Source organism: Paraburkholderia sp. EG304 (assembly GCF_046543485.1).
Lineage (GTDB): Bacteria > Pseudomonadota > Gammaproteobacteria > Burkholderiales > Burkholderiaceae > Paraburkholderia > Paraburkholderia youngii.
Genome location: NZ_JBKGUA010000035.1, coordinates 1 through 57671 on the forward strand (window position 1 = coordinate 1; position 57671 = coordinate 57671).

45 protein-coding genes (1 of these 45 running past the window's edge) are annotated in these 57671 nt (G+C 61.4%); 22 read left to right on the forward strand and 23 right to left on the reverse strand.

The features are described from left to right. Positions 1-70: 70 nt before the first annotated feature. From ACLFKU_RS30465 to ACLFKU_RS30520, 12 genes are all read right to left on the reverse strand, one after another. The gene (locus ACLFKU_RS30465) at positions 71-1633 is read right to left on the reverse strand and encodes a fimbria/pilus outer membrane usher protein (RefSeq protein ID WP_410851585.1); all 1563 of its coding nucleotides are present in this window, start codon (positions 1631-1633) and stop codon (positions 71-73) included. 12 nt (positions 1634-1645) lie between these two features. Beyond that, positions 1646-2410, reverse strand: coding sequence for a fimbria/pilus periplasmic chaperone (locus tag ACLFKU_RS30470; protein ID WP_410851611.1), 765 nt, complete (start codon positions 2408-2410; stop codon positions 1646-1648). Positions 2411-2509: 99 nt separating this feature from the next. Continuing rightward, complete coding sequence (locus tag ACLFKU_RS30475; protein ID WP_410851586.1) at positions 2510-3046, reverse strand: fimbrial protein; 537 nt, start codon at positions 3044-3046, stop codon at positions 2510-2512. A 253-nt stretch (positions 3047-3299) separates the two neighbouring features. After that, on the reverse strand, positions 3300-3950 hold the full coding sequence (locus ACLFKU_RS30480) for a response regulator (RefSeq protein ID WP_410851587.1): 651 nt from the start codon (positions 3948-3950) through the stop codon (positions 3300-3302). A 588-nt stretch (positions 3951-4538) separates the two neighbouring features. Next, complete coding sequence (locus ACLFKU_RS30485; RefSeq protein WP_410851588.1) at positions 4539-5966, reverse strand: basic amino acid/polyamine antiporter; 1428 nt, start codon at positions 5964-5966, stop codon at positions 4539-4541. A gap of 68 nt (positions 5967-6034) precedes the next feature. Beyond that, on the reverse strand, positions 6035-7471 hold the full coding sequence (locus ACLFKU_RS30490; RefSeq protein WP_410851589.1) for a basic amino acid/polyamine antiporter: 1437 nt from the start codon (positions 7469-7471) through the stop codon (positions 6035-6037). 124 nt (positions 7472-7595) lie between these two features. After that, positions 7596-9098: an efflux transporter outer membrane subunit gene (locus ACLFKU_RS30495; RefSeq protein WP_410851590.1), complete on the reverse strand. Its 1503-nt coding sequence runs from the start codon at positions 9096-9098 to the stop codon at positions 7596-7598. Further along, positions 9095-12154: an efflux RND transporter permease subunit gene (locus ACLFKU_RS30500; protein ID WP_410851591.1), complete on the reverse strand. Its 3060-nt coding sequence runs from the start codon at positions 12152-12154 to the stop codon at positions 9095-9097. Before ACLFKU_RS30500 ends, ACLFKU_RS30495 begins: the two co-directional genes overlap by 4 nt. Next, positions 12151-13125 (reverse strand): efflux RND transporter periplasmic adaptor subunit, encoded by a 975-nt coding sequence (locus tag ACLFKU_RS30505; protein ID WP_410851592.1) that lies wholly within the window; start codon positions 13123-13125, stop codon positions 12151-12153. Before ACLFKU_RS30505 ends, ACLFKU_RS30500 begins: the two co-directional genes overlap by 4 nt. A gap of 827 nt (positions 13126-13952) precedes the next feature. Next, entirely contained in the window at positions 13953-14357 is a 405-nt protein-coding gene (locus ACLFKU_RS30510) for a hypothetical protein (RefSeq protein ID WP_410851593.1), read from the reverse strand. Positions 14358-17258: 2901 nt separating this feature from the next. After that, positions 17259-18233 carry a ParB/RepB/Spo0J family partition protein gene (locus ACLFKU_RS30515; RefSeq protein WP_368582618.1) on the reverse strand — a complete coding sequence of 325 codons (975 nt, stop codon included), beginning with the start codon at positions 18231-18233 and terminating at the stop codon, positions 17259-17261. Then, the gene (locus ACLFKU_RS30520) at positions 18230-19441 is read right to left on the reverse strand and encodes a ParA family protein (protein WP_176378527.1); all 1212 of its coding nucleotides are present in this window, start codon (positions 19439-19441) and stop codon (positions 18230-18232) included. The genes ACLFKU_RS30515 and ACLFKU_RS30520 overlap by 4 nt, the downstream gene beginning before the upstream one ends. Before the next feature lie 1044 nt (positions 19442-20485). On the opposite strand from ACLFKU_RS30520, the gene ACLFKU_RS30525 reads away from it, so the two are divergent. Further along, entirely contained in the window at positions 20486-21889 is a 1404-nt protein-coding gene (locus ACLFKU_RS30525) for a replication initiation protein (RefSeq protein ID WP_410851594.1), read from the forward strand. 125 nt (positions 21890-22014) lie between these two features. On the opposite strand, the gene ACLFKU_RS30530 is transcribed toward ACLFKU_RS30525, so the two are convergent. Both ACLFKU_RS30530 and ACLFKU_RS30535 read right to left on the reverse strand, forming a co-directional pair. Continuing rightward, on the reverse strand, positions 22015-23511 hold the full coding sequence (locus ACLFKU_RS30530; RefSeq protein WP_368582619.1) for a GntP family permease: 1497 nt from the start codon (positions 23509-23511) through the stop codon (positions 22015-22017). Positions 23512-23513: 2 nt separating this feature from the next. Further along, positions 23514-24557 (reverse strand): patatin-like phospholipase family protein, encoded by a 1044-nt coding sequence (locus tag ACLFKU_RS30535; protein WP_368582620.1) that lies wholly within the window; start codon positions 24555-24557, stop codon positions 23514-23516. 560 nt (positions 24558-25117) lie between these two features. Here ACLFKU_RS30535 and ACLFKU_RS30540 point away from each other — a divergent pair. The 7 genes from ACLFKU_RS30540 to ACLFKU_RS30570 all read left to right on the forward strand — a co-directional run bounded on the left by ACLFKU_RS30540 (position 25118) and on the right by ACLFKU_RS30570 (position 31438). Continuing rightward, the gene (locus ACLFKU_RS30540; protein WP_368582621.1) at positions 25118-25489 is read left to right on the forward strand and encodes a GFA family protein; all 372 of its coding nucleotides are present in this window, start codon (positions 25118-25120) and stop codon (positions 25487-25489) included. Beyond that, positions 25486-25608: a hypothetical protein gene (locus tag ACLFKU_RS30545; RefSeq protein ID WP_255208695.1), complete on the forward strand. Its 123-nt coding sequence runs from the start codon at positions 25486-25488 to the stop codon at positions 25606-25608. The genes ACLFKU_RS30540 and ACLFKU_RS30545 overlap by 4 nt, the downstream gene beginning before the upstream one ends. A 7-nt stretch (positions 25609-25615) precedes the next feature. After that, entirely contained in the window at positions 25616-26356 is a 741-nt protein-coding gene (locus ACLFKU_RS30550; protein WP_018422680.1) for a response regulator, read from the forward strand. Next, positions 26353-27696 carry an ATP-binding protein gene (locus ACLFKU_RS30555; RefSeq protein WP_368582622.1) on the forward strand — a complete coding sequence of 448 codons (1344 nt, stop codon included), beginning with the start codon at positions 26353-26355 and terminating at the stop codon, positions 27694-27696. Before ACLFKU_RS30550 ends, ACLFKU_RS30555 begins: the two co-directional genes overlap by 4 nt. Before the next feature lie 381 nt (positions 27697-28077). Then, positions 28078-29499, forward strand: a complete 1422-nt coding sequence (locus ACLFKU_RS30560) for a basic amino acid/polyamine antiporter (RefSeq protein WP_368582623.1) — start codon at positions 28078-28080, stop codon at positions 29497-29499. A 119-nt stretch (positions 29500-29618) separates the two neighbouring features. After that, a complete protein-coding gene (locus tag ACLFKU_RS30565; protein WP_410851612.1) occupies positions 29619-30809 on the forward strand; it encodes an arginine deiminase in 1191 nt (396 codons plus the stop codon). Between the two features lie 293 nt (positions 30810-31102). After that, positions 31103-31438: an RcnB family protein gene (locus tag ACLFKU_RS30570; RefSeq protein WP_368582625.1), complete on the forward strand. Its 336-nt coding sequence runs from the start codon at positions 31103-31105 to the stop codon at positions 31436-31438. Positions 31439-31539: 101 nt separating this feature from the next. Here ACLFKU_RS30570 and ACLFKU_RS30575 read toward each other — a convergent pair whose 3' ends face one another. The 4 genes from ACLFKU_RS30575 to ACLFKU_RS30590 all read right to left on the reverse strand — a co-directional run bounded on the left by ACLFKU_RS30575 (position 31540) and on the right by ACLFKU_RS30590 (position 36676). Next, positions 31540-32796, reverse strand: coding sequence for an MFS transporter (locus ACLFKU_RS30575; protein ID WP_368582626.1), 1257 nt, complete (start codon positions 32794-32796; stop codon positions 31540-31542). Next, positions 32793-33356: a GAF domain-containing protein gene (locus tag ACLFKU_RS30580; RefSeq protein ID WP_368582627.1), complete on the reverse strand. Its 564-nt coding sequence runs from the start codon at positions 33354-33356 to the stop codon at positions 32793-32795. Before ACLFKU_RS30580 ends, ACLFKU_RS30575 begins: the two co-directional genes overlap by 4 nt. Before the next feature lie 39 nt (positions 33357-33395). Continuing rightward, the gene (locus tag ACLFKU_RS30585) at positions 33396-34823 is read right to left on the reverse strand and encodes an MFS transporter (RefSeq protein WP_410851595.1); all 1428 of its coding nucleotides are present in this window, start codon (positions 34821-34823) and stop codon (positions 33396-33398) included. A gap of 68 nt (positions 34824-34891) precedes the next feature. Continuing rightward, entirely contained in the window at positions 34892-36676 is a 1785-nt protein-coding gene (locus tag ACLFKU_RS30590; RefSeq protein WP_410851596.1) for a gamma-glutamyltransferase family protein, read from the reverse strand. Positions 36677-36897: 221 nt separating this feature from the next. On the opposite strand from ACLFKU_RS30590, the gene ACLFKU_RS30595 reads away from it, so the two are divergent. Continuing rightward, on the forward strand, positions 36898-37575 hold the full coding sequence (locus ACLFKU_RS30595) for a FadR/GntR family transcriptional regulator (protein WP_368582630.1): 678 nt from the start codon (positions 36898-36900) through the stop codon (positions 37573-37575). Between the two features lie 41 nt (positions 37576-37616). Here the strand turns inward: ACLFKU_RS30595 and ACLFKU_RS30600 are convergent, their stop codons facing one another. Further along, positions 37617-38942 (reverse strand): type II toxin-antitoxin system HipA family toxin, encoded by a 1326-nt coding sequence (locus ACLFKU_RS30600; RefSeq protein ID WP_410851597.1) that lies wholly within the window; start codon positions 38940-38942, stop codon positions 37617-37619. 2 nt (positions 38943-38944) lie between these two features. Next, complete coding sequence (locus ACLFKU_RS30605) at positions 38945-39421, reverse strand: helix-turn-helix transcriptional regulator (protein ID WP_410851598.1); 477 nt, start codon at positions 39419-39421, stop codon at positions 38945-38947. 919 nt (positions 39422-40340) lie between these two features. Here ACLFKU_RS30605 and ACLFKU_RS30610 point away from each other — a divergent pair. The 3 genes from ACLFKU_RS30610 to ACLFKU_RS30620 all read left to right on the forward strand — a co-directional run bounded on the left by ACLFKU_RS30610 (position 40341) and on the right by ACLFKU_RS30620 (position 42868). Beyond that, on the forward strand, positions 40341-40718 hold the full coding sequence (locus tag ACLFKU_RS30610) for a hypothetical protein (protein WP_176121532.1): 378 nt from the start codon (positions 40341-40343) through the stop codon (positions 40716-40718). Positions 40719-40729: 11 nt separating this feature from the next. Beyond that, positions 40730-40945, forward strand: a complete 216-nt coding sequence (locus ACLFKU_RS30615; RefSeq protein ID WP_018433676.1) for a hypothetical protein — start codon at positions 40730-40732, stop codon at positions 40943-40945. 357 nt (positions 40946-41302) lie between these two features. Then, positions 41303-42868 carry an alpha/beta hydrolase gene (locus tag ACLFKU_RS30620; protein ID WP_368582633.1) on the forward strand — a complete coding sequence of 522 codons (1566 nt, stop codon included), beginning with the start codon at positions 41303-41305 and terminating at the stop codon, positions 42866-42868. Positions 42869-42908: 40 nt separating this feature from the next. Here the strand turns inward: ACLFKU_RS30620 and ACLFKU_RS30625 are convergent, their stop codons facing one another. Then, positions 42909-44093 (reverse strand): endo-1,4-beta-xylanase, encoded by a 1185-nt coding sequence (locus ACLFKU_RS30625; protein WP_410851599.1) that lies wholly within the window; start codon positions 44091-44093, stop codon positions 42909-42911. Positions 44094-44436: 343 nt separating this feature from the next. Beyond that, the gene (locus ACLFKU_RS30630) at positions 44437-44745 is read right to left on the reverse strand and encodes a BON domain-containing protein (protein WP_368582635.1); all 309 of its coding nucleotides are present in this window, start codon (positions 44743-44745) and stop codon (positions 44437-44439) included. Positions 44746-45592: 847 nt separating this feature from the next. Here ACLFKU_RS30630 and ACLFKU_RS30635 point away from each other — a divergent pair. From ACLFKU_RS30635 to ACLFKU_RS30675, 9 genes are all read left to right on the forward strand, one after another. Then, on the forward strand, positions 45593-46747 hold the full coding sequence (locus tag ACLFKU_RS30635) for a porin (protein WP_013093939.1): 1155 nt from the start codon (positions 45593-45595) through the stop codon (positions 46745-46747). A 200-nt stretch (positions 46748-46947) separates the two neighbouring features. Beyond that, complete coding sequence (locus ACLFKU_RS30640) at positions 46948-48021, forward strand: LacI family DNA-binding transcriptional regulator (protein WP_368582636.1); 1074 nt, start codon at positions 46948-46950, stop codon at positions 48019-48021. A gap of 202 nt (positions 48022-48223) precedes the next feature. After that, positions 48224-49471 (forward strand): ABC transporter substrate-binding protein, encoded by a 1248-nt coding sequence (locus ACLFKU_RS30645; protein WP_368582637.1) that lies wholly within the window; start codon positions 48224-48226, stop codon positions 49469-49471. Between the two features lie 132 nt (positions 49472-49603). Then, positions 49604-50638 carry a carbohydrate ABC transporter permease gene (locus ACLFKU_RS30650; RefSeq protein WP_410851600.1) on the forward strand — a complete coding sequence of 345 codons (1035 nt, stop codon included), beginning with the start codon at positions 49604-49606 and terminating at the stop codon, positions 50636-50638. Continuing rightward, complete coding sequence (locus tag ACLFKU_RS30655; protein ID WP_018433683.1) at positions 50635-51465, forward strand: carbohydrate ABC transporter permease; 831 nt, start codon at positions 50635-50637, stop codon at positions 51463-51465. The genes ACLFKU_RS30650 and ACLFKU_RS30655 overlap by 4 nt, the downstream gene beginning before the upstream one ends. Positions 51466-51523: 58 nt before the next feature. Next, positions 51524-52861 (forward strand): GH1 family beta-glucosidase, encoded by a 1338-nt coding sequence (locus ACLFKU_RS30660; RefSeq protein WP_410851601.1) that lies wholly within the window; start codon positions 51524-51526, stop codon positions 52859-52861. A gap of 115 nt (positions 52862-52976) precedes the next feature. After that, the gene (locus tag ACLFKU_RS30665; RefSeq protein WP_410851602.1) at positions 52977-54107 is read left to right on the forward strand and encodes an ABC transporter ATP-binding protein; all 1131 of its coding nucleotides are present in this window, start codon (positions 52977-52979) and stop codon (positions 54105-54107) included. Between the two features lie 860 nt (positions 54108-54967). Next, complete coding sequence (locus ACLFKU_RS30670; RefSeq protein ID WP_013093946.1) at positions 54968-55198, forward strand: type II toxin-antitoxin system Phd/YefM family antitoxin; 231 nt, start codon at positions 54968-54970, stop codon at positions 55196-55198. Further along, a complete protein-coding gene (locus ACLFKU_RS30675) occupies positions 55198-55587 on the forward strand; it encodes a type II toxin-antitoxin system VapC family toxin (protein ID WP_018433686.1) in 390 nt (129 codons plus the stop codon). The genes ACLFKU_RS30670 and ACLFKU_RS30675 overlap by 1 nt, the downstream gene beginning before the upstream one ends. On the opposite strand, the gene ACLFKU_RS30680 is transcribed toward ACLFKU_RS30675, so the two are convergent. Beyond that, positions 55566-56642, reverse strand: coding sequence for a LacI family DNA-binding transcriptional regulator (locus tag ACLFKU_RS30680; protein WP_309234952.1), 1077 nt, complete (start codon positions 56640-56642; stop codon positions 55566-55568). The two genes, ACLFKU_RS30675 and ACLFKU_RS30680, sit on opposite strands and share 22 nt — an antisense overlap. Before the next feature lie 247 nt (positions 56643-56889). Between ACLFKU_RS30680 and ACLFKU_RS30685 the strand changes: the two genes are divergently transcribed. After that, positions 56890-57671, forward strand: partial view of an extracellular solute-binding protein gene (locus ACLFKU_RS30685; protein WP_368582641.1) — the 5' portion only. Its footprint extends 514 nt past the window's final position; only the first 782 of its 1296 coding nucleotides appear in the window; it begins with the start codon at positions 56890-56892; its stop codon lies beyond the right edge, outside the window.

Genomic DNA, 57671 nt, shown 5'->3' on the forward strand with positions numbered 1-57671 from the left:
CCTGCCAGTTCAAACGCTATCCTTCGACACTGCGTGAATAAAAACCGGGTGAGAGACCGATTCCCACCCCCTAAAAGCGGACATTTGAACTTGGCCAGTAAGCGGACATTTCAAAATGGCTTTGACAGGGAATATTCGTTCCCGCCGCGGTTATGTCAAACGCGAATGCGCCGAGCGGCGTGTTGAGCGCGACACCGACCAGCCCAGCCCAGTAACCTTCCGCAAACTGTGCACCGGTATAGCCGGTCCACAGGTTTGTCAGGCCGCGCTGATAAACCGCCTGCGCGACCCACGGATGGCTATCCAGCACGGTATCGCGATACACACCGGTCGTCAGATTGAAACGTGAAACACCTGGCCGCAACAACTGCGGGACTGACGCGAACGGAACCAGAAAAGTCCGCTGGCGGCCGTCGGATTCTGCAATAGTGACCTGAAGGTCGCCGCCATAACCGGTAGCCGGCAGGTCGCTCAGTTCGAACGGTCCCGGAGGCACGCTGGTCTCGGCCACGATGATGTTGTTCTGACGGACGATGATGCGTGCATTGGTATCGGCCACGCCACGCACAACCGGTGCATAGGAGCGCATGGAATCCGGCAACATGCGGTCGTCGCTCGAAAGCTGGACGCCACGCACGTTGAACGAGTCGAAGACGTCACCGCTCGTCGAGCTGTCGCCGATCGTCAATTGACTCTTGAGCGCCGTGACATCGTGCTGCGCGAACAACGCGACACTTTGCCAATGCGCGTCGGGACTCCGGTTCTGCAAGCTTGCCGTGGCCCACTGCCGGATACGCCAGCCGTTCACGTTGAATCCGCTTTGCAGACCGAGGTAGGCACTGCTGAAGTCTCCCCTCCCATTGTTCTGGTGAGTCGTATAGCTGGCGAGACTGTATTGCACGAAGCCTGCGTTGATCCCGTTGTCCCAACGGGACGGATCGACATAGCCGGCAGCCTCCTTGCGCAGTTCGATCTGTGGGATCGACAGATCGAGTTGCAGATCGGCGGTGTTCAACGATGCCAGCGATCCGGGTACGGCTTCCGCCAGCGGCACGCATTGCGATGACGCATCCGTATCGTCGACGTCGGCCTTTCCCGCTTCCGTTAGCCGTTGGATCACGCGTTCGGTATCTACGCCAGCCCGGTCCATGCTGGATATCGTGAAGCAGGGCCTGGCGATATCCGAATCCGGCACCGCCTGAAAAACGACATCGAAGCGTCCACGCTTCTTACCATTGACGAGCAGTTCGACCGGATAAACGCCCGGAGCAACAGGGTTACCTCGCGTATAGCGCGACAGGTCGGCGACGTTGCCCGTGAAGAACGCGGGATTGAACTCGACTTCTTGCGGAGCTTCCACAGACGGCGCATTCGATGTCGGCGCGTCAGAAGACGCATCTGTATGCGCATCTTCCCTGTTGGCACCGACTGCTTGCTCCGGCAGCTCGGACGCCGAGCAGTCACTGGGCGGCGTCGCCCCGCCCGAATCCGGCGCACATGCGGCGACCGCGGAATTCGCGGAAAACACCCAGCCCGACGCTACGATTGCCGCCCACGCCAGTGGGTGAAACCGGAATGGGACATTACCGAATACTTTTTCAACTGCTGTCTTACTATTCCGCACGCCCGACATCCCGTATTCCAATTATTGATTCTTTTGCGCTTCCGCGCTTTGCGCACTTGCCACTTCCGCCGAGTCCTTGATCGCTGTACCGAAATCGTTCAGAACCGTGTAGGAAATCGTGGCAGGAGCTTTGATATCCAGCTTTCCATCCCGTGGACGGAGATCGACGTGTCCGAACGGCGGTGCCATGTCGGGCAAAAGTGCAACCTTCCTGCCTGCCGTTTCTATTTCTGCCATGCCGACGGAAACGAAGTAGGGCGACGGGTTGTCGAGACGAACGACCCTCTGACCTTTGTCATCTGACTCGACATGCCACTTCAGTTCAGCTCGCCCCGCCGTTGGGTCGTCGAGCAACGATGTGGGCCGGTAGAACATCTTGATCCGCGTACGGAACGCGAGCTGAATCATGTTTCGGTCATCAGCGTCCTTAGGCTTGGGGGGAATTTCCAGAACGTTTAGCCAATAGACGGACTCACGGTCCATTGGCATGTCGCCGCCTGCGAACATGATGCGCAAAGCCTGACCTCGATGAGGCTCGACTCGAAATACGGCTGGCAGCAGCGTGAATGGCACCTTGATTTCATTCGGCGCGGCTGCTGCATCTCCGTCGTCCAGCCATGCCTGAACCAGGACCGGGCGGCTCTCAACATTGTTCAAACGAACGTTGACTTCGCGGTTTTGCGCCGGATAAATAACTCGTGTACCGGTGATGGTGATAGCCGCTTGTGCACCAAACGACACCACACTACAGGCTATGGCCGCAGCCAGATATCTAGAGAATTTCATTGAAGACATTCGCTCCTCCACGCGACAGATAGGCGGAATGTCACTTCGGGTTGCCTTCAGAGAGGAAGCGCAACCCGATGCCATTCGGCTTGGACTGGCTTACTGATATGCCAACGTGTAGCGAACAACGGCCGTCACGTAACCGGCCGTGGTTTTGTTCGTTGCGTAGTACTGGCCGCCGTAGCTCATCGTTGCGGTGCCGTCGCTTGCGACAGGAACGAACGAACCCGTGCTACCCAGCAGAATTGGCGTCTTGCCATCGCGGTCAAGCAGTTGCACTTCGACATTCGTAGCCGGCGAAGTGCTTGCCTGATTGATGGCATTACGCGTAGCCGGGTCCATGTTCGTGGTCTCGAAATGCGCCGCGACATTGGTCAGCGTTGCTGGGCACTGTGACACCGAAATTTCGAACATCCTGGAGCCGGCGGTTTGGCCGGCTGCAACCAACGACTGGGTGGACAGGGTAGGCAGCGTGACCGTCTTGTCCTCGTCACCGGCGTTAATCAGGCAGGTGTCGTCGATCAGTTCGCCGTTGAACGTTACCTGACCTGTGCCCGGTACGGCTTGAGCGAAAACCATCGGCGCGACGGACAGGCCGGCCACCGCGATCATGAGTTGCGTCACTTGTTTTTTCATGAGATTCCTCTTTGTTGCTATTTCGAAACTACAAACCCTTGTGAAGCCGGAGCTCCCAGCGATCGTCAAGGCAGAGCAATGATGTCATTGAAGAAGATCGGTGTTAATGGGCCGATACCCAAAATGAAATACCACATAGGACAGCCGACAACCGGCGTGTCGATTCCTCGAATTCAATCGATGCCAGGTCCGCCATACGATAGGGAAAGGCGCTACGAGAACTACAGAATCCGGCTGAGAATCGCGGCAATAGCTATGAGCAAGACCACTCGCGCACGATCGTGACGAGTTCTACGTCGTTTCTGGCACCCAGCTTCTTCATGCCAGCGTTCTTCTGATTGCTGACGGTCTTGGGACTGCGATTGAGCCGCTCGGCAATGGTGCCGATCGACATGCCGTCGCAGATCATTCGCACGACCGTCGATTCATTTTTAGATAGCAAATTGAGAGAGGATCCGCCCTCCGCTGCGCGCGCCGTTGCGCGCAACATCTTGTTCGCAATGGAATCAGGCAGAAACACGCTTTTGTTTTTGGCGGCACGAATGGCGGCGGTTAGGCTGGCAAAGCCCTCCGGCCCCTTCCCGACAAAGCCGGCCGCCCCCGCATTGAGCGCAGCCGAAATGATGTGCGTGGAAGAGTGCGCGCTCAGGAAAACTACGCGCACGGCTGGAGCGACGCGCCGGATGCGGTCAAGAAGATTGAGACCGTCCGCATACGGATCGCCTTCGAATTCGTAGTCGCACACGAGCACGTCGACCGGCACTTCACCCAACAGTTGGAGAAGCTGGCCAATTGTTTCGCTTTTGAAGCAGACCTTGACGTCCGGACGACGCTGAAGAAGATGCTCGACGCCGAGAAGAATGAATGGATGATCGTCGGCAATAGCCACTCTGATTTTGTTCACTCGCACTCCATACCACGCTGGTGAATACTTTTCTCGCGCCGACACACCTGCATGCTTTGTTGCCAAAGTACGATGTCATTTCACGCCGTTACATGACAAGAAAAGCACAGGACATCTCGCCCATGCCACTCGTCGAAAGTTCTTGAACCACTATTTATTTAAGTCAGTTGAAATCGCTGAGCAGGTCGGTGCGCTTTTTGGCAGAGACAAAGCAATTTCTCGCATGCAACCAGGCATGGACCATCATGAAGACGGGAAGCGCGACGCACTCACTCAGCGGCGATGAATTAATAGATTCCCGCCTTGCACTTACGCGGATTGTACTTGGCACCAACAAGAAAAAAGTCAGCAGATTCCTATATGCGTCATAGGTACAAGGAGTGCTTTCGTCATGGTGCTCTCAACGCACGCTTACGAGCAGCACGTCGACCATTCCACATGGAGCGTCAATCGCTAGCGTCACGGCTGCATAGACGGGAGCAGAGCGTCACAGAGTATTGCAGCGTCGTGCTTCGACGCAACATCTTGCCCAGCCGGACCGATGGCAATACCTCGCTAGTTGCTGCCCCGTGTGCCTCTAACGGAACCTCAAGCCCCGAAATGATTGCGCACGAGATCGGCGAACGCGACCAGCGCGGTAAGCAGAACCACGATGAACAGCCAGCGTTCCAGCAGCGTAAACACAGGCCGTTTCCCCTTGCGGCGCTCGGCGATGTAGAACCACGCGGTCGCCGCCGTATAGAGCACGGTGGACATCAACAGATAATGCAGGCCGCCCGCGTACACGAGAGAGAGCGCATAGACGCAGCCCATCAGCGCGAGCATGAAATCGACGCGCCGTGACCACGGCTGCCCCGCATACGATTCGCCGCTCGCCGCGAGCTTCAACCCATAGCCGACGACGAACAGATACGGGATCAGGCTCATCGACGTCGTGAACTCCTTGGCCAGCGTGAACGCCTCTTTCGAAAACAGCGTCACGATCAGAAACGCCTGGATCACGAGGCTCGTCATCCATAGCGCAGCGACCGGTACGTGGTTGCGGTTTTCTCGGCCGAGAAACGCGGGCATCGTACGGCTCTTGCCCGCCGCGTGCAGAATTTCGACGGCGAGCAGCGTCCATGCGAGATAGGAACCGAGTACCGATATCAGCAGGCCGAGCTTGACCACGACCGCGCCCCACGCGCCGACCGCGGCGCTCAGCACGCCAGCCATCGACGGATTTTTTAACGTACCCAACTGCTCGAGCGGCAACACGCCATACGACAACAACGTGACCATGACCATCAACGCAAGCACGCATAGAAAGCCGAGCACGGTCGCGACGCCGACGTCGCGCCGTTCGCGCGCATGCCGTGAATAAACGCTCGCGCCTTCCACGCCGAGAAACACGAAGACCGTCCCCAACATCGTCTTGCGCACCTCATCGAAAAGACCGGTCGCCGACGGCTCGGCACGGGTCCACAGATTCGCGACGAACACCCGCCACTCGACGCTCGATAGCACAAGCACCGCGAACAGTCCGAGCGCGAGCAACTTGGCGACCGTCATCGACGCATTCGCAATCGACGAGCCCTTCACGCCGCGCAGAATCAGAAAGTGAAACACCCAGATCATCAGCGAGGAACTGACGATCGCGCTGAACGTATTGCCGGCGCCGAACGAGGGCACGACGATCGCGAGCGCGGACTTGATCAGCACGAGATAGGCCACGTTGCCGAGACAGCTGGCGCACCAGTAGCCGAACGCCGACAGAAATCCCGTATAGCGTCCGAACCCGACGCGCGCATACGTGTAGACGCCGACATCAAGTTCCGGCTTGCGCCATGCGAGCCGTTGAAAGATCAGCGCGAGTATCAGCATGCCGGAGCCGGTGATGGTCCAGCTGATCAGCGAACCGACGACGCCGGTATATTTGCCGAGCGCCTGCGGCAACGAAAAGACGCCCACCCCGACCATCGAGCCGATCACCATCGCCATCAGGCCCGGCGCTGACAGTCTGACGCGCTTGTCCATGCTGCGATCGCTCTCCCGCAAACACGTTCCGATCGAGCCGCGCTCGCGCGACTACGATGATCGACCGCTCAGATGACGATCGTGCCGCTCGCGAGGCCGATCAGCGCGGCAATCGCGCCGCAGACTGCGACGGCAAAGATGATCCATTCGAGTTTCGAAAACACCCCCATGCCGCGCTCGCGTTTGGCCAACACATACAGCACCGTACCGGGCGCATAAAGCAGCGCCGATAGCATCAGGAACTTCAGGCCGCCCGCGAACAGCAGAAAGGCCGTATAGAACGTCGCGAACATCGCGACGAAATACTCGGTGCGCAACACGCCGCTCAAGGTGCCGCCATTGTGGCGACTATCGTAACGCGCGGCCTTGATGCCGTATGCGGCCACGAGGAAATAAGGAATCAGCGCCATCGAGCTCGTCAGATTGAGCATCAGCGCAAACGCATCGGTCGACCAGTACGTGCTGATGACGAAACACTGCACCACGGTACTCGTGAGCCAGATCGCGGCGACCGGCAGCTTGCGCTCGTTTTGTCGCGCGAAGATACGCGGCATCGTTTCGAGGCGCGCGGCGGCGAACAGCACCTCGGCACAGATCAGCGACCACGCGAGGTACGCGCCGAGGATCGAAATGATCAGACCGGCGCTGATAAACACGACGCCGAATGGGCCGAGCAACGCGCCGAGTACCGCGGCCATCGACGGCTGGCGCATCACCGCGAGATCGGCGCGCGGCAAGCTCGCGTAAGGCAGCAGCGTCACCAGTACTAGCAGACACAGCACTGCGACGAAGCCGGTGATCGTCGCGGCGCCCACGTCCGAGCGCTTTTTCGCGTAGCGCGAGTACACGCTTGCACCTTCGATACCGACGAACACGAAGACGGTGACGAGCATCGTCGCGCGAACCTGCGAGAACAGGCCGTTGCCGAGCTGATCGTTGCCTTCCCGCAGATTTGCGTGAAACATGTCGGCGCGAAACAGCGCGATGAGGATCACGATGAACAGCACGATCGGAATCACCTTCGCGACGGTCACGATCGTGTTGATCATCGTGGCCTGCTGGACGCCGCGCAGCATCACCAGATGAAACAGCCAGATGCCTACCGACGACACGATGATCGCCGTCGCCGTATTGCCCTCGCCGAAGACGGGAAAGAAAGCGCCGAGCGTCGATTTGATCAGCACCCAGTACGACACGTTGCCGAAGCAGCCGGCCATCCAGTAGCCGAATGCGGACAGAAAGCCCGCATAATCGCCGAAGCCCGCTCGCGCATAGGCGAACACGCCGGCATCGAGCTCGGGCCGGCGCTGTGCGAGCGCCTGGAACACGCGCGCCAGCGCATACATGCCGATGCCCGCCACGCACCATGCAATGACGGCGCCGAACGGTCCGGTCGCGCGCGCGAAATTGCGCGGCAGCGAGAAAATCCCTGCGCCCACCATCGAACCGACGACCATCGCGGTCAGTGCGGGTAACGACAGTTTCGTCTCGACCTGGGTTGTCATCGTTCACCCTTCAGAGAAGCTGATTTCTTCCAGAAAGGGACTTACGCGGAGCAGGTACGCGTACGTTGCGCATCTCCTGTTAGTCCTCCCGACCGAAGCCAACGGCTTTTACCCGATCCTTCGCTTACTGTGAAGCCGGCGCCGGTGCGTTCCCGGCGGCGGGCGCGGGTCCCGTCGGCGCTTGTGGATTCGCAGCCACGGGCGGATTGGCCAACCAGCCGCCCCCCATCGCCCTGAACAGCGCGAACTGTGCCTGCAGTTTGCCGACCTCTTCCCTCGCCTGCGACGACTGGCTTTCGAGCAGCGCAACCCGCACCTGATCGATATCGACGCGGCCGGTATCGCCGAGTTCGTAGCGACGTCGCACCTGGTTCAGCTGCGTGGTACGACGCGCGACTTCTTCATTGCGCGCGTTGAACAACTCGTCCTGCCGGTTCAAACGCGCCAGCGCACGGTCGACGTCATAGAACGCGCCGAGCGCGGTCTTTTCGTAATTGAACATCGCCTGTTGCGCCTGCGCATCCGACGACTCCACCTGCGAGCGCCGCGCGCCAAAGTCGATCAGCGGCATCGCCATCGCCGCGCCGAACAGCCAGAACGTGCTGGCCCCGAGGTTTTGACCCGCGAACTCCCAACCATTGCGCGCGAGCATCCCGCTTAGCGATAGGGTCGGCCAGTAGTTGAGCCGCGCGACATCCGACTGTCTGACCGCCGCATTCACGCGGGCCTGCGCCGCGATCAGATCCGGGCGCCGCATCAGCAGGTCGACGGGTTGGCCGGGCGCGATATGCGGCAGTGCGGTCATCAGCGTGTCGCTTTCATCGAGGATTCCGGCGAAGTCCGCTGGCTGCACGCCGCACAGATTCTGCAAATTCAGCCGCGCCTGAGCGACGCCGTTCTCCACATCCTGCAAACGCGCATCGACCTGCGCGCGGCCAGCGCGCGCCGCTTCGATGTCCGTACTCATCACGAGGCCCGCGGTAAAGCTCTTTTCGGCGATGTCGACGAAGTCGTCCGCGATCGCGCGGCTTTGCAGCAGGATCGTGCGCTGACGCAGCAGCCCGCGATACGTGACGTACAGATCCGCGACACCCGACACTACGCTCAGGCGCACCGCTTCCGCATCGCCCGCGGCCGCGCGTACCTGCTCACGTGCCGCCGAGAGCCGCGAGCGTCCCTGGCCGAACAGATCGATCTCCCATTGCGCCTGCAGACCGACTCGCCAGAACTGCGCATCGGTATTGGTGATGCCGAGGAACTGCGCGAACTCGAGTTGCGTCTCGCCGCCGTGAAACTTTGCGCCGCTCACGCCCGCACCGACCGACGGCAGCAGTTGCGAGCGAGCCAGCCGGATTCCGGCCTGCACCTGATCGACGCGTGCGTAAGCGGTGGCGATGTCGAAGTTGTGCGCGAGCGCGACTTCGATCAGTTTGTTCAGCGTCGGATCGTCGTACTGGGTCCACCACGCCGCGAGATCCTGCGCGGACATCGGGGTGGCCGCGCCCTGTTGCGCCTCCGAATACTGCGGCGGAAACGCGGCGGGCTTTTGCAGTTGCAATGAACCCGCACAACCTGCTTCGAGCAGCAGCGCCGCGATGGTGAGAAGAAAGTGGCGCGCGCGGATCATTTTGCTTCCGGGTGTCGGCCCGGCTCCCATTCCGCCTGCTTGATCGAGAACAGCATCGAGTACAGCGCCGGCACGGCGACCATCGTCAGTACGGTGGCGAAAGCAAGGCCCGACATGATCGTGATCGCCATGTCCTTGAAGAACGGGTCCCACAGCAGGGGCGCCATGCCGAGCGCCGTCGTGCCGGCCGACAGCATCACCGGACGCAAGCGGCTCATCGCACCGTGGGTCACCGCCTGCATGCGCGGCACGCCGGCGGCGACCTGCGCATCCATCTCTTCGACGAGCACGACGCCGTTCTTGATCAGCATGCCGATCAGGCTCAATAGACCGAGCAACGCCATGAAGCCGAACGCGCCGCGGAACAGCAGCAGACCGATCGTCACGCCGCAGATCGACATCGGCACGACGAGCAGCACGACGAGCGCGGGCTTCAGGCGTCCGAACATCATCAGCACCAGCAGCGCCATCGCGATGAAGCCGAGCGGCAGTTGCCGAAACAGGCTCTGCTGCGCGCGCGTCGACGATTCGTGCTCGCCGCCCCATTCGAAGCGGTAACCCGAAGGCAGCTCGATGTTCTCGATGCCCGAGCGAATGCGGTTGAAGGCGTCGACACTGTTCTGCCCGTAGATGGGGTTCGCCGACACGGTGATCGTGCGAATCCGGTCCTCGCGCGCGATCTGACCTTCCTCGGTCCCGACCGTAAAGCCGTTGACCACGTCGCCGAGCGGCACGTAGCGGCGCAGACCGGCGCTGAACACCTGCAGGTCCTGCAGGCCCGCGACGCCGCGCGTGTAGTCGGGCGAGCGCAGCACGATCGGCAGCAACTGATCGCCTTCGCGATAGATGCCCGCGCGCAGGCCCTCGGTTGCATAGGCCATCGTGTCGGTGACCTGCCGGCGCGTCACACCGAGCGAGCGCGCGCGCGACTCGTCGAATTCCGGCCGCACGATGCTGATCGGATTTTCCCAGTCGTCGCGGATCGCGATGATGCGGCCGTCGCCCTTCAGCACGTTCTGCGCTTCCTGCGACAAGCGACGCAGCACGGCTGGATCGGGACCGGAGAAGCGCGCCTGAATCGCCGCGCCTCCGCCCGGGCCGAAATTAGGCCGTGTCACAGTCCAGTGCTGTTCGGGGAAGCGCTTCTTCAGATCCGCTTCGATGTCCGGAAGCATCACGTCGATCAGGCGCTGGTCCTTCGCACCGACGATGAACTGCGCATACGACGGATCGCGCGTCTCCGGATCGTAGACGAGGAAGAAGCGCGTCGCGCCCGAGCCGATATAGGTCTGCACGTTGCTGACATCCGCATGCTCGAGCAGCACCTTCTCGACTTCGCGACTCTTTTCGACGACCGCGCGAATGTCGGCGCCGCGCGGCAAACGCATATCGACATAGAAGATCGGCGTGGTCGACGCGGGGAAGAAACTCTGCTCGACGAAACGGAACGCCCAGCCGGCGAGTACCGTCAGCGCGACGAGGCCGATGACCACGAGCACGCGCCGTCGGGTGACCCATGACAACAACTCGCCGTAACGCTTGTACAGCTTTGCCTTGAACGGATCTTCATCGATGATGTCCGCGGGCTTGAAAAGATATGTGCCGAACAGCGGCGTCAGCGCGATGGCGATCACCCAGCTAAACAGCAGCGAAATCGCAGCGACGGCGAACAGGGACGCGCAGAATTCGCCGACCGCATCCGGCGACAGGCCGATGCCCGAAAAAGCCAGAATCCCCACGATGGTCGACGCGAGCAGAATCCATTGGCTTTGTTTGAGAATTTCGGTCGCCGCCTCGAGATGCGACTTGCCTCGTTGCACCCTCACGAGCATGCCCTCGACCACCACGATGCTGTTATCGGTCAGCATGCCCATCACGATGATCAGCGCGCCCAGGGAAATGCGCTGCAGCTCGATCCCCGCCGCGTACATGACGAGCAGCGTGCCGAGAATCGACAGGAACAGCTCGACGCCGAGCACCACACCCGCACGCCAGCCAAGCCCGATGCCGAGCGCGACACCGACGATCGACACGGACAGGAACACGTCGAAGATGAAACCGCGCACGCTCTCATCGACGACCCGCGGCTGATCGTAAAGCGAGTACAGCTTGATGCCGATCGGGCGGTCGCGCTCGAGTTCGGCGAGCTTCGCCTTGATCCGCTCGCCGACCCTCACGACGTTGACGCGCGGTCGCGCGCTGATACCGATCGTGATCGCGGGCTGAGCGTTGTAGTGAATGACCTGGTTCGGAATCGTCGCGTAGCCATGGCTCACGCGAGCGATGTCGCCGAGCAGAAGCGGGCCGGGCGTATTGTTGACAGGCAGCGATCGGATGGCCTGCAGCGAGTCGAGCGAGCCGGTCGGCGCAATCCGCAACGACAGATCGCCGACGCGTTCACGGCCCGCGGGCCGAACCTCGTTTTGCAGGAACAGTGTCTGCGCGAGATCGTCGGTGGACAGATTGTTGGCGATCAGTTGCGACTGGTCGACGTCGACCGAGACCTGCTCCTGCTGCTGACCAGCGATCACGATGTCGGACACGTCGTCGAGCGTCAGCAGTTGGCGGCGCAGTTCACGCGCGTACGCATACAGTTGCGCCTGCGTGTAGCCCTCGCCAGTCAGCGCGTAGAACATGCCGTAGACGTCGCCGAAACGGTCGAGCACGAGTGTCGGGCCCGCACCGGGCGGCAGCCGTACCTGTGCATCCGACACGGAATTGCGCAATTCGTCCCACACTTGCGGCAATTGCGCCGACGTGTACTGGTCGCGAATCTGGACGCGGATTTCGGAGTAGCCCGGCATCGAACGCGAGGTCAGCTTCTCGACCTGCGGCATCTGCTGGATCGCGCTTTCGAGCCGGTCCGTCACCTCCTGCTCGACCTCGTGCGCACTCGCGCCCGGATACAGCGTCACCACGACCGAAGTCTTGATCGTGAACTTCGGGTCTTCGAGCCGCCCGATGTTGTAGTACGCAAACAGGCCGCCAAACAGCGAGATCAGCGTCAGGACCCATGCGATCAGCGGCTTTTCGATCAGGGGGCGCGCGAGGTTCATCGAGGAGCATCCATTGGACGGACCGCCATTCCCTCTTTCATGAACTGCGAGCCGCCCGCCACCACGCGGTCGCCTTCCGCCACCGCACCCGCGACGACCGCATCGTCATTGCGAATTTCGCGCACGCTGACCGGCACCGCATGCACACGGCCGGACGCCGCATCGTAGCGCCACAGACTGCGCTGACCGTCCGCGCCGATCGACACCGCCGCGATCGGAATCGCGAAGTAGCCTTGATTGTCGTTTTGCGCGACTTGCTTGGCCGTGTCGGAAATCTGTACCCGCAGCGCCATGCCGGGTAACAGCATGGCGCTTTGCGGTCCTTCGATCGAGAACACGAGCCGGTAGGCCGCCGAAGTCGGCGAGGTCTGCGTGGTCCGTTCGCGGAACACTAGCGGGAAGCGGTTCTGCGGCCGCTCGGGCAGCCACGCTTCGGCTCGCAGCGTCTTGTCGACGAATAGACGTTCGGCAATGCTCTGAGGCAGATCGACGCCGACATCGACACGGCCGATGTTTTCCAGATTGAACGCGGGTGCGCCAGCCTGCACGACCTGCTGAATCTCGATGTTGCGGCGAGCGATCCGGCCGTCGAATGGCGCGACTAGCCGGGTATTGCGCAGGTCGCGGCTCGCCATGTCGCGTGCCGCGCGTGCGGCGTCCGTGGCAGCCGACAGCTGCTCATAAGCAGCCTGTGACAGAATTCCGTCCTTGCGCAGCACCGCCTGGCGCTTCAGGTTGTCGCTCAGCTGCTGATACTGCGCGTTCGCGCGTTGCAGTTGCAGCTTGTAGGGTTCTTCATCGATACGCGCGATCAGCTGCCCGCGTTTCACGGATGCACCTTCGAGCACCGCGATCTGCACGACGCGGCCCGATACTTCGAAGGCGAGCGGCGAGATGCTGGTCTGCTCGACCCGCCCGGTAAAGATGCGAATGGCGGACGCGTCGGCCGCTTCGACCCTGGTGAGCTGCACGGCTGGCCTCGTATCGCCGCTCGGTGTTTCGGTTGGCCGTTGGCAGCCCGACAGTGAAACGACGAGCGCACTGGCCAACACGCACGACAATACGCCGGTCAGTGCGACGCTGGCTGATCGGTGAGGCCGCGGTGCATCGGAACGGTTTGCGGTCATGACGTCCTCGGCTGACTGCTGGCGCAACCCATGTCGTACACCCTGCGGCAACCTTGTTCGCGGACCGGCGAATACGGTGCTCTACGGGTTGCTCATGAATTCATAGGGGTCCATAGCAGTGGACCGATCAGTGCATTTTCGCTGCGATTTTCACGGCCAAGCCAGACTCGATGAACGGTGGCATCGCGTCGGTCGGACCGGCAACGTTATGCGTCGTCATTCAGGCTTCGTTTGTCGGGCATGTTGCCTAAATGCCAATCTGCTTCGCCATGCCGAAGAAAGGCTAAGGAACTGGTGGTCTGCCCGTGTCATGCGTGCGCCATTGTCCCCTTTCACAGTTCGTGAGAGGCATCATGGCCGATCAATGCGCCAGCCGTCAATCGATTCGCGACTTACTGCGGGCATACGGATTTATTCCATGGTTTCTTCGACGTCCGTTGACGAAAGATAAGCATGGCTATGCTGTCGTACTAGTGATGAAGGGCGATGGGAAAGACTGCTATAGATATCAGGGAATGCTTTCGCCGATGGAACAGCCGCGATTGTTGAATCGGGGGTTCTTTCTCATTGAAGCCAATGCGCATCATGGCGGACGGCATGGGTTGTACCAGTGATTTGCTGGGCGGTAGAGTCCAGCCGTTCGTTTCTGCCATTCGGACCGCTCAATGCCATTAGGTGCATCGCGTGTTGCGGCAGTGCTCGAATGAAAGCCTCGCAGTGGCGGCGGCCATACGCGCATCGGCGAATGCGCGTATGCGCCGTTCGCCCGAGGCGCTCAACGTTGCGCGGTTCGCGATTGCACCTGCCAACGCGAGCCGCTGGATTGCATCGATGCGATATCGGCCGTCGGCGGAATCAATACCGACTGGCGATTGTCGAGCCTCGTTGAACTGTCGTTGCAGATGGCCCGGCTGGCGTTCGCCGGGATACTTAACATTTATCGGCGCGATGACTTGGGCGTCGCGATCGTTGCGGGGGTGAAATTGCGGCGGCCAGTCGAAGACGATGCCGATGCGAGTGGCGATACCGATGGCGATGGGAGCAGCAATGCGGCGCTGACACCGGCGTGTCGTCATGGGCCGCGGGACTGACGAGTTCGGCGTCGCGCTATTTCAGTGAGATGCCGTCCACAACCGTTATCACGTTGATCCGGTTCAGCCGGGGCAAGCTCGGGCAACTGCTTGCCTCATGTGATGTCGTGCTGTCCGTCTAAGATCCGTATCGCGAAGCCAGTGTCGAGTGAGATGGCCAAGCCGTGCCAACGTTGCGCACGCTGTTTAGACGCACGCGGTATCGATGCGCCGCGCATAAGCAACTGTTCGATCGCAGTCGACGGATCATTCTGATGTTGCATGGCCCTCGCGACGGGCCCGGAGGCATAGATCAATGTCGACAACGATATTCCGGGCGATGAAGTGCTTCGCCAATATTTTCAGGTGTGGCAGGGCTACTACCCGACCAACGTGCCGATGCTGGTCAACCTCGTGCGCATGCGGCACGCCACGCAACAGACGCTCGCGTAGTTCGATCCGGACCGCACGGCGCCCGCGTCGCATGGTGATGGTCTGATCGCTCACAGCATGGGCGGCAATTCACGCACGGCTGCGGGTGCCGGCTTCCGGCGACGCGCTTTGGGCAACGTTCGAGGATAAATACGTGCCCGAAGGCTCCGACGTCGCTCGTGATGACGAGCGCTCAATCGGCTGCTGAACTTCACGCCGATGCCGAAACGCGAGCGCGCCATGTTTATGGCGCCCCCCATCAAGGCACTCGGTTCGCGAGCAACGGCTGTCTCGCTGGGCGGTCAACCTCGGCGCGAAAGCGGGCCGCTCGAAGATTCCGATGATGGGGTCGTCTCTTATCGCAGCGCGCATCTCGCGGGCGCGCTATCGGAGAATGTGATTGTTGCCGGGACAGCGTGCGGGAGACGCGGAGGCGATCTTCGAGATCCGACGGATTTCGAATCAGGATATCGGGCAGATCGATCGGCGTGGGCTGGTTTGCGAGGAGGCTGAAATGGAGACGTGACGGCGGGGGGGCCAGGCGTTTTTCGCGACAGCGTAGGCTTTGCAGCCATGTCCGTCCTTTAAAATGATTCGCTACAAATTACGTATTAAATGCTACGTATCGCTGGAGCGTGTTTGCGCAATCCTGCGTGTGCTCCTCTCGTGATGGGTGTGCCGGGGTATCGTGCACCAATTTGGCTGAGCCGCGTGAAACAATGCGTCGGAAAAGTGAAAAAGGTCTTTAAAAACAAAAAGTTATCCGATTACAGAGACATTCCTCAATGTTTCACGCGGCTGCGGTTAGCGAGATCAACCGAAGAATCGGGGGTTCGCGCTCGGATCGGCTAATACCCGCTGGTTTTTCGATATTTAGTTCGGAAAACTGCCGATGGCCGACTACTGTATAGCCGAAGCTCCACCTTGCGACGCGCTCGGCGATTGACAGTGGCTCGCGTTGCGGATGAAGCGGTGGACGATCGTCTCGCTAATTGATGCAACGAGAGCGAGCCGGACGACGACGCATTGTCGGCGGTGATCTGCGCGTTTGGCCTTCCCCCCTAGCAATGATCGCCGAGCGCGTAAATTGCCGATGCGGCGGGAGTAGCGATGTTGATGTCGCGCTGACCAGATGGTCAAGTGCAAACTCATCCGGTAGCGAGCAGGTGGAAGTTCATGACTCGCGAGCTGCCCAAGCGATGATTGTAGCGGTCACGATGCATGCCTTCGAATACGAGGACCCGCGCATCTCATGATGCGGGCAAGTCGACCGGACGACCTTTCGAGCGTGGCTAACTAACCGAGAGTATTTTCTTGCTGACCACGGTGGGGGGTCGACACACGTACCGCCAAATGGGCAGCGGTCGGTAGGGGTTCCTTCTTCACTTTCTGGCTGCCGGCCCAGAGGTCGAATCTGCACCGTGCAACGGGATGTGATTCGAAGGCATGCTTGCGACTCTCGAAAGCAAGGATGCACCGCTTGCGATGGGCCTGGTCTGGATCGGTCGAGAGGGATCGCGCTATCAAGGTCGGCATCGCTTAACGCGACACTCGCCTAATGGCGGGCTCCCGCCACACCTTTACGTATGTGGTCTGTTCGCTGAGACAAACCAAATTCAAGGCCTTCCCGCGCGCGTCGTTCCGTCGATCCGGTTTCCATCGTTAATCGTATGGGACGGATTTCTGGCAGAAAACCGCTGACTGTATGGTCAATGAGCATAGGCATGCGCACCGCGCCCATCTGGCCTCAGGTACTTCCTGAGTTGGAGCAACCGTGAATGACGTTGACCATATTCACTAAACTGCTGCACCCGACAGCGCCGTCATGAACTCAGGGCTTGATGGAAAATCATCGTCAACCCTTCCCGCGATTTTTTACCTGACATTCATTTGGTGCGGGACGCCTCGACGTCAGGAGCAACGATTTTTCTCATTGCGAGAGTCGGCCGTCGAGTGCCGCGCCGAGGTACGAGGACGAATAACCCGACGTGGCGAGGGTCGAGAATGACCGGCGATGGCCTGCCGGAGGACATTCCGTCTCAAAGGACAGCAACCGGCCAGCCATTTCTGCCGTCATGTGATCATCGAACGCGCTCGGCGGCGCCCTCGACGATATTACCGGTCGGCGAGTTGGCGGAAGCCAGTTCACAGACTTCCTCACAAATTCCGAGCGGGTGGCGGTCTCGATTATGTCCTGCACCTGCAAGAGTGGTCCGGCGAACCTACTGCTACGCGATCTCCCCGCGAACCGGACAAGACGCAAAGAATCTGCGTCCGCACGACAGGGGACTCTTCTATCGACGTTGGCTTTCGTCGGAAAGAGTGTCTAGAGTCTAGACACTGCGACGAACACTGAGGGCATCTACTGAGACTGTCTAGACTCTAGACACTCTCTGAGCCCAAACCATTTTGGCTGGCCGAAAAAAAGCCCGCACTTGGCGGGCCTCTCTCTACACTAAAAAACCAAACATCGAATCAGCTCGTTTTCGGCTGCGATTGGAACATCTGTCCGATCAACTGTCGTATCTGGACTTCTTGCGCCTCGGTAATCACCCCGGTCTTGATCTTGATCGTGAAGTTGCTGACATCCTTCGTGATGCTTCCGGCGTGCTCTCGTCCTGCAAAAAACTTCTCGATGCTGCGTCCGCCGGTACCAGCCGACGTCGTCTGCCGGGTCGCCAACGCAGTGATTGCCGCCGCGACCTTGCCTTGATCCATTTCGCCTCTCACCAACAGCGGCCAAATTTCGCGAGCCGCTTTAACCCCATCCTCGCCGTGCTTTTTGATAGCCGCCCCGATTGCTTGCGCCGCAGTTCCGCCCAATAGTCGCGGTTGAATATCGAGATCTTTTTTGATGAAGTCCGGCAAATTATCGAACGACAAGAACTGGTACAGACCCGCCCTCGACAATCCCATCGCTTCCGCCAGTCGCTTGCGATTCGGAAACTCCGCTTCCGATCGACGGATCGCAACGCCGATTTCATAGTCAGCAAGGTCGTCGCGGCTGATGTTCTCGACCATCGCCAGGACGGCCATATCCGAGTCGGAGCAATCCGCGACGACTGCCTTGATCGTGTCATGCCCCAGCATCTTGTGCGCACGCCAGCGCCGTTCACCAGCGACGATCTGATAGTCGTCGGCGACACGCCGGACGACGATCGGCTGCATCAGCCCAACTTCCCGGATCGACTCTGCAAGCTCGGCCAACTTTGCTTCGTTGAACACGCGGCGCGGCTGCCACGGGTTCGGCAAGATCCCCGCAACCGGCAGTTGCGATGCGACTCCGGTCGATTCCAATTCCTGCACGCGAAGCTGCGCAACGGCCAGCGCGCCGGCAAGGCCGGGCGCCGTTTGCGTGCGGTTGCTGCGCTTAACCTCGTCTTCATTAATCGACGAAGTTTTGCGAATGCCGGACGTCTTGGCCAGCAACTGTTCTCGCATATTGCTCATTGCGCGTTCCTCCATTTTTCCGAATAGATCTCGTCGATCCAACGACAGTAATCGACGAGAGGCTGCCGCACGCGTTGCAGCGACTTGGCCGCGCTGTGATTGCTGCTGATGTCGAAGACGGTCGAGAATGCCAACGCCCCTGTGCTCATTACCGAACTCGCCGGCACCTCGATCGAATGCAGCCAGTTTTCGTATGCGCTTTGCGCCCACGCACGCACGATCGGCGCCGACGAGTTCCGCCCATAATCGACCCGCGATAACACCAGCGATACAAAGTCGTATTTCTTTTCCTTCTCGAATTTGATGAAGCTTTTGGACACGTCAGAGAAGAGTCGCCAGAACGAGAGTGAGCTGATGAAGTCCAGGTTTTCCGGCACCATCGGCATCACCATGGCGTCCGCGGCCATCAGCGCGTTCAGATTGAGGTACGACAGAGACGGCGACGTATCCATCAGAATGTAGTCGTACTTCTTGCGCAGCGGCTCGAGCCCTTGACGAAGCACGGTCCAGAAACGAAAACCTGGCCGAATCTTTTGCATCGCCGGCAGATGGAACTCTGCACCGATCAATTCCGTATGCGCAGGAATCACGTCGATGCCATCCCAGTACGTCGACTGAATCCGTCCCTCGAGGCCGCCCTCGATGTCTTGGTCGTAGACATACGGCAACACCGTATCCTCAGGCGACACGTCTTTTTCCGCGTACAGTCCGCACAGTTCCGAGAGTGATGCCTGCGGATCGAGATCGACCACCAGCACTTTGCGTCCCCGTAGCGACAGCCCTTGGGCAAGGCACATCGTCGTAGTCGTCTTGGCGGAACCACCTTTGAGCTGCGCGGTGATAATGATCTTCCCGTCCGGTTCCTTCAGACGAGTGACCAGTGGAGTCTGGTAAATGTCGGAAATCTTTTGCACCCAGATCCGCGCTTCTTCTAGCGTGAAGGTCCGGGTGCGGCCCGTGCCGGCTGCCGTGCCCGAAGGCAGTTCTCCGTCGCCTTTTGTCGCGAGATACTGAACCTGCGAGTGAGAGATGTTGCACATCTCGGCAATCTCGCCGGTCTTGAAGACGGGAGCCGTTTTTCGAGGACGTGGAGCCAGAATCGTGTCACGCAGCTCATTAGTGAAAATGGTGACCTTTTCTGCGAACTCACTGATCTGCTCAAAGTGAACGGTTCGGTCTACGGCAGGAAGTTGGCTCGTTCTGACCATTCTGAGGTTTATCCATAAAATTCCAGAAACCTCAGAATACAGCAAATACTTGAAAATAGCTTTTTAAATTACTGTTTTAATGCGGATTTTCTGAAAATTTCTATATTTTCACAGCGTTTTCGGTGGCGGAACTGTCGTGGAAACGAAACGAGTCCCGAAACCCCGCCTATGTGAGTGCACAAATGACCTCACCAAATGCCTAAGTTTTAGGCGAGTGTGCCGGTTACGCTGGCCCTGTCACGAAGGAAGGTGAGGTCATTTGTGCACTTCCTCACTTCTACGACGTGCGATCCGGCGATCTCCAGCACAACGGACCTCACCATAATCGCGTTTTCGCCCCTTCCGGCGACCGCTCCGGCCGCTTGGAGCGCAAATGCACAATCAACCTCACCTACCGCCGTTGATTTCCGCCGGCGGCAGGCGGTCCAGCGCGGGCCCCAGTGTCACCAATCCTGGCTGGTCACCGTGGGAGCACAACCAACCTCACCTTCGCTACGCAGCCGTTCATCAGCTCCAGGCATCGCACAATCAACCTCACCATGCTGCATTGCGCAATCTTCACGTCAACTTACTGTGTGACCCAAGTCGGTAGGTTTTTTTAAACCGAGAACAAACCGACAAACCCACGCAGCCAGACGATATTCAATTCATTCAGCTACTTAGGTTCCAAAAGGTGAGGTACGTTGTGTCGAAGGTGAGGTTCGCTGTGCTGAGAGGTGCGGTTGGTTGTGCAGCAAGGTGAGACCAATTCCCCGCCAAGGTGCGGTTCCATGTGTTTGCCTGTGCGTCGAATCTGGAAGGTGAGGTGGGTTGTGCATCTGCAGGAAATGAAGCTCGGATGGGCCGTCCCGTAAGGCTTCGCCGTGCGAAAGCCGTCTGGCAAGGTGAGGTTCCTTGTGTAGATGGTGAGGTTCTGTGTGCCAGATCGCGGAATGAACGACGAAGCGGCCGCCGCCTCGGCCGTTCTGATGGTGAGGTTCTGTGTGTTGACAGCTCACCACCGCATGCTTACAGTCCCCGGGAGCTAAAAAGTGGATGAAGAACATGGCTGCGGACAATCCGGAAGAGGGCAAGTCGAAAGCGACATCACGCCAGATGGCGCTCGCGCTGTTCGAAGACATGTTCGATCAAGGATTGCGCATCAACGAGGCCAATCGCGAGATCGGTTATCAGCGCAACGATTTCTTCACCGAGATCGTCAACATGGGACTGCCGGCGCGGCGGTTTCTCGATGCCGCTTACTTCATCGTCGCGCAGGAGCCCGAGCAACGCGATCAGTACGACGTCGAACTCAACTACTTCAAGTGGCTGATGCGTTACGACAGCCGCAACCTGAAGCATTTGCGCACGATCGCCGACGAAGCTCAGAACGCGAAAGTCCGCGTAACGAATACGCCTGCGGACCGCGATCCCAGTGAAGACGACCTGTGGGTGCAGGTCCAACTGATCGGTATGGTCGGCTTTCATCGCGGACGTATGCGTTTCGACGTCCATCCACGGCTCGTGCCGCATATCCGCGATCCGCAGAAATCGCACTGGCTGAGCTTGCGCATTTCCACCGCGTTCACGCGCAGTCTCGCGCGCGCTATCTACGACAAGGTTTTGCCCAACGTGCCCGCAGGACGCACCGACTGGATCCAGCTCGAGGAAATGCGTAACTGGCCCGGCAAAATGGGCGCGAACGCCGCCATCTTCAAATACTTCAAGCGCGATTGGCTCGAGCCGGCGGTGCGCGAGATCAACGAAGTGTCGGACGTCGAGATCTCTTACGAGACGCGCACTGCATCCACGACGTCGAAGAAAATCGACCGCATCCGCTTCCTCCTCAAGCGCAAGGACACAGCCGACGCGGTACTCGCGAGCCTCGCCGACGCGAGCCATCTCTACAAGATTCTTACCGACGAATTCGGGCTGTCGACCAAGCAGTTCAGCGAGATTTCGGAGAACCGCGAACTGTGGACCGACGAGCGTATTCAGCAGGCCGTCGAATACACGCGCTTCAGAATCAAGCGCGGCCAGGTCAAGAAGAGTCCCGCGGGCTATCTGATGCGCGCGCTACGCGACAACTGGAAGATCTCCGACGCCGAGCGCACGATGGTCGACGTGCAAGCCAAACTGCTCGCCGACGAAGCGCAGGAACAGGCGGCCAAGACCGAAACGAGAAAGACCCTGGCGACCAGCATCGCGACGCGTGAAGAAGAAGTGCGCGCGCGCATGAACGAGGATTCGCGCAAGGGCCGCGATCATTTCAATGCCGCCGATCCGAAGACGCGCAAGGAACTGATGCATGCGTGGACAACCTCGCGCGAAGGCAAGCTGATGCTGCGCAGGATGAAGCTCGAACCGTCGACGGTCACCGAAGATGCGATCCTCGCGAATACGGAGCTGGTCTGGTATCTGGGGCAGTTCGTGTTCGGCCGGATGAATGCGGCGCGCGCGGCCGCGTGAAGTGAGCCGGTAATCAGCAGGCAAGCAATCCGGACTCGGCCGAACAGCAACAGGAAAGGGGTCTCGCACTGACGGACAGCGACGTCAGAGCGAGACCCCTTGATACTTTAGCCGGCACAAAACTCTCAGAAGGTACCGACCAGCGAGCCCAGCACGATCACCACGACCAGCGCGAGCAACGCGCCGAGAATCGCGACCATCACGATGTCGCGATAGCTTTCGCGATGGTTCGAGCCGCACACCGCGAGCAGCGTCACGACCGCGCCGTTATGCGGCAGGCTGTCGAGTGTCCCGGAGGACATCACGGCGACCCGATGCAGCAACGCCGGGTCGATGCCGTGTTGCGCGGCCAGTTGTAGATAGGTCCCGCCGAGCGCGTCGAGCGCGATGGTGAGACCGCCTGAAGCCGAGCCGGTCAAGCCCGCGAGCAGATTGGTCGCGACCGCGAGCGATACGAGCGGACCACCGCCGACGCCGAGCACCCATTCGCGCACGAGCGCGAACGCGGGCAGCGCGGCAATCACCGCGCCATAGCCGACCAGACTGCCGACGTTGAGCACAGGCAGCACCGATGCATTCGCGCCCGCGTCGATCGTCTCGCGCAGCGCCGGAAGGCGGCGCCGATTGAGCAGCAGGAGCACCACGATCGCGACGACGAGGGCCACGCACACGCCCCACACTCCGGCGACTGCCGAAAGCGACGTCTCACCCCAACGGACCTCGGCCAGATAGTCCGCGTCGATGCGCGGCAGCACGATCACGTTCATCACGAAATTCGTTAGCACCACGAGCACGAGCGGCGCGAGCGCGACGCCGAACGACGGCAGATCCTCGCTGACGTGCCCGCGCTTCGCTTCCTCAGGATCGAAACTCTGCGAGACGCTCGCGCGTTCGCGCACGAGGTTGTCGCTGGCCGGCGCCGTGGTGGATTTCATCGCCGCGTTGAGTCCGTCGAATCCTTCGTTGGCCGCCTTCGCGCGCGATTGCTGCAAGGACAACCACCACAGCCCGAACGCCACCATCACGATACTCGCGACGATGCCGAGCCCGGGCGCCGCAAACGGCGTCGTACCAAAGAACGGCATCGGGATCGCGTTCTGGATCGCCGGTGTGCCGGGCAGCGCGGACATCGTGAACGTCTGCGTGCCGAGCGCGATCGCGGCCGGCATCAGACGGCGCGGGATATTGGCGGCCTGGAACAGGGCGGTGGCCATCGGCGCGAGCACGAAGAACGCGACGAACAGGCTGACGCCGCCATAGGTAACGAGCGCGCCACCGATCACGACCGCGAGAATCGCCCGATGCGCGCCAAGCTTCTCCGTCATGTAACTGGCGATCGCCTTGACGGAGCCGCTGTCTTCCATCAGCTTGCCGAACAGCGCGCCGAGCAGAAACAACGGAAAGAACTGCGCGAGAAAGCGCGCGGCGCTGAGCATGAAAGTCTGGGTCCAGTGCGCGAGAATCGGTTCGCCCGAAATCGCGGCCGCCAGCATCGCGGCGAACGGCGCGAGCAACAGCACGGTCCAGCCGCGGTACGCGAAGGCGATCAGCAGCGCGAGACTCGCGAGCATCCCGAAGAGTCCGAGACCGATCGCGAGCGGGGACAGGGTGATGACTTCCATGGTCAGACTCCGTCGAGCAACGCGTCGAGATCCAGCGAGGAGCGCACGCCTATCGAATCGGCATGCCCGGTGAGGAACGCGTCCCCGGCACGCCGGCCTTCGTCGCGCAGCATCGTCAGAAAGCTCCACTCGGCGTTCAGCTTCGACGAGTAGCCGAGTTCGGTCATCAGTTCGCTCGAAATCCGATGGATGCGCATCGCCGCCCAATGGCGGCCTTCGTCGCTACCGGCGTCCGCGGCGCGTCGCAGCAGCGCGATCATGCGCAGCTCTTTCAGCAGCGGCGCATTGAAGGCGACTTCGTTCAGGCGGCTGATGATGTCGCGCGCGGTGCGCGGTGTTTCATCCCGCTCGACGGGATTGACCTGGATCAGCAGCGTATCGCTCGACGTGCATTCGCGCACCAGCGGCGTGATGGTGGGATTCCCGGCGTAGCCGCCGTCCCAGTAGTCTTCACCGTCGATCTGCACGGCCTGGAACAGCGTGGGCAGGCAGCCGGAGGCGAGCAGCACGTCGGGCGTCAGGTCGCCATTGCGAAACACGCGCGCCTGGCCCGTGCGCACGCGCGTCGCAGTGATGAACAGCTTGATCGGCGCGTCGCGCAGATGCTCGAAATCGATCGAGTCCTGCAGAATCTTCGCCAGCGGATGTACGCCGCGCGGGTTCAGGTCGTATGGAGAAAACACGCGCGCCGCGAGGTCCATCGCGATGAAGAGCGGCGAGTAGTCGAGCGTCCAGCGGCCCATCAACACGTCGAACGGGCTGCGGCGAAACGGGCTGTACACCGATGCTTCGAATACTCGCCGCCAGAACGCTTCGAGCGCGGCGCGCGCGCCGGCCGCGCCGCCCACCTGATAGCCGCTCACCAGCACCGCGGCGTTCATCGCGCCAGCCGACGTACCCGATATCCCTTCGATCTGCAGCCACGACTCTTCGAGCAAACGGTCGAGGACACCCCATGTAAAAGCACCGTGCGAACCGCCACCCTGCAATGCGAGATCGATAAGGGCGGGTTCGCTGCGAGCGGGTTGGTTTTTTCTTGCAGCCAAGACGACTCCCGTGATGAGGAGTGCTCCATTTCGAGCTGACGCCGCATGCGCGGCGGACGAATGAACTGCTGGCCAATGCTTTGAATTACCGAATGACGTGAGGCGTGTTTCAGAGGTGAAGCATCGCACTGCACCATTGGTATTGGAAGTGGCTACTGATTAAAAGTCAAGCGTATTCAAGGCCTCGCGCGATTGTGCCTGGCAATACCGGCCAGTCAAGCGGAACATAGAGAGCCGGTTGGTCATGCCGAGCTCAAAAACAGCGTGTAAGCAAGCCGGCTGGCGCGCCCCGCCGCGCCGCTGACATAATCATGGATAAGCGGCGTATCTTTGCACCGGCGAGCACGACATTGCGGCGGCAAGGAAGCAACCCGTGTCATCCGTTTGCGCATGCCGCTTGAATGCCAATTCACGCGCTTAATCTTCGTTGTTTCGCCCTGCGCTAATTGCCATAGCTTATTGCAATGTAATGTATCGTCTCGGCGACCGGATACATTACGACATAATTCGACTGATGAACCAGGCTATAAAGCAGGCATCGTCAAATCACGGAGATCACCATGAGCGCCGAGTTGCTGCAAGGGTCTTGTCACTGCGGGGCCGTCAAGTTCGAAGTTCGCACCGAAATCGTTCCGGCCGGCCGCTGTAACTGCAGCCTGTGCCGCCGCAAGGGCGCGCTGATGACGCCGCTCTTTCCCGCCAGTCAACTGAAGATTCTGAGCGGCGAGGATTCGCTGACGCTGTACCAGTTCAACACGAAGGTCGCGAAACACTACTTCTGCAAGCATTGCGGCATCTATCCTTTTCATCAGACGCGCAAGGACCCGCAGCAATGGCGCGTCAATATCGGCTGCCTCGACGGGGTCGACCCTTATGCGCTCGAAGCCAGCGTGGCCGACGGCGCGAGTCTTTCCGTGCTGGAGGACGCATGAAACGCCTGTTTGCCATCGCGGTGTTCGTCGTGGGCGGCTTCGCGGCCGAGCTCGCGCATCCGTTGCAGTGTTCATTGATCCAATCGAGCGGCGTGCAACTCAAACGCCGCGGCAGATAATCCGTCGATGGAAACCTCCGACCACGTATTGATCGTCGACGACGATCGCGGAATCCGCGAACTGCTCGCGGGTTACCTCGAGAAAAACGGCGTGCGCGTCTCGCTCGCGGCCAATGGCCGCCAGATGCGCGCCGCGCTCGAGAACGGCGCACCCGACCTGATCGTGCTCGACCTGATGCTGCCCGGCGAAGACGGCCTCGTGCTGTGCCGCGAGCTGCGCGCGGGCAAGTTCCGCACGGTGCCGATCCTGATGCTGACGGCGCGCAGCGAGGAAGCGGACCGGATCGTCGGCCTCGAAATGGGCGCCGACGATTACCTGACCAAACCGTTCGCCGCACGCGAGCTGCTCGCGCGAATTCGCTCGGTGCTGCGCCGCGCGCGCATGCTGCCGCCCGGCATGGAGGTGACGGAGTCGGCGCCGATGCTGTGCTTCGGCGACTGGCGGCTCGACACGACCGCGCGCCATCTGCTCGATGCGGACGGCACCGAAGTGGCGTTGAGCGGGGCGGAGTACCGTCTGTTGCGCGTGTTTCTCGATCACCCGCAGCGCGTGCTCACGCGCGACCAGCTGCTGAACCTGACCCAGGGACGCCAGGCCGATCCGTTCGACCGCTCGATCGATCTAATGGTGAGCCGCCTGCGCCAACGCCTGCGCGACGGCGCGCGCGAGCCGCGCTACATCAAGACGCTGCGCAGCGAGGGCTACGTGTTTTCGGCGGCGGTGACTGCGATCGGAGATCCGCAATGAACGTTTCTGCATCACCGTCGTCGCTGCGCTGGCCTCATTGGCCGCGCACCCTGTTCGCGCGGCTCGCGGTGATTCTGTTCGTCGGGCTCGCGCTCGCGCAGGCGCTGTCGTTCTGGCTCACGATGACCGAGCGAGACCAGACGATGACCGGCATCATGATGGGCTACATCGAGCGCGAGGTGGCGAGCTCGGTCGCGCTGCTCGACCATCTGCCGCCCGACGAGCGCGCCCAGTGGCTGCCGCGCCTTGCGCGGCGCAGCTACGAGTTCGTGCTCGGCCCAGGCGTGCCCGGCGCACCGGTCGACGCAAGCCTGTCGGCGCGCGTCGCGCAATCGATCGGCGACGGCATCGGCACGCGTTATCCGTTGACCGTCAACGCGGTGCCCGGCGATCGCGAGCGTCTGCAGGTGCACCTGAAACTGAGCGACGGCACGCCGCTCACCATCGACCTGCGGCCGATGTCCGGCGCTCCGTTGTCGCGCTGGCTGCCGCTCGTGCTGACGCTGCAGCTGCTCGTGCTCGGCGCCTGCTGCTGGCTGGCGGTGCGCCTCGCGACGCGCCCGCTCAATCAGCTCGCAGTCGCGGCCGACACGCTCGGCCCCGACCTGAAGGCCGAGCGTCTGCCCGAAGCCGGTCCGTCCGAAGTGGCGCGCGCCGCGCGCGCGTTCAACGCGATGCAGGATCGGATCGCCACGTACATGACCGAGCGCATGCAGATTCTCGCGGCGATTTCGCACGATCTGCAGACGCCGATCACGCGCATGCGTCTACGCGTCGACACGATGGACGACGACAGCGAGGCCGCGAAGCTGCGCCAGGATCTGAAGGAAATGGAGGCGCTGGTCAAGGAAGGGGTCACGTATGCGCGTACGATGCACGGCACGACCGAGGTGCCGCGCCGCATCGATCCCGATGCGCTGTTCGATAGCCTCGTCTGCGATTACGTGGACGCCGGTCAGCAAGTGTCGCTGCACGGCCAGTTCGGCCAGTCGCTGACGTTGCGTCCGCAGGCGTTGAAGCGCATCGTCGGCAATCTGGTCGATAACGCGCTGAGGTACGCCGGCGCCGCGCAGATCGATATCGGCGCGTTGCACGATGGCGAGGCGACCGTGTCGGTGCTCGATCGTGGTCCCGGCATTCCGGCCGAGTCGCTCGAGACGGTGTTCGAGCCGTTCGTGCGACTCGAAGGTTCGCGCAATCGTCAAACGGGCGGCACCGGGCTGGGGCTCGCGATCGCGCGGCAACTCGCGCTCGCGATGGACGCGACGCTCACGCTGCACAACCGGGTTGGCGGCGGTCTCGAAGCGCGGCTGACGTTGAGGAAGTTGCGCGAGTCATAGTTGGACCCACAGCCCGCCACTACGAAATCATCGTCAGGCTTGGACCATCGATGACTTTCGCGCGTCATCTCGAGCTGTCGCTCAGCTGCTTATCAGTAGTTCTGAGCGACCATATTTTCAGCTCGCTTCAGCGATTCCCCATCATTTGAGAAAACCGCGTTGATGATGCGATACGTCGCATCATTGTTAAATCATCGATATTCAATGCGACTTATCGATGCTCGCGGCGATAAATTGACAAACGTCAACGGACAGACCATTCTTTTCGTGTGGTGGTTGCAGAGTAACGCGGCTGATCGACAGCAAGATTGGCCGAGAGACACGTTTCGTTCGAATCTGATTACAGATCCTTGTTAAAAAGGTCACTAAAAAGGAATCCGAATGGCGTCCACTCCACAAAAGCTGTCAAAAATGCAACTCACCGGGATGGTCGTGGGCGGCATGGTCGGAGCCGGAATATTTTCCCTACCGCGTACATTCGCCGATGCCACCGGTCCGCTGGGCGCCCTGATTGCGTGGCTGATTGCGGGCACGGGCATGTATATGCTGGCGCGCGTATTTCAAACGCTTGCCGAACGAAAGCCCGAATTGGACGCCGGCGTGTTTGCGTATGCGAAAGCGGGCTTTGGCGACTATCCGGGCTTTCTTTCCGCATTTGGCTACTGGATCAGCAGTTGTATCGGCAATGTTTCTTACTGGGTGCTGATCAAGTCGACACTCGGCGCATTTTTTCCGGTGTTCGGCGACGGTAATACGGTCGTCGCGATCGTCGTTGCTTCGATCGGCATCTGGCTTTTTCATTACATGATCCTGAAGGGCGTGCAGCAGGCGGCCTTCATCAACAGTATCGTCACGGTCGCCAAGATCATCCCGATTCTGGTGTTCATCCTGATCCTGTTGTTCGGCTTTCGAATGGACCTGTTCCAGGCCAACCTCTACGGCGGCGGTCTCGAAGGCAATATTTTCGAGCAGGTGCGGGCCACGATGCTGGTCACGGTGTTCGTGTTCATCGGCATCGAAGGGGCGAGCGTTTATTCCCGCTATGCAAAGAAGCGCTCCGACGTCGGGCATTCGACGATACTCGGCTTCGTCGTCGTCACCTCTCTGATGGTGCTTGTGACGATGCTGCCCTACGCGGTGCTCGAGCGCGCGGACATCGCGGGGATGCGGCAGCCGTCGATGGCTGCGGTTCTCGAAGCGGTGGTCGGTCACTGGGGCGCGGTCTTCGTCAGCATAGGTCTGCTGATTTCGGTGCTCGGCGCTTATCTGGCCTGGTCGTTGATCTGCGCCGAAGTGTTGTTCTCGGCGGCGAGGACCGAAGACATGCCCGCGATCTTCGGCAAGGAAAACGTCAACAAGACGCCGGCCAATGCATTGTGGTTGACCAACATCGTGGTGCAGTTGCTCGTCATCAGCACGTACTTCTCGCGCGATGCATTCGCGCTGATGTTGAACCTGACGAGCGCGATGTCGTTGATTCCGTACCTGTTCGTCGCGGTGTTCGGATGCATGAACGCGAATCGCGGCGACGGTTACGACCTGCGCGCCGACGAGCGCCGGCGCGACCTGATCATGGCCGCAATCGCCGTGATCTATACCGCATTCATGATCTTCGCGGGCGGCCTGAAATTCATTCTGCTTGCCGCGGTGCTGTACGCGCCCGGCACAGCGCTCTACCTTTGGGCGCGGCGAGAGCAGAGCAAGAACGTTTTCATCACGTCCGATTGGTTCATCTTTACCGTCATCGTCATTGGCGCGATCATCGGCGTCTACGCCCTCGTAACCGGAAGGATCACAATCTAACGACAGCAGATTGAACAGAGCGGGTCACCACTGATATTCAGGAGGTCATCATGGCGAACACGGACGCGAAAGCGGGTGAGTTGGGTGTCTACTCGGAAGTCGGGCAGCTGCGCAAAGTGATGGTCTGCGCACCGGGGCTCGCGCATCAGCGTCTTACCCCGAGCAACTGCGATGAACTGCTGTTCGACGACGTACTGTGGGTCGAGAACGCGAAGCGCGACCACTTCGACTTCGTCACGAAGATGCGCGACCGCGGCGTCGAAGTGGTGGAGATGCACAATCTGCTCTCCGAAACGGTCGCGGTGCAAGAAGGCAAGAAGTGGATTCTGGACAACCAGGTGGTGCCGAACCAGGTCGGCCTCGGCTTTATCGATGAATTGAGAAGCTATCTGGAAGGGCTCGACAATCGCAAGCTGGCCGAAACGCTGATTGGCGGGCTATCCACGCACGACTTCCCGGAAGCGCACGGCGGCAAGGCGCTGGAGGTTGCGAAGGAAGCGGCGGGCGGCACCGAATATCTGCTGCCGCCGTTGCCGAACACGCTGTACACGCGCGACACGACCTGCTGGATCTATGGCGGCGTCACGCTGAATGCGCTGTACTGGCCGGCCCGCCACGAAGAGACGATCTTGACCACGGCGATCTACAAGTTCCACCCCGACTTCGCCGGCAAGGTCAACGTGTGGTGGGGCGATCCGACCCAGGATCACGGTCTCGCCACGCTGGAAGGCGGCGACGTGATGCCGATCGGCAAGGGCGTCGTGCTGATCGGCATGAGCGAGCGCACCTCGCGCCAGGCCATCAGTCAACTGGCGGCAACGCTGTTCAAGAAGGGCGCGGCCGAGCGCGTGATCGTCGCGGCGATGCCGAAGATTCGCGCGGCGATGCACCTCGATACCGTATTCACGTTCGCCGATCGCGATTGCGTGCTGGTGGCCCCGGACTTCATGGCGAAGACGCGCACCTATTCGTATCGGCCGAGCAGCCATCCGAGCGGCGTCGAATTGCACGCGGAGAACAAGCCGTTCACCGATGTCGTTGCCGAGGCGTTGGGGCTGAAGCATTTACGCGTGGTCGAGGCGGGCGGCAGCGACTATCAGCGCGAGCGCACGCAGTGGGATAGCGGTGCGAACCTTGTGTGCGCGGCGCCGGGCGTCGTCTATGCATACGACCGCAACACGTACACGAACACGCTTTTGCGTAAGCAGGGCATCGAGGTGATTACGATCGTCGGTGCCGAGTTGGGCCGTGGACGAGGCGGCGGTCACTGCATGACCTGCCCGATCATTCGCGATGCGGTCGACTATTGATCAGCCAGGCGGACCGATCTGACGGATGAGTGGCGAAGTGCCGCGCGCGCGTGTGCCGTCGCCAGGCGGTCCGGCTTGAAGTCGAACTTCCTTCTACTATACTTTTTAACGACTTACAGTCAGGCCTGAAATATCGAATTTGACATCTCGCAATTTGCAAAGATTACATTCGATAGACCAGCGATCGCTGCAATGAAGTTCGAGTTAATGAATCTGCGAGTAGCTGGACGATTATTTTTCACGTCAATCACGTGAATGCCCGGAGCTTTCTTCCACCGCACGGAGGTTCGAACATGAATAATCGCTTTGTTGCGCAACTCGTCGCGTTGTCGTTTGCCGGTGTGTCGGCGTTCGCGATTGCGGCTGGACCGCAGCCGCAAGACGAGGGCGGCCAGATGGCCGGTACTGGCCGTCAGCAGGTGATGCCGTCGATTCCGCATCGTGACTGGCACAAAGGCCAACGTGTGCCGACCGAATACCGTAATTACAATTTCATAATGGACGACTGGCGCGGACACGGCCTCAATGCGCCGCCGCGCGGCCATAAATGGCTGGGCGTCAATGGCGATTATGTGCTCGTATCGACGAACAACTGGACCATTTCCAACATCGTCGCCGGAAACGAGTAATGCTTCATCGTGGTGCCCAGGTAATCCGGCGACCAGAATCTAGCGCCGGGACCTGGGCATTACTTTGACACGACATGATCTTGTCATGGTCGCTATAAGGTTTACTGCTGCGTATCGTATAGACGGTCAGGAACGAACAATGCAGTCACGCCGCTCAAAAAGAACACCGCGCCGACCACGAGAAAGCCGAGTCCGATCGAGAACTGCGTCGCGATAAAACCAATGACGATCGGCGCCGCCCCCGAACAGAAGCGCCCGAGGTTATACGAGCCGCCCACCGCGGTGCCGCGCACCGACGTCGCGAAACTCTCCGACATGAACGTGCCGATCGTGCCGAGCGGCACGCCGTACAGAAAGCCGAAGAAAAGCATCAGCGTGGAAATGTTGTCGCGCGTATGCCAGAAAATGATCACGGGCAGAAACAGCGCCGCACCGATGCAGCCGAGCACGTACACGCCGCGCCGGCTCCAGCGATCACCGAGCCAGCCCGCGAAGATCTTACCGATGAAGGCGACCACGTACGTGCCGATCATATAGCCGGTCAGCGAACTGAACTTGATGTGCAGTTCTTTCTCGAGGTATGTCGGCAGCCAGTTGTTCAGACCGTAAAAGCCGGACAGCACGAAGATCGACGCGAAGGTCCACAGGATGAACATCGTGCGTGCCTGGCGGTCGCGGAAAATCTGCGCGTAGCGATTGTCGACGAGCCGCGTCTTGCTTGCACGGTCGGCGGCACGGCTCGCGAGCCATGCGGCCGGTTCGGGAACCGCGAACTTGATCGCGAACGCGAGCAGCACCGGCACGGCCGACACGTAGTACAGCGTGCGCCAGCCGTATTGCGGCAGGATCCAGTTGCTGAGCGCGATCACGACGATATAGCCGGCCGAAATGCCGGTTTGCAGCATACCGAGTACCAGCGAGCGCCGCTCGGTCGGCACGTATTCGGCGACCAGGGTGGTGACTAGCACCATGCAGCCAATGCCGAGCGAACTGATGAAGCGCACCGCCGCGAATTCGACGAAGCTGTGCGTGAACCCGAGCATCCCCGCGCCGAGCGAGAACAGCGCGAGCGCCCAAGCGATGACGCGCACGCGCCCCAGACGATCGCTCGCCCAACCGCCGGCAATGCCGCCGATCGCCATGCCGAGCAAGGTCAGACTACCGAGCGCGCCCGCTTCGACGTTGGTCAACCCGAAGTCGTCCTTGATGCGCGACAGGGTCAGGCCGTACATCATCACGTCGGCGCCATCGGCGATCAGCGCGAGGTAGCCGAGCACGAAGACCAGCACCCAGCGGCCTTGCGAGACGGCCGGATGGGGCACGGCTCGATAGCGTTGCAGATCGGATGGTGTTTTCATGAATGCGCGGCGCAAGCGGGGGATTGCGTACTGTGTTTGATGAGAGCGGGGGCAAGGAAGGCGCCGATCAGCAGGCCCATGCTTTCATGACGGCCGGTGTACCAGCCTTCCTCGTGCGTCAGGTTCATCGTACCGATGCACACGCCGTCATAGGCGATCGGGATGTTCAGGATCGAGCCGAGGCCCATCCCTGTCATCACTGCATGATCGTCGAAGGCCTCGCGAATGCCTTGCGACGTTGCGGCGCGAAACGGCTTCAGTTCCTGGAGTATCTGCCGCGCCCACGCGGTGCCTTGCTTCCGCTTGCGGCCGCCCAGTGGATAGACGTCCGGCATGTTCGTGTAGACCCGTTCGACCTCGTGACGCCGCGCGTCGTAGGACATGATCGTGATCAGGCTCAGGCCTATCGCCTTTGCCGCCACGGCGTGAACCGCGCGGAACAGCTCGAGCGGTTGGTCTTTCGCGCGCATCGCCAGCGCGAGGCGTTCGAGGTCCGCGATATCCAGCATCTGGGTATCGTGCGGTGCTGATCCGGTCAGGTTGCCTTGCATCGTTTGCATCGCGTTTGGATCGGGAAATGTGAAAAGTCGCAGTGCGGTTCAGCCGTGCATGCGGGTGGAGTTCAGCTGGCCTCGCGCGTCGCGGGCCGGTTCGAGTTCGCTCGCTTCGATATCTTCGAGCGAGCGATTGCGCGTTTCGATGCCGAGGAAGAACACCACGCATGCGCCGATCACGAGCACTGTCGTGGTCATCGCGAACACACCGAGGAAGCCGAACAGCGGATAAACGAGGCCGACGAGAATCGGCGCGCTGACCGAGCCGATGCGGCCGAACGATGACGACGAACCCGTGCCCGTGGTGCGCACCACGGTCGGAAACACCTCCGGCGTATAAGCGTAGACGCCGGCGAATGCGCCGTTCATGAAGAACGACAGCGCAATGCCCGCGGTCATGATCTGTATGCCGGTGTGAGAAAACGCTAGCGTGATCGCGGCGATACCGCCGAGCAGCATGTAGGAAGCGACCACCGCCTTGCGCCCGATCTTCTCGTTGAGCCAAGCGGCCGAGAAGTAGCCGGGAATCTGCGCGCCATAGATCGCGATCGAATAGCCGAAGCTCTTCGTCATCGTCAGTCCTTCCTTGACGAGCAGGCTCGGGATCCACGAGAAGAACGAGTAGTACGCGAACGCAACCGAGAACCACATCAGCCAGCTGACCGCGGTCGTGCGCGCGAGTCGCGGCGACCACAGCGTCACCACGTTGCGCCATGCGTTGCCGCGCGCCGGCGTCGAGACCGGCGTGGGCACCGCGTGAAGCGCGTTGCTTGCGCTCACCGGAGCAAGCGCGATGCCGCGCTCGACAAACGCTGCTTCGATGCGGCCGACAATGCCGTTCGCCTCGTCCGCACGACCCTGGCTTTCGAGCCAGCGCGGCGATTCGGGCAGCGTCCGGCGCCACCACAACAGCATCACGACTGGCAGCGACGTGATCACCGCCAGATAGCGCCAGCCGTCGGCGAAGTTGCGCACCACCGCGAAACCGAGAATCGACGAGGTTAGATAGCCGAACGACATGAACCCGACCAGCGCGCCGCAGAAAATGCCGCGATAGCGGCGCGGCACGAACTCGGCGAGAAACGGCGCGATCACCACGGTCTCCGCGCCCGAACCGAAGCCCGCGACGACGCGCAAGGCGAAGAACGTGTGCCAGTCTTGCGCGGTCGCGCTCGCGAGCGACGCGACGCAATAGATGGCGAGCGCGCTCATCATGATGCGGCGTCGGCCGATCACGTCGGCGAGCACACCCGACAGGAATGCGCCGAAGAAGTAGCCGATATAGGTGCTGCTCGCGACCAGCCCGGTCTGCGCGCTCGTCAATTGCCACAGCTTGCTGACGACCGGCAGCAGAAACGCGAGCGACGACGAATCGAGTCCGTCGAACATGTACCCGAGCCCGCCGATCAGCAGCAGTCTGCGGTGAAAGCTCGATATGGGAAGTCTTTCCAGACGGGCGGCGACGGCGGACACGGCAACTTCTCCTGAGGAAATGGCGCGACGAGGCCGCGCGTTCTGTGCTGAGGGCTGCTTCGGGCCGCTTATCGGCCGATCGCGTAGGCCTGCATCTGACGCGGCGTGGCCGCGCCTCGCATCAAACCGTTGCGGATCGCGACCGCGCAGACCCGGCCGAGCGCCCACGGCTCCGCAACGGTGAGATCGTGGCCGCGCGCGCGCAGTTCGGCGAGCGTACTGTCCGGAAAGCGCGACTCGGCGGATATCTTGCCGAGCGGCATCGCGCGGGGATAGAACGAGCCGGGGAAGTGCGCGGTCTGGAACGACGGCGCATCGGCGGCGGCCTGGAAGTTCATGCCGCCATGGACGTGCTTGAGGAACAGTTGCAGCGACCACTGATCCTGCTGGTCGCCGCCCGGCGTGCCGAAGGCTGCGTACGGCTTGCCGTCGCGCGTGACGAGCGTCGGCGACAGCGTGGTGCGCGGGCGGCGGCCCGGGCCGAGTGACGAAGGCAGGCCCTCTTCCATCCAGAACATCTGCGCGCGCGTGGTCACGTTGAAGCCGAGACCCGGCACCGCCGGCGATGCCTGCAGCCAGCCGCCCGACGGCGTAGCCGACACCATGTTGCCCCAGCGGTCGACCACGTCGAGATGCACGGTGTCGCCGCGCAATTCGGGCAGCGGCGCGAAGGTCGGCTCACCCTGACCGAAGCCGCCGGCCTGCTCGCGCCCGGCGTTCGCGACGATGCGCGCGGCGCGTTGCTCGCTGTCGCCGAGCAGCCCGGGGCGGAATTCGAGCGACGCGCGGCGCGGATCGATGAGGCGGCGCCGCTCGTCGTTGTATGCGTCGCTGAGCAGCATGTCCATCGGCACATGGGAAAACGCCGGGTCGCCGTAGAACACTTCGCGATCGGCGAATGCGAGTTTCGAGCACTCGATCACCGTGTGCACGAAATCGGGTCCGAGGGGGTTCATCGCGCCGAGATCGAAGCCCTTCAGCAGCGCGAGCTGTTGCAGGAACATCGGGCCCTGGCCCCACGGGCCGGTTTTGTGCACGCGCAGGCCCGCGTAGTCGTACGACACCGGGTCTTCGTAGGTCGGCTCCCAGCGCGCGAGATCGCCTGCATCGAGCAGGCCGCTGTTGCGCAGGCCCGAGGTATCGAGTACGGCGGTCGAACGGAAGTACTGGTCGATCGCGTCGGCGACGAAGCCGCGATAGAAGGCATCGCGCGCGCGTTCGCACTGCTCGGCGCGATCGCTGCGCGTGTTCGCCTCACGCAGGATGCGCTTGTAGGTTTCGGCGATCGCCGGATTCGCGAACAACTGGTTCGGCATCGGCGCCTCGCCGTTGCGCAGCCATTGCTCGGCGGAGGTCGTCCATTCGGTGCGAAAGAAGTCCTGAATCGCGAGAATCGACGATGCCATGCGCGGCAGCACTGGATAGCCGTTTTCCGCGTAGCCGATCGCATAGCTCAGCACGTCTTCGAGCGGCAACTGGCCATAGTCGCGCAGCAGCGCCATCCACGCGCCGAACGCGCCCGGCACGACCGCGGGCAGCAGGCCCGTGCCCGGCACCACGTCGAGCCCCATCTTGCGCATCCGCTCGATGGTCATGCGCGCGGGCGTCACGCCCTGTCCGCACAGCACGCGCACGCGTTCTTCGCGCGCACTGTAGAACACCACCGGCAGTTCGCCACCCGGACCGTTCAGATGCGGCTCGACGATCTGCAGGACGAAGCCGGCGGCGGCGGCGGCGTCGAACGCATTGCCGCCTTTTTCGAGGACCGCCATCGCCGATGCGCTCGCGAGCCAGTGCGTCGAGGCCACCATGCCGAACGTGCCGATCAGTTCTGGACGGGTTGTAAACGACATGCGCAACTCCTTGGCGACGACGGGTCCGAATGAGTGAACCAATGCTTAATGGTTCGACTGGAGAAAATGAAAGCGTAAGTCTAACGAAGCCGGGTTGCACCCGGTGTTAACCCTCGAGCTGCGAGCCAGTATAGCGGATCAAAAATCACTGGGTGCTGCCGTGTCAAGTCGTTGCTATTTTGGTATCGTTGAGACCAATACACATTGGTTCATTGAATGACATGGAACAAACGGTACTGGCTGCGCTGCTCGACTACATCGCCGGCCATCAGTTGAAGGACGGTGACGCGCTGCCGCCCGAACGAAAGCTCGCCGAAGAACTGGACGTGAGCCGCCGCGAGTTGCGCGCGGCGCTCGCTTCACTCGAGGCGTCGGGGCGCGTGTGGCGCGGCGTCGGACGCGGTACCTATCTGGGCGCGCGGCCGCTGAAGTTTGCGCCGACGCTGCGCGGCTTGCGCGCAGGTACCAGTCCCGCGGATATCGCCGAAATGCGGCTGCTGTTCGAGCCGGCGTTGGCGGCGCTGGCCGCTACGAAAGCGAGTGGTGACGATCTGCAGGAGCTGGAGAAGTGCGCACGCAAAAATGCCGCCGCGAAAAACGACGAAGAGTGGCAGCAATGGGATCATCGCTTTCATTTGCTGATCGGACATGCCACGCGTAATCCCGCGTTGATCGCTTTGATGGAGGTGATCAACGGCATGCGGGTGAAGCCGGAGGTTCGTGAGAAAACTTCCGCGCAGGAGACGCGGCAGTTTTTCGCGCAACAGCATCAGGCGATCGTCAATGCGCTGAAAGCGCGCGATTCGGACGCGGCCGCGCAATGCATGCGCGAGCATCTGCTGAGCGTGCAGTGGCGTGCGTCGGCGAAGACCGATGCAGCGGCGGTGCGGCGTGCGTGAGCTTGCCGTGGTGCCGCGCGTCGGTCATGCGATGACGGAGCTTACTGCGCAAGCTTCCGGTTCAACCGGCGCATGCCGTCGAAAACCGCATCGGCCACGTCCAGTGGAAAGTCGGCGGGCAGTTGCGACGAGACGGTGTCGATCACCGTCTCCGTTTGCGCGCTCAACTGATCGATCAGCGCCTCGACATCGGTGGCGGAAAAGCCCACGCGTTGTCCTTCGGCCACCCAATGCCGGCGCTGGATCTGATTGAGCAGGTAGTGGACGTTCTTGCCGCGGACCGCCATCGCCAGTTTCACTTTTTGCGCCGCGAGACGTCCCGCACCGCTTCCGATGATCGGATGCGCGGACAGCACGTCGTAAAGCGGCGTGGCTTCGTAGCGATTGCCGGGCAGATGCGCGATGCTGAAATTCTTCGCGTGGCCATCGGTCGCGGCGAGCAGCCAGAAAACCAGCTGCGTCGCGAAGAAGTTGCGGCGGTCCGTCGTTGCACGTGCGGAGCCCGCCAGTATCTCCATGATCGCCTCGATGCCCGGTCCGCCGTCGGACTCGTACTTGTGCAGCGCCGACGTGCCAGTGGCCTGACACATGTCCTCTTGCGGCAGACGCACGATCCACGTGGCGTCGCTCGACAGACGCCGATCGAAGCGCTCGACGATCAATACCTTCTGCTCGTCGAATCGCGCGATTTCACAACGCGCGACCGGGAGCCCGTAGGCCGCGACGATCCGCGAGCACAGCCATTCGTTTTCCACCGACGTGCGCATATCGGCGCGCATGTTGCCGACGAGCCCGAGCGGCAGCTTGAATATATGCGTGGTCGGCGTGCTGCCTTCGGGCAGCAGCCAGCGGTTGCGATAACGGAGCAGCGCGGTTTTTTCCTGCGCACCGGCGATCGACAGACGCAGGTCTTCGAGCGGATCGTGCTGCCCGAGCGGCGCCGCCGACGTCGTGCCGCGTAGCAGCGCCGCGATGTCGCTGTCGCTGAGTTCGCGGCCGTGGATGCTCGTCAGGTCGCTCGGCTCTTCGTCCGGCGGCAGCAGTTGCAAGGCACCGACGCAGTCGCGCCCGAGCGTGGTGAGCAACGCAAACGGCGCGGTGCTGCCGGTCCGGTAGCGCGCGGCGATGCGGCGCCGGATCGGTTCGCTGTCGGGCAGCAGGTTGTCGAAATAGTCGGCGACGATCTGGCCGCGATACGGCTGATTGCCCGGGGTGAACGGCAGCGACAGCGATAGCGGGCGTCCTTGCGGATCGTCGATCCATTTGTCGGCATAGGTCAGGCGTTCGCCGCTGCGTGTCGTTTCCCATGTGCCGACCCGCAGGCCGTTCATCCATAGGTTCAGACGGTTCGGTGTGTTGCGCGCCATGCTTACCAGTCCTCCCGTTTCTTGCTGGCGCCGGCAGCTTTGGTTGCCTTGGCAGGCTTGACCGCTTTGGGCTTTTGGGAGGTGCTGGCGGGTTTGGCCGCTTTGGCGCCGCTGCTCGATGCCTGGGCTGCGGCGCGGTCGCTGGCATCACCGGCCGATGTCGTCGCCGCGCGGTGCGCCGCACCTTGCGCGCGTGTGGCGCGTTTGGCGTTGCCTTTTGCCGCGGCCGGCGCGGCGTCTTCCACGGCCACCTTTTGCGTCGATCCGCTCTGCGTGAGCTTCAGATCGACCTGCAAGACCCGTAACACCCTGAAGAGCCGTTCGACGCTGACGGCCGCCGGATTTGCTTCGAGTTGCGCGTAGGTCTGTTGCGTGACGCCGAGATGGGCGGCCATCGCGGTTTGAGTGAGCCCGGCGGCCTTCCTGAAGCCCTGCAGGATCGGTCTGAGCTGGCTCAGTGTCTTGATGGCGTAGTCCACGGTGGATCTCCGGTTCGGCTGCGGCGGCGTAACAGGCCAAAACCTGTAAATTGCGGATACAGTCTATACCCTGTATTTCGTAAATACAAGCTAAAGACTGTTAATGGTGGGGCACGGAGATATTTGAAACGCTGTCCTCTCTCGCTGGTCATCACGCAACTAACGGTCAACCGCGCACCACCACCCACTTCGCTGCTGCGCAGCCAACCGCCGCAAGGAAAGTGTGATCGACCGGAACCCGTTAGCCGACAGACGACGGCGTGAAATCCGCTGGGTCACCGATAAGATGATGGACAAACGCATCAATAAAAAACGAACGTAATGCCAGAACAAGCGTCTCGAACGTAAATCGACAGATTCACATCGTTTTCAATTAACGCGATCTAATCAGGAAGCCGAATATTCACGACAGGAAGAAGAAACTGTGTTCGGATTGCGTGGAAAGAACACTGAATGGACATCGATAAAAAATCGCCAGCAATATCACCGCGCTCGATCGAGGGAAGGATAACCGATGAATGTTGACGCGAATTGCATCGCGCCCTTCGCTCGTAGAATGAGATTTGACACAACTTTCACGCGGCGTGCATCGAGCGGAAATGAGCTTGGAAATTGCAGAAAAGGCTGTAGACTCTATAGCGTGTGTTACGCGGCGATGTCAACGCCGTTTCAATCGTTGCGCGCACACAGCATGTGTGCAAATCACTCCAATCCGTCACGAGATTTTCTGCCATCAAGGTGTCTATTCGCTGATAAGACTCAACGCTAATAGACCCTGAACCGGCGAACCACGCCGACCGATGAACCTGAAAGGAGAATCGACGATACCCACAGATCACTCTTTCAAATAACGCGATCGACACCGCCGGATGCGGTCGCTGGCCGGCCGCTGGAGAACATAACTTCCCTGGAGTATGTGATGGCAAGCAAACCACAATGGCGAACGCTGTTATCTGTGACTTTTCTGTCGCTGGCAATGATGGGCAACGTCGCGCGTGCGGAAAACATTCCAATCGTCACGGGCCAGCAATGGATGCAGTCGACCGATGAGCAGAAGAAAGCGTATCTGGTCGGTATCTCGAATGTGATTGACATCGAGCGGGCCTATGCTGGCAACACGGCGAACAGCAATGACATCGCGCAGCGCTTCGGCAAGGGCATGCAAGGCCAGACGCTCGACAGCGTGCGTCAAGGCCTCGATAGCTACTACGCGGCCAATCCCACGATGATCCAGCACCCGGTGATCGAGACTCTCTGGTTCCAGATGGTCGTGCCCGGCCTGAAGAAAAATCAATAAGGAGAACGATCATGAAACGACTTGGGTGGATCGTTAGTATTGGCGCGCTGGCTGCGATGATCGGTTGCACGGACATGAGCCCGCGGACGCAGGGAACGATAGGCGGCGCGGCACTCGGCGCGGGCGCCGGTGCGGGTATCGCGGCGATCTCCGGCGGCGACGCGTGGACCGGCGCGATCATCGGCGGTGCGGCGGGCGGCGTGGCCGGCAATATCCGCGGCCGTTAGTCATTGCCAGCGAGCAGGCAGGGCCGGGGCGCGACGCGGGTCGCGTCCCGGCTTTTCGTTATTGAAGCGAACGGCCCGATGATTTGGCCGTGATGGGCAGCCCGTAGGCGTCGGGCGAAGCGACTTCGGAAGCGTCGCTGAAGGACTCTTCTTGCGATCACCCGCGTCTGGCATACCTTGCCTCCCCAGCACGCCGCTTCGTCGATGCCGCGCCGCGCGCTCGGACGACAAAGTTTGAACCGCTGATTAAAAGCCCTTAGGATATCCACACCGAAGCCGTCCCGATGACGGCATGCGCACACCACGCAGAGAGCAGCCTGCGCGCGGTGCAACCTTCATCTCATCAAGAGAACACGAATGCTGCGCACGTCGCTGAAGGTAATAAAGATAAGTGCATGGGTTCTGGTGCTGCTGGCGGTGCTCGCATTGGGGCTACGCGCGTGGTATTCGCAGCGCGGGCCGGAGCTGTCGGTATGGCACACCTATGTGCCGCGCGAAATGACCGTCGAGGAAATGGACACCGCCGACTGGAACGCGTACGTCAAGGCGGAAAACCGGATTTTCGAGGACGTGCGCGCCAATGTCGTCGATAAGATCCGGCCGTCGGAGCGCATTTCGGCGAACCGTTATTACGAGGGCTCGCCGATTTTTCCGTGGCATTTCGCCGAAAACTGGAATCGCTCGTACATTCTCGAACCGTCGGGGCCACCCGTCGGCGCTGTCGTGCTGCTGCACGGCATGACGGATGCGCCGTACAGCATGCGGCATATCGCGCGTCGATATCGCGATCGCGGTTTCGTCGCGATCGGCATCCGCTTGCCGGGACATGGCACGGTGCCGGCGGGGCTCACCGACGTGCACTGGAAGGACTGGACCGCGGCCACGCGGCTCGCGGTACGCGAAGCGCGACGTCGCGTGGGGCCGGACAAGCCGATCGAGCTGGTCGGGTTTTCGAACGGCGGCGCGCTTGCGCTGCAATATGCGCTCGACGCGATCGAGAATCCCGCGCTCGCGCGTCCGACGCGCGTCGTGCTGATCTCGCCGATGATCGGCGTTACACGCTACGCGCGCTTTGCCGGTCTCGCCGGATTGCCCGCGGTGCTGCCGGCCTTTGCGCGCGCCGCGTGGCTCGGTATCGTGCCGGAGTTCAACCCGTTCAAGTACAACTCGTTTCCAGTGAATGGCGCGCGGCAGTCCTATCTCCTCACGAGCGTGATTCAGGAACAGATTGCGCGGCTCGAGCGCGAGAACCGGCTCGATTCGTTGCCGCCAATTCTGACGTTCCAGTCGGTGACGGATTTCACGGTCAGCACGCCCGCGGTGATGTCGTTGCTCTACGACAAGCTGCCTGAGAACGGCAGCGAAGTCGTGCTGTTCGACGTTAACCGCAGCGTGCGCTTCAGGACCTTCCTACGCAACGCGTCGTACACGGCGCTCTCGCGACTGTTGCGCATCGGTCCGCAGAACTATCGCACCACGGTGATCGCCAACGTGTCGCCGGATTCGGCGCATACTGTCGAGCGCAGCGTTTATGCGGGAGAAGTGCAAACGCGCGTCAAGCCGCTGGACATCGATTATCCGCAGGATATTTTCTCGTTGTCGCACGTCGCGATTCCTTTCCCGATCACCGACGCGCTGTACGGCATCGCGCCGGACGATTCGGAGAACTTCAACGAGAACCTCGGCACGCTCGCGCCGCGCGGCGAACGCGGCACGCTGATTCTGACGCTCGATTCGATGTTCCGCATCGCGTCGAATCCGTTCTTCCCGTATCTGCTGCAGCGGATCGACGAAGGCATCGGCAAGATGCCGCCGCCGGTGGTCAAGTCACCGCCGCGCACGCACGAAACGGCGGGCGGTCCACCCGACGATTTCGCGGCGGACCTGAACGCGCTGGGGGAGGTAGACTCGGACGAACCTTGAGGTGTGGATCGCCGTCTGCTTTTTCGCGCGAAGAGCGACGTTACGGCTGATACGACGAATCGACGATCGTCCACAGCGCCGCTTTTGGCTTCAGGTTCGCATCGAACGGCAGCGGCAGGTTGTTGCGGGGCACCGGCGTCGACGTCAGCCACGTGTGCTTGTCGGAGTAGCCCCAGAACGTCACCGCCTTGATGCTTGGCTCCTGCTGGAATAGAGCGAACACCGCGCGATAACGCTCGGCCTGCGCACGCATGATGTCGTTCGGAACCGGATGGCCGAGGTCCGGCAGACATGCGTGCGGATTGCTCCAGCATTCTCCCGGATCGGTATAGAGGCTCACGTCGAGTTCGGTCACCTGGTTTTCTAGGCCTAGCGCGGCGACGTCGTCGAATGCCTGCTTGATGTTCGGCAGCGGCGGCCAGTTCACGCTGATGTGCATCTGATGCCCGACACCGTCGATCGGCACGCCCTGCGCGCGCAAATCGCGGATCACGGCGAGCAGCTTTGCGCGCTTGCGCGGATCGTCGGTGGTGTACTCGTTGATATAGAGCTTCACGTCCGGGTCCGCCGCGCGCGCCGCGCGGAACGCGATTGCGATGTAGTCCTTGCCGAGAGCGCGATACCACGGACTGTCTTCGCGATACACCTGATGTGGATCGTCGCTGATCACTTCGTTGACCACGTCCCACGCATAGACCTTGCCTCGGAAGTGTGTGACGACGTCGGTTATATATCGATCGAGCCGCTTCGCGACGATGTCGTGGTAGTGCGGATCTTTCGGATCGCCGGCGAAGAACCAGTCCGGCGCCTCGGTCCAGTCGCCGGCCTTGAAGTGCCACACGAGCGTATGGCCGCGCACTGCAATGCCGTGCGCCTCAGCGAACGCGACGATTCTGTCGGCCGGCACGAAGTTGTACTTGCCTTGCGCGACGCCGATCGTGCCCGGCTTCATCTTGTTCTCGGCGGTCAGGCTCGAGAACTGAGCGGCGATCAGCGTCGCGTCGGCCGGACTGTCGATCGAATCGGGTTCGATCGCCGCGCCGACCTTGAAGTGGGCGGCCATCACACTGCGCAGCGGCGGCAGCGCTTCAGCGGGCGCCGCGGCGAGCGGCGGGCCATCATGAGCGACGGCCGCCTGGTTGAGCGCGCAGCCTGCGGTGCATGCGAGCGTACAAATGCTGACGGCTGCGCACAGCATGCGCATCGAGGTCCGTAAACGACGCACTCCTGGTCTCCTGTGAGGAAATGCCGGTTCGGCTGCTTTTCTAACCACTTATAACGTTATCGGTAACAATGACGATGTTAAGCAGCGTCCCGCGTCCCCGCTATGAGGGATTTACCCGACAGATCAACGAAATGACGGAGGGTGGACAAGCGTGGAGTCGACCGGTTCGACCCGGCGGCCGATGAAAGCGCTTTCAGATAGGGGTGCACGAACCGCCCGCGCGCCTGACCGTGCGAAACAGGACGCCAGTCACTCAATCCGACTGGCGGAACAGGAAAACGGAATCCCCTAACGCGCGGGGTCTGCTTCAATCGACGTCCGCGCGCCGCGATTCAGTTCGATCTCAATGCCCGTTCAACGAGCCACCGTCGGGCGTGAGCCGGTTGTCCACCGAGGTGACACCGGGCACCGACATCGCAGCCCGTTCGGCACGCGCGACATGCTCCCGCTCGGGCACAAATCCGAGCAGCATGATTTGCCCCGAGTGGGCAAAGACAAACACATGTGACATCCCGACGCCGCTGTGCGCCTCCGCAACCCGCACGCTATGAGCGAGTTGTTGGTCGGTGGCTTGCGAATCCTGAGCATGGGCGATCGGCGCGATTGCGCCTGAAATCAGCAACGCGAGAGTAGAAACAAGGGTTGTTTTCACGATACCTCCTTATTAAATGCCAAGGTGTGCCGGCAAAATCCGCCGGCAAATCTTCCGGTCCGACTCCATGCGAGGCCTCGGAAGTGCATTGGACAAAACCCCCTCTTTCACTGCTTGCGTCGCGGTTATCGCGGTTGCGCGTCGAGGTTTGGCCAGTCGGGGCGTTGGGCGGTCAAGCCGTCGCCCGCAGAAAAGTTCGCAAGGGCAGCGTGTTCGAGCGCGACGTCGCAGGGGCGGCGTGGCGGGGAACAGCGAGAGCCGAGGGATGGGAGCTGGTTGGAGCGTTCGTGACGGAGCGCGAGAGCCAGACGGATGCGCTGACAATCCCGCACTCAGCCTGCTATGCGGCTGAGCCCGGCTCGTTGCCCGGCATCGTATGCATTGATGATAGTCGGTAATGTCCGCCGCTGCTGACTGCTCCAAGGCAAGTTCGTCAAGCGCAAACCGTCAATGCAAGCGCGCCGGGTCGTTGCATCTTCGCAACAACGAACGCGAGATTCTTCTTGCATTCGAGCGCGTTCTCCTTGTTAAGCGAGCGCTGAGCGACGCGCGAGACGGATTCACGCATCGTTACGGTTCGTGAATTCAAACGGATTTCCGACGCTTGTGACCATCACCTAATGGTCACAAAGCAGGGTGCTACTTCGGGATCGGGCGGCGCGCAACTGTTATCGATAACAGCGTTTTCCCTGAGCCGTTAGTTCGATGCGCGGCGCAAGGTCATCCCTATAATCGCCTCGAAATGTGATGCGAATACGAAGCGAACATTTCGGCAAGAGGGGAAACGTGTGAGAACGCGTGCGTCCTGTGCGGCTTGGAGACGCCAAAATATATATAGGATATCTAAATGAAGAAGAAGCTTATTGCTGTGGCTGTGATGGCAGCCGCGACGACGGTGGCTCATGCGCAGAGCAGCGTCACCCTGTATGGCCGTATCGACAACGGCATCCAGTTTGAAACCGGCCTTCCGGGCGGCCACGCATGGTCAGCCCAAAGCGGTGACTGGGGTTGCTCGTGGTTCGGCCTCATCGGCTCCGAAGATCTCGGCGGTGGCACGAAGACGATCTTTCAGTTGGAGGGGCAACTCAATACGATGACTGGTGCATCGGCGGGCAATCTGTTCGGCCGCCACGCAACGGTGGGCTTTACGAACGACAGCTGGGGTCTGTTCAAGATCGGTAACCTCGGCGCCGGCGAACTGGCGCAAGACAGCTGGGGCACCGACCCGCAGGTGATGCAGCGCTACGCGATCTCGACCCTGGTCCGCGGCCGTAACTGGACGAGCACCAGCAACGGCGCGGAGTACAACTCGCCGGTGCTGTTCGGCGGCCTCGTGCTGAAGGGCCAGTATTCGCTGACCAACAACACGAGCTGGAACTCGGCACCGGTCAACGCGGCGGGTGTGCCGACCGGCCAGGGGCGTACGAACGCGGTTGAGGGCGTCTATACGTGGGGCTCGGGCGACTTCCGGGTGATCTACGACGAAGTGCGCGGCGCCAACGGCTCGTTCAACAACGTGTACTCCGCTTCGCGCGACATTCTCGTCGGCGGTAGCTACGTGATCGGTCCGGTCAAGCTGTACGCGGGCTATCAGCACCTGAGCGCGCCTGACGCAACCAACGCGAGCGTCGGCGTGACCGATGCGTCGCAGCCGCTCGGCGTGAGCGCACCGACCAGCGTGAACCACGAATGGTTCGGCGCCGCATGGCAGGTCACGGCACCCACGCTCTTGACGGCAGCGGTCTACCACGCGAACGCGAACAACGGCAACGGCAACGCGACGCTGTTCACGCTCGCCGGCACCTACGCGTTGTCGAAGCGCACGTTCCTGTACACGGAAGCCGGCTATGTGCACAACAGCTCGACGTCGAACCTGAACCTCGGCAACGGGCCGTACGGCAACAACAACTTCAATCCGGTGACGGGCACGTCGTCGAACAGCAACCCGAACTATGGTCATAGCCAGACTGGCGTCTTCGCCGGGATCATGCATTCGTTCTGAGTTGAGGTTGCCTGACCAGCAATCGTAGTGATCTCTTTGTTTCAAGGACTGTTTATTTCTCTTTCATAGAGAGGCCGGTGCGACGCCTCCTCCACCCTCGTCGCATCGGCTGCTTTTTCTCTTTATTCGATTTCATCATCGGACGGACTGCGTTTCTTCCTATCTGAAAGCGCTTTCATCACAGGATTCAGGCAGAACTCATGACCCACGACGGCTCGAACGACAACCCCGGCGCGCCCAAGGTACCCAACGTGACGCTCGAGGCCATCGCGCGCGCGGCCGGTGTTTCTCCGAGCACCGTATCGCGGATCCTGAACGGTTCTGCGCGCGTGCTTCCCGCCAAGCAGCAGGCGGTGGAGGAGGCAATCGCGCGTTTCAACTATCGGCCGAACGTGCTCGCGCGCAGTCTCGCGAGCGGCCGGACCGAAACGATCGGCGTATTGACACAGGCGGTGTCGAGTCCGTTTTACGCCGAGTGGCTACGAGGTATCGAAGAGTCGCTGTCCGAGCCGGGCTTTACGCCGATCTTCGTGAGCAGCCGATGGAACATCGCCGACGAAAAGGCGCGCCTCGAGCAGTTCATCGCCCGGCGTGTCGACGGAATCATCCTGCTGCACGCGCAACTCGATGAGTCGACGTTGACCGACTACTCGCGGCACGCACCGATGCTCGTATTGGGCCGCTCGGTGCAGAACAGCGCGACGCTCGCGGGCCTGCCGATCGACAACATGCAGGGCGCTCGCGACGCGACCCACCATCTGATCGAGCAAGGCCATCGCGAGATCGCCTTCATCGCCGGGCCGGCCAGTCACGAGGATGCGATCGAGCGTCTCGTCGGCTACCGGACCGCGCTCGAGGAAGCGGGCATCGGCTTCGATGCCGACCTCGTCGAGCAGGGCGATTACCTCGAAACGGGCGGCGTCGCCGCGATGGAGCGGCTGATGGCGCGCCATCCATCGTTCAGCGCCGTATTCTGCGCAAACGATCAGACCGCCTACGGCGCGCGCCTCGCGATGTTCCGCCGCGGCGTGCGGGTGCCGGACGACGTGTCGCTGGTCGGCTTCGACGACCTGCCGACTTCGTCGTACATGACGCCGCCGTTGACGACGGTTCGCCAGCCGACTTATGAAATCGGCCGACTCGCCGCGCAGGGCATCGTGCAGATGATCCGCAAGCAGTCGATCGCGCTCAGCCCGATTCCGCTCACGCTCGTGACGCGTGAAACCACGCGTCGAATCACGCCGCCGGTAGAGCAGGGGGATACGCATGCGTAGCGGCTTTTTTTCGTCGAGACGTGAAAGCGCTTTCAGATATCGGCAGTCAAGCAGAGATTCGCAGCACATTCAGCACCAAGCAAAGCAGCACCAAGCAAAGCAGCACCAAGCAAAGCAGCAACAAAGACAACAGGGGAAGTAGGTCGCAGCAACCGGGTATTCATCAAATGCAGTTCAAACAGGGTTCTTTAGGAGACGAGTAATGAAATTCCGCTTTTCAGGCTCTGCCGCCGCCGTTCTGCTCAGCCTGGCAGCAGTCGGCGCGCACGCCAACACCACGTTGAACGTCGCGGTCTTTCCGAAGCTGGATCAGGAAATCAAGGACGCGCTGCCGGCGTGGAAGAAGCTGCATCCGGACGTCGACGTTAAGGTGTCGTCGCTCCAGATCGCCGATCACCACAACGCAATGACCACCGCGCTCGCGACGAGCTCGAATCTGCCCGACGTGATGGCGGTCGAGGTCGGCTTCATCGGCCGCTTTGCGGCGGGCGGCGGTCTCGAAGATCTGTCGAAGGCTCCGTATAGCGCGGGCCAGTACAAGAGCCAGTTCATCAACTACACGTTCGCGCAGGCGACCACGCAGGACGGCGCGATCGTCGGCATGCCGGCCGATATCGGTCCGGGCACGCTGTTCTATCGCAAGGACATTCTCGAAAAGGCGGGCGTGACCGAAGCGGATCTGACCAAGTCGTGGGACTCGTATCTGGCGTCCGGCGTGAAAATCAAGAAGGCAACGGGTGCGTACCTGATGGCATCGTCGCGTGATATCGAGGACATCTACATTCGCGCCGACCTGAAGGAAGGCGATGGGGTGTACTTCGACAAGGCCGGTAATCCGATCGTCACGTCGCCGCGTTTCGTGAAGGCGTTCGAGCTCGCGAAGAAAGCGCGCGACCTCGGTCTCGACGCGAAGATCACGCCGTGGTCGAACGAATGGGCCGAGAGCTTCAAGCGCGGCACCGTCGCGACGCAAATGATGGGCGCATGGCTCGGTGGCCACCTGTCGTCGTGGATCGCACCGGACACGAAGGGTCTGTGGCGCGCGGCCAATCTGCCGAACAACGCGTACGCATCGTTCGGCGGCACGTTCTGGTCGATTCCGGCGAAAGCGACGCAAAAGCCGATGTCGTGGGAATTCATCAAGTTCCTGACGACGCGCAAGGACACGCAGCTCGCTTCGTTCCGTTCGATCGACGCATTCCCGTCGCTGCTCTCCGCGCAGACCGATTCGTTCTTCGCCGAGCCGGTGTCATTCCTCGGCGACGAGAAGGCGCGCCTGATCTGGCGTGATGCGGCCTCGCACATCCCGGCGATCCAGCGCAGCAAGTACGACCAGGTCGCTGAAGAGGCGGTGCATTCGGCGCTCGACAAGGTCGTCGACGATGGCGCAGACGTGCATACCGCGCTGCAGGAAGCGCAGGACCAGATCGCCCATCGGGTCCGCCGTTAAGCGGTATTGATGCAAGGTCGCGGCACGCTGCATGCCGCGACCGAAGTGTCTCGCAGTGCGCTGCAAGTCTGCTGCAAACAGCGTGGCCGGTCATCGAAGACCCAACCCACGCCCGACTGGACGGAACTATTGATGAACACTCCGCTGCCCACGACCGAAGAGGTCGCCCGCGATGCACGCGTGAGCGATGTGCTGAGCTCGCCCACGCCGTTCGCCGCGCCGCGAAAAACTTCGCGGCTCGATCCGGTGAAGGTCGCACCCTACCTGTTTCTCGGCCCGTTTTTCCTGTTGTTCGCGCTGTTCATGGCGTTCCCGCTGCTGTTTTCGCTGTACCTGTCGTTCCAGAGCTGGGACGCGACGGCAGGGCTCGCGAGCATGAAGTGGGTGGGTCTGTCGAACTTCACGTTCACGCTGACCGACCCGTGGTACTGGAAGTCGCTGTACAACACTGTGTCGATGGCGATCATGTCCGGCGTGCCGCAGCATCTGGTGGCGCTGCCGCTGGCGTTCTTTCTGCAAACCGCGTTTCGCCGCTGGCGCAACCTGATGGTTGGTCTGTACTTCCTGCCGTTCATCACGTCCAGCGTCGCTATCGCGCTGATTTTCTCGTCGCTGTATTCGACCGACTTCGGCATGATCAACCTCGCGATCGCCGAGCTCGGCAAACTGCCCGGCCTGCACTGGATCGTTCCCGCGCATCCGATCGAGTGGCTATATAACCCGAAGAACGTCAAGCCGGCGGTGTCGGTGGTGATCTTCTGGCGCTATGTCGGCTGGAACACGGTGCTGTATCTGTCGGCGCTGCAAACCATTCCGAAAGACCTGTACGAGGCCGCACGCATCGACGGCGCGAATGGCTGGCAACAGTTCACCCGCATCACGATTCCGCTGATCAAGCCGATGATTTTCTTCGCGGTCACGCTGTCGATCATCGGCGGCCTGCAACTGTTCGAAGAGCCGTTCATCCTGCTGCCGAACGAAGGCATGGGTACCAGCCAGTCCGGCCTGACGACGGCCGTCTATATGTATCGCACCGCATTCCACGACGGCGATTTCGGCACCGCGAGTTCGATCGCATGGCTGCTGTTCATCTCGATCGGCGCGTTGATGTGGTTGAACACGCGGATCTTTCACCGCAGCGGCATGAACGAGGAGAATCAGCGATGAAATCGTCGAACAACAAGGGCCGCTATATCGGCTATGCGATCGTGGTTGCCGGCGGGCTGCTGATGTTCTCGCCGTTCTACTTCATGTTCGTGTTCGCGACGCACACGAGCTCCGAGATTTTCTCGATGCCGCCCCCGCTGTGGTTCGGCAGCGCGTTTCTCGACAACATGGCCTCGCTGATGCGGCACATTCCGTTCTGGCGCAATCTCGGCTGGAGCTTCTATACGGCCGCGATGCAAACCGTGCTGACGCTGCTGGTCACGTCGATGGCCGGCTACGCGTTCGCGATGTACGAGTTTCGCTTCAAGAAGACGCTGTTCGCAATCGCGCTGACCGCGATGCTGGTGCCGCCGTTCCTCAGCATGATTCCGACCTTCATGACGATGAACCTGCTCGGCTGGATCGATCAGCCGCGCGCGCTGTATGTGCCAGGCGCGGCCGCCGCGCTCGGCGTGTTCCTGATGCGCCAGTACGTCGCGTCGGCGATTCCGTCCGAGCTCATCGAGGCGGCGCGCATCGACGGCTGCGGCGAATTCCGCATCTACTGGAGCATCGTGATGCCGCTGCTGGGACCGGCGCTGGGCACCCTTGGCCTGATCAGCTTCATTCAGGCGTGGAACAACTTTCTGTCGGCGCTAGTCGTGCTGCGCTCGCCGTCGATGTACACGCTGCCGCTCGCGCTGCGCATTCTGCAAAGCCCGACCAATTCGGATTGGGGCGCAGTGATGGCGGGCTCCGCGGTCGCGGTGCTGCCGTTGCTGGTGCTGTTCGCGTTCACCTCGCGGCGTTTGATCGACGGTCTGACGACCGGCGCGGTCAAGGCCTGAGATTTTTCCTTTCATCTTCACGCCCTGGCGGGCATGACCATTCGGGACAACAACATTTATGCCGACGTATCGATTCAACGAAGACTTCGTCTGGGGCGTGGCCACCAGTTCCTACCAGATCGAAGGCGCAGCGCATGAGGACGGCCGTGGCCCGTCGATCTGGGACGAGTTCTGCAAAGTGCCGGGCAAGGTCGTGAACGGCGAGAGCGGCGATGTCGCATGCGATCACTATCACCTTCTCGAGGAAGACCTCGATCTGCTGGCTGAACTCGGCGTCAATGCTTACCGCTTTTCGATCGCGTGGCCGCGCGTGCAGCCGACTGGCCGCGGCGCATTCAACGAAAAGGGTCTAGCGTTCTACGAGCGCCTCGTCGACGGTTTGCTCGAGCGCGATATCCAGCCGTTCGCGACGCTTTATCACTGGGACCTGCCGTCGTCGCTGCAGCACACGCAAAACGGCTGGGAAAGCCGCGACACCGCCTATCGTTTCGCGGACTACGCACGCATGATCGGCAGCGTGCTCGGCGATCGCGTTGCATCGATCGCGACGCACAACGAGCCGTGGTGCACCGCATGGCTCGGCAACGCGACTGGCTATTTCGCGCCGGGCAACGCCGATCTGAAGAAAGCCGCGCACGTCGCGCACCATCTGCTGCTGTCGCACGGTCTCGCGTTGCAGGCGTTGCGTGCCGATGGCGTAAAGGCGCCGCTCGGCATCGTGCTGAACCAGTCGCCGGCGCATGGCGCGACGGATTCGCCTGAAGACCAGGCCGCCGCGTCGCTCGAATACGCGAAGTTCGTGCGCTGGTACATGGACCCGCTGTTCAAGGGCGAGTATCCGGCCGAGGCGCTGGAATGGTACGGCGCGAACGGTCCGCAAGAGGCAATTCTGAGCGGCGATTTCGACGTGATCGGCACGCCGATGGACTTCCTCGGCATCAACTATTACACCCGCATCTTCGCGAGCGCATCGGGCGAGAAGCGTCCGCCGGGCGTGCTCGGCTTCACGGACATGGATTGGGAAGTCTATCCGCAAGGCCTCACCGAATTGCTGACGCGCATCAACGCCGACTACAAGCTGCCGCCGATCTACATCACCGAGAACGGCTGCGCGGCGAAGGACGTGCTGGCTAATGGCCGCGTGCATGACGCCGAGCGCGTGCGCTTCTACGACCTGCATCTGGCCGCGTTGTCGGACGCGGTGAAAAAGGGCGTCGACGTGGCCGGCTATTTCGCGTGGAGCCTGATGGACAACTTCGAATGGGCGTCGGGTTACGACAAGCGCTTCGGCATGGTCTACGTCGACTATGCGAGCCAGGAGCGCACGCTGAAGGACAGCGCGTTGTGGTATCGCGACGTGATCGCGCAACACGCCGGCGTCGCAGCCGTGCGCTGACGCGCACGCCCGGCGGCGGGCGCACCGAACCTCGCGTGGCGCGACAGTAGTGGGGCAGTGGGATAGCGTCACGCGGGGTCTGCAAGTACAAGGACTGAGGAGGAGGAGGCATCAAATGGGCGAACTCGTATTGCGCAACGTCTCGAAGACGTATGGCGAAGGACCGCAGGTGATCCAGGGCATCGATCTGCACATCCCGGACGGCCAGTTCACGGTTTTCGTGGGACCGTCCGGCTGCGGCAAGTCGACGATGCTGCGCATGATCGCGGGGTTAGAGTCGATAACGGGCGGCGACATTCTGATCGACGGCGTACGCGTCAACGATCTGCAGCCTACGGACCGCGGCATCTCGATGGTGTTCCAGAGCTACGCGCTCTACCCGCACATGACGGTCGCGGAAAACATGGGCTTTTCGCTGAAGCTGTCGGGCAAGTCGAAGCATGAAGTGCGCGAGGCGGTGGGCCGTGCCGCCGAGATCCTGCAGATCACGCATCTGCTCGAACGCAAACCGAAGGCACTGTCGGGCGGCCAGCGCCAGCGCGTCGCGATCGGGCGGGCGATCGTGCGCAAGCCGCGCGTGTTCCTGTTCGACGAGCCGCTGTCGAATCTCGATGCGGCGCTGCGCGTGCAGATGCGTATCGAACTCGCGAAGCTGCATCGCGAACTCGGCACGACGATGATTTACGTCACGCACGATCAGGTCGAGGCGATGACGCTCGGCCAGCAGATCGTCGTGTTCAACAAAGGCAACATCGAGCAGACCGGCGCGCCGCTCGAACTGTATGAGCGACCGGCGAACCGCTTCGTCGGCGGCTTCATCGGCTCGCCGCAGATGAACATGCTGGCCGCGACGCTGGTGTCGCAAAGCGATACCCAAACCGTCGTGGCGCTCGCGGGCGCGAGCCAGCGCATCGTGCTGCCCGGCCGGTCGTCGCAGTCGCTGAGCGGTGAGCTGACGCTCGGGGTGCGTGCCGAGCATCTGGGCATCGGCACGCTCGACGAAGGTCTCGCCGCCCGAGTCGAACTGGTCGAGCATCTCGGCGATGTATCGCTGCTGCATGCGCGACTCGATGGCATCGCGCACGCGATCACGCTGAAGCTCGACAAGAAGGACGCGCAGCATGCGGTCGGCGCGCGCGTCGGGATCAAGGTGGCGTCGTCGTCGGTCACGCTGTTCGATGCGAACGGCGCCGCGGTGAGCCTGTCGCGACCCAAAGTCGGCGAGGACGTAGGCGCGGTCGTTTGACAGGCCGATGCCGGCGAGCGAGCACTAGCACACCGATGGCGGATAGCGCGATGGAGAAAAATGTAGCGAAGGACGATGGCGAGGCCGCGGCTAGCGGCTCGTCCGGGCAGCGGTATGCGCAGACGCCCGGTGAAACGGCGGCTGCCGCGGACCGGGGGCAATCGGCTATCGAACGAGGACCGCAGCAGCGAGAAAGGTTGAAGAAGCCGCGCGAATCGCTGCATTCGTGGATCGTACATTTCGATGCGGAGCCTTCATCGAGGCCCCCGGCATCGGATGACGAAGAGTGAGACGCAAGCAGGGATCTCGTTAGTCGGTTCGCATCAAATATTACGATTTGCTGTCTATGCCTTGCGCGGAGCTTCCTCCTTGCTGGGCGTGGCTTTGAGGGTCGGGTCGGGTGGTCCCGGATAGTGGTTCGGAGCTTAGGTTAACTCCGCATGGCGGCGGCGAATGTGTGCCATTAACATCCGCTAACGTTAAGGGTAACGTTCAAGACGTTTGCATCTATTCGAAGAGCTAAAACACGTAGCAGACATTGAAACCCGAGACGCGCCGCAGTGCTATCCGGCACGACCCTTGTGCGGCCGAAACGGTCTGCGTAAACGTATTGATTAGCTGAAAGCGCAGCGGTTGCGCGCACGGATTGGCGCGACCGGTGCGGGCGGTGCCGCGGTCACGGTAATCGTCGCCGCAGGTTGGACGGGAGTTCGAGGGAGCTCCTGGCAGTAGGTTGGAAAGTAGTGCCTGAGAGCAAGGTTGAAAAAGAATGTCGGGCCACGCATCGCGCGCGTTCGCATGCGGGCGCGCCGGCCCGGCGCAAAAAATAACCGTTGGAATTTTGCTGGGTGGAGAGCGTCATGGAAAAACGAGTATCTAAAGCCATCTTCAAGTCCCGGGCCTGCGAGCTGTTCCGCCAGGTCGAGGCTTTGGGCGAAACCGTGGTCGTCACCGACCGCGGGCAACCCACCATCGAAATTCGGCCGTATCGCAGCAAGCAGGAAAATCCGCTCGAGCTGCTGCGCGCGTCGATTACGCACTTCAATCTGAAGCACGCGTTGCAACCTGTCACGGCCGACCAGGAAGAGTAATGATCACGCTCGACACGCTTGCGCTCGTGTGCTGGCTCGGCAGGCAGAAAGCGCTGAGCCAGGCCGCGCACGATGCGATCGATCGGGAGCTCGCCGGCGGCGAGATCCTGATCTCGGCGATCAGCGCGTTCGAAATCGCGGAGTTCGTGAAGGTCGGCAGTCTCGGGCTGTCGATGGACGCGCGCAGCTGGATGTCGACGTTTCTGTCGCTAGACGGCGTGCGGATGATTCCGGTCGACACGGAAATCGCGTTTCGCGCGGCCACGCTGCCGCCATCGCTCAGCTTGCATCAACGCCTGATCGTCGCGACCGCGCGCACGCATGGCGGCGCGCTCGTGACTTCGGATGCGAAGGTGCGCGCTTCGACTTACGTCGAAACGATCTGGTGACGGCCGCGGCGCTGCTTGGTGCGCACAGGGCCGGTGGAATCGCGCACCACCAGTTCCGCCGGCAGCGTGATGCGCTGCGAAGCGGCGTCGATCCCGGCGATTTGCGCGAGCAGCGTGTTGACCGCCGAGCGCGCCATTTGCTGGAACGGTTGACGGATCGTGGTGAGCGCGGGGTGAAACTGCTCGGACATCGGGATGTCGTCGAAGCCGATCACCGAGATGTCGTCCGGCACGCGCAGGCCGGCTTCGCGAATTGCGGCGATTACGCCGAACGCGCTCTGGTCGTTGGCCGTGAAGATCGCGGTGGGGGGCTCGGCGAGGTTCAGCAGATCGAACGTGACGTCGAACGCCATCATTTGCGACAGGTCGCCCGCGGCGACCAGCGAGTCTTCACGCGGCAGGCCGAGACGAGCCAGCGTGTCGTGATAGCCGCGTTGCCGGTCGCGCACACCTTCGATCGTTTCGTCGCCGGCCAGAAACGCGATGCGCTTGTGACCGAGCTCCGCCAGGTGTTCGACCGCGAGACACGCGCCGCCGTAGTTGTCGACCGACACCGACGGGAAGCCCGTCAGCGTGCCGCGCTGATCGACGACGACGACCGGCACCTTCGCGGTGGCGAGCGCCTCGAGGCACAGCGACTCGCGCGGAAGAATCGCGAGGATGCCGTCGGAGAATTGCTGGATCAGCCCGAGCAGGTCGTGATGCGTATGACGATCTTCGTCGAACACCGTGTAGACCAGCATCTCGCAGCCGGCGCCACGCGCCGCGCGGCCCGCGCCGAGAATCAGTTCGCTGGAGAATTGCGTGTCGAGCGTCGGCGTGATGATGCCGATGATGCCATTGCGGCCCCCCGACAGTTTCTGCGCGGTGCGGTTGACGACGTAACCGATGTCCGACGCGATTCTCAGTACTTCGTCACGGGTTTCGCGCGATACGCCAGGACGGCCGTTCAGAGCGCGCGATGCGGTCATCTGGGACACCCCGGCAAGCTTGGCGACGTGCTCAAGCGTGGGGGTTTGTCTTGCCATGCGGGTCGGAGCTGTGCGAGAGGTCATTGGATGGGTCGACTCGCTAATCGCGTTAGCGATACCGTTTATGTAGTCGCTATTCTAGCAGAACCCTTTTTATTTCCGCTTTCCCACAATCAATCAATCTTATACAGGTGTTTGCGTCGCAGCCCGACCGAGACCAGGTAAAATCCCGCATAGCCTTACTTACCGCATCGACCTAACATTCACTAACGTTAAGGCTAACGTTAACGTTTCGGCGGTTTCTTAAAAATCCAGAAGAGGGGACACACACATGGCGTACCCGGCGTTGTTTAAAGCGCGGTCCATCATCGGCGCGACGGCGCTGCTGTTTTCGTTGTCTGCAGTTGTTTCGAACGCCGTAGCGGCGGACTCCAAGACGATCACGGTATGGGACCAGCAGACCAATGCGTCGTCGAGCAAGATCATTCGCGACGCGTCGGATCGATTCGAAAAGGCGGTTCCGGGCTACAAGGTCGAGAATTCGCACGTGCTGAACGAAGCGTACAAGACGAAGCTGAAGGTCGCTTTCGGCGCGAATCAGCCGCCGTGCGTGTTCGAGAACTGGGGCGGCGGCGGCCTGCACGAGTACGTGAAGTCCGGCCAGATCGCCGACCTGACGCCGTACCTGAGCAAGGATCCGTCGTATCGCAACCGTTTCATGCAATCGTCGTGGGATGTCACGACGTTCGACGGCAAGACCTACGGTGTCGCTGCCGAAAACGCGGCGGCCGCGGTGATCTTCTACAACAAGGAAGTCTTCAAGAAGTACGGCATCACGCCGCCGAAGACGTGGGATGAACTGATGCACGTCGTCGAGGTGCTGAAGTCGCACAACGTCGCGGCGTTCTCGCTCGCGAACAAGAACAAGTGGACCGGATCGATGTACTACATGTACCTCGTCGACCGTATCGGCGGTCCGCAAGTCGTGAAGGACGCGATCGAAGGCAAGGGCAAGGGCTTCGAAGATCCGGCCTTCGTCGAAGCCGGCAAGCGCATTCAGGAACTGGTGAAGGCTGGCGCGTTCGCACCGGGCATCAACGGTCTTGATTACGA

Excerpts from the sequence above, each read along its gene's own strand:
- ACLFKU_RS30475 (WP_410851586.1), bottom strand. The coding sequence starts at position 3,046 with ATGAAAAAACAAGTGACGCAACTCATGATCGCGGTGGCCGGCCTGTCC.
- ACLFKU_RS30675 (WP_018433686.1), top strand. The coding sequence starts at position 55,198 with ATGATCACGCTCGACACGCTTGCGCTCGTGTGCTGGCTCGGCAGGCAG.
- ACLFKU_RS30570 (WP_368582625.1), top strand. The coding sequence starts at position 31,103 with ATGAATAATCGCTTTGTTGCGCAACTCGTCGCGTTGTCGTTTGCCGGT.
- ACLFKU_RS30555 (WP_368582622.1), top strand. The coding sequence starts at position 26,353 with ATGAACGTTTCTGCATCACCGTCGTCGCTGCGCTGGCCTCATTGGCCG.
- ACLFKU_RS30645 (WP_368582637.1), top strand. The coding sequence starts at position 48,224 with ATGAAATTCCGCTTTTCAGGCTCTGCCGCCGCCGTTCTGCTCAGCCTG.
- ACLFKU_RS30515 (WP_368582618.1), bottom strand. The coding sequence starts at position 18,233 with ATGAGCAATATGCGAGAACAGTTGCTGGCCAAGACGTCCGGCATTCGC.
- ACLFKU_RS30670 (WP_013093946.1), top strand. The coding sequence starts at position 54,968 with ATGGAAAAACGAGTATCTAAAGCCATCTTCAAGTCCCGGGCCTGCGAG.
- ACLFKU_RS30610 (WP_176121532.1), top strand. The coding sequence starts at position 40,341 with ATGGCAAGCAAACCACAATGGCGAACGCTGTTATCTGTGACTTTTCTG.
- ACLFKU_RS30680 (WP_309234952.1), bottom strand. The coding sequence starts at position 56,642 with ATGACCTCTCGCACAGCTCCGACCCGCATGGCAAGACAAACCCCCACG.
- ACLFKU_RS30545 (WP_255208695.1), top strand. The coding sequence starts at position 25,486 with ATGAAACGCCTGTTTGCCATCGCGGTGTTCGTCGTGGGCGGCTTCGCG.
- ACLFKU_RS30660 (WP_410851601.1), top strand. The coding sequence starts at position 51,524 with ATGCCGACGTATCGATTCAACGAAGACTTCGTCTGGGGCGTGGCCACC.
- ACLFKU_RS30565 (WP_410851612.1), top strand. The coding sequence starts at position 29,619 with ATGGTCTGCGCACCGGGGCTCGCGCATCAGCGTCTTACCCCGAGCAAC.
- ACLFKU_RS30465 (WP_410851585.1), bottom strand. The coding sequence starts at position 1,633 with ATGTCGGGCGTGCGGAATAGTAAGACAGCAGTTGAAAAAGTATTCGGT.
- ACLFKU_RS30550 (WP_018422680.1), top strand. The coding sequence starts at position 25,616 with ATGGAAACCTCCGACCACGTATTGATCGTCGACGACGATCGCGGAATC.
- ACLFKU_RS30600 (WP_410851597.1), bottom strand. The coding sequence starts at position 38,942 with ATGGCGCGCAACACACCGAACCGTCTGAACCTATGGATGAACGGCCTG.
- ACLFKU_RS30575 (WP_368582626.1), bottom strand. The coding sequence starts at position 32,796 with ATGAAAACACCATCCGATCTGCAACGCTATCGAGCCGTGCCCCATCCG.
- ACLFKU_RS30580 (WP_368582627.1), bottom strand. The coding sequence starts at position 33,356 with ATGCAAACGATGCAAGGCAACCTGACCGGATCAGCACCGCACGATACC.
- ACLFKU_RS30620 (WP_368582633.1), top strand. The coding sequence starts at position 41,303 with ATGCTGCGCACGTCGCTGAAGGTAATAAAGATAAGTGCATGGGTTCTG.
- ACLFKU_RS30590 (WP_410851596.1), bottom strand. The coding sequence starts at position 36,676 with ATGTCGTTTACAACCCGTCCAGAACTGATCGGCACGTTCGGCATGGTG.
- ACLFKU_RS30655 (WP_018433683.1), top strand. The coding sequence starts at position 50,635 with ATGAAATCGTCGAACAACAAGGGCCGCTATATCGGCTATGCGATCGTG.
- ACLFKU_RS30560 (WP_368582623.1), top strand. The coding sequence starts at position 28,078 with ATGGCGTCCACTCCACAAAAGCTGTCAAAAATGCAACTCACCGGGATG.
- ACLFKU_RS30525 (WP_410851594.1), top strand. The coding sequence starts at position 20,486 with ATGGCTGCGGACAATCCGGAAGAGGGCAAGTCGAAAGCGACATCACGC.
- ACLFKU_RS30665 (WP_410851602.1), top strand. The coding sequence starts at position 52,977 with ATGGGCGAACTCGTATTGCGCAACGTCTCGAAGACGTATGGCGAAGGA.
- ACLFKU_RS30485 (WP_410851588.1), bottom strand. The coding sequence starts at position 5,966 with ATGGACAAGCGCGTCAGACTGTCAGCGCCGGGCCTGATGGCGATGGTG.
- ACLFKU_RS30530 (WP_368582619.1), bottom strand. The coding sequence starts at position 23,511 with ATGGAAGTCATCACCCTGTCCCCGCTCGCGATCGGTCTCGGACTCTTC.
- ACLFKU_RS30500 (WP_410851591.1), bottom strand. The coding sequence starts at position 12,154 with ATGAACCTCGCGCGCCCCCTGATCGAAAAGCCGCTGATCGCATGGGTC.
- ACLFKU_RS30490 (WP_410851589.1), bottom strand. The coding sequence starts at position 7,471 with ATGACAACCCAGGTCGAGACGAAACTGTCGTTACCCGCACTGACCGCG.
- ACLFKU_RS30615 (WP_018433676.1), top strand. The coding sequence starts at position 40,730 with ATGAAACGACTTGGGTGGATCGTTAGTATTGGCGCGCTGGCTGCGATG.
- ACLFKU_RS30650 (WP_410851600.1), top strand. The coding sequence starts at position 49,604 with ATGAACACTCCGCTGCCCACGACCGAAGAGGTCGCCCGCGATGCACGC.
- ACLFKU_RS30635 (WP_013093939.1), top strand. The coding sequence starts at position 45,593 with ATGAAGAAGAAGCTTATTGCTGTGGCTGTGATGGCAGCCGCGACGACG.
- ACLFKU_RS30520 (WP_176378527.1), bottom strand. The coding sequence starts at position 19,441 with ATGGTCAGAACGAGCCAACTTCCTGCCGTAGACCGAACCGTTCACTTT.
- ACLFKU_RS30510 (WP_410851593.1), bottom strand. The coding sequence starts at position 14,357 with ATGACGACACGCCGGTGTCAGCGCCGCATTGCTGCTCCCATCGCCATC.
- ACLFKU_RS30470 (WP_410851611.1), bottom strand. The coding sequence starts at position 2,410 with ATGAAATTCTCTAGATATCTGGCTGCGGCCATAGCCTGTAGTGTGGTG.
- ACLFKU_RS30540 (WP_368582621.1), top strand. The coding sequence starts at position 25,118 with ATGAGCGCCGAGTTGCTGCAAGGGTCTTGTCACTGCGGGGCCGTCAAG.
- ACLFKU_RS30495 (WP_410851590.1), bottom strand. The coding sequence starts at position 9,098 with ATGATCCGCGCGCGCCACTTTCTTCTCACCATCGCGGCGCTGCTGCTC.
- ACLFKU_RS30595 (WP_368582630.1), top strand. The coding sequence starts at position 36,898 with ATGGAACAAACGGTACTGGCTGCGCTGCTCGACTACATCGCCGGCCAT.
- ACLFKU_RS30640 (WP_368582636.1), top strand. The coding sequence starts at position 46,948 with ATGACCCACGACGGCTCGAACGACAACCCCGGCGCGCCCAAGGTACCC.